Origin of the sequence: Mesorhizobium sp. STM 4661, assembly GCF_000359125.1 — a bacterium.
Taxonomy (GTDB): Bacteria; Pseudomonadota; Alphaproteobacteria; order Rhizobiales; family Rhizobiaceae; genus Mesorhizobium.
This window is the reverse complement of record NZ_CAAF010000051.1, coordinates 1-51,400: the sequence shown is the minus strand read 5'-3', so window position 1 is coordinate 51,400 and position 51,400 is coordinate 1. Positions and strand designations below refer to the sequence as shown.

Here is a 51,400-nt window from a genome sequence, read left to right as displayed (position 1 = left end):
CCCACAGGGGGAGAAGGCAAGACCGCGCTACCGCCAAGGCTGCAAGCTCCCATCTCGTACATAAGCGATGATCGTATCGCAGACGGCGTTCAAATCCCGAAGCACGTCGTCATTCCAGAAGCGCAGTACGCGAAAGCCCCTCGCCTTCAATTCGGCGTCTCGCTCTCGGTCATAGTCAGAATCCGCATGCTGGCTGCCGTCAATCTCGACGATCAGCCTGGCCTCGGCACAAATGAAATCGGCGATGAATTTACCGACCGGAACCTGACGCCGGAACTTGATGCGATCGAGCCGGCGTCCGCGTAGTTCATGCCATAAGCGATCTTCCGCTTCCGTTGGTTCACGCCGAAGCGATCGGGCAAAACGACGTTTGGCGGGAGCGACGGGCTGATGCGGCATGGGGCGAGATTAACCAAACCAAGCCCTCCGTCCAGCACACCTCATCCGTCTCGGCGCTGCGCGCCGATCCACCTTCTCCCACAGGGGGAGAAGGGGAAATCGCGTCGGCCTTGCTGCTAATCGCCAACATTGCAGATTGGCAGAGGCGCAGGTGCCAAGCTCTCCCTTCTCCCCTTGTGGGAGAAGGTGGCCGAGCAAAGCTCGGTCGGATGAGGGGTGCTCCAGCTTGGCACCAGCCGAGCTCCGCCCAGCACCCCTCAACCGTCTCCGCGCTGCCGACGCACCAATCCGCTTCCGACGCACCAATCCGCTTCGCAGATCGACCTTCCCTCAAGGGAAACAGCCTCAGTTCACGGCGCTGATGTTGCCCAAGCGGAGAAACAGCGTTTCGCCTGAGGAATCGTCGACGCCGTCATTGTCGGTGGCGACGAAGATGTCGCCGTTCTTGTCGAGGGTGAAACCTTCGACCTTGTCGACGACATAGCCGTTGGTGGCTGATTTCAGGTCGCCGATGATGTCGCGCACCAGCGTCTTTTCGACAACCGGCAGGTCGCTACCGAGCTTGGCCGGCTTGAAGGCGTCGAGCGGCACCGAATAGATGCGCTTCACCTTGGCCTGGTCGCCGATCAGATTGTCGCGTTCGAGGATGTAGAGCTTGCCGTCATGCGCGGTGATCTCCGACAGGCCGACCCAGCCAGATTCGGTCGCTTCGAGCGGATAGCGCGCCGCCGACCATTCCTTGGCCTTGGGCTTGTAGGCCAAGAGCTTGACCTGACCCTTCGGATCGTCGGCCCATTCGCGCTGCACGGCCATCACCAGCGTCAGGTCGTCGCCCTCGCCGATGGTGGTGATGCCTTCGAGACCGAAGCGGGTCTGATGCGCGAGCAGTTCCATCGGGAAGCCGATTTCCTGCTTGATCTCGCCCTTGTCGTTGACGCGCAGGATGGCTTGCGGGACGAGCTTTGCCGGATCGCCTTCATTGGCCAGCCAGAAGCCGCCTTCACCGTCGGCGACAATACCTTCGATGTCGAGCTTCTGCGCGGGCTGGCCGTCACGCTTGACGATGGTCTTGCCGGTGATCAGCGCCGGGGTCTGCGTGGCATCGATCTCGAAGATCGAGGGCGCGTTGGCGTAGAATGAGTCCGAAGCCGCGAAGAGCTTGCCGGCTGTGTCGCCGGCCGTGAGCGCCGAAAGCGCACCCCAGCCGAGCGGCGTGCCTTCCGCCGTGAGCTTTGCCGTGATCATCGGGTATGTGGCGGGACCCTCGGAACGCTCGTAGACCATGACGTGCGAGCGGGCGAGCCCGTCCTCGACCAGATCGGTCTCGTTGGCGGTGATCAGGAGATTGCGCGACGGGATCGCGACCAGGCCTTCCGGGCCGATGCCGGATGGCAGGATCTGGACAAACTGAGGCTCCGCGCCCGTGTCCTTGTAGACGCCGACGGCGGAGCCACGCTCCGAAGCGACGAAAATCAGCTTGTCTTGCCCGAAGATGCCGGTCTCGATACCTTCAGCCTCGATGCCCTTCTTGTTGCGGGCTTCGGGATAGTGGCCGGCATTGGCGACCTGATACTCGAAGGACGGGCCGGATTCGTAGAGAACCTCGCCTTTCTTGCTGAAGATCGTGAAGCCGCGCGAGCCGCCCTTGTAGTCGCCTTCGTTGGCGACGACGAGACGGTCATTGTCGAGCCATTTCACGGAATCAGGTTCGCGCGCGACGTTTTCCATTTTGCCATCGAAGGAGAAGGCGCCGTTCTTCTTGGTGTCGATCTTGTCCAGCGTGACGGAGCCGGCGGAGAAGTGCGTGACGATCGCGCCGGTTTCGGCGTTGACGATGGCGATGTGATTGTTTTCCTGCAGCGTGACCGCGATCTCGCCGGCCTCGTTGAAGGCGACGAATTCCGGCTCCGGATCTTCCGCCGCGACTTCGGCGATGCCCGCCAGGTTCACGGTCTTCATCGTCGCGCAATCGGGCTGGCCTTTTGCAAGCGTGAAAATCTTGAGATCGCCCGCCGGCATCTGCGGCATTTCTCCGTCGTTCACCTCCTCGTCGCGCTCGTTCTCTATGGCGATGGCCAGGAACTTGCCGTCCTTGCTCAGCGCCAGCGAGTCCGGCTGGCCGCCGAGGTCGCAGGTGCTTTCGATCGCCTTGGAGGCGAGGTCGATGACGGTGAGCTTGCCCGAAGGCTTGGCCTTGCTCTCCGACGTGTTGACACCGGCCAGCACCTTGCCGCCGATGACCACGACCGAGGTCGGCTCGCCGTCGATCTTGACGATGCCGCCGGCCTTGGGCGCCTTGGGATCGGCGATGTCGATGAAGCCGATCGCACCGAGCGGGCTGTCGGAATAGACCAGCGTCATGCCGTCTTCGCTGGCCGCGATGATCTCGGACGAAGTCGGCGTGGTCTTCTCGATGTCCGCCGGCAGGTTTCCGGCGACCGCGAAGCTCGCGACCCGGTTGAACATCATGTCGGCATGGGCCGGCAGCGAAACGGAGGCAGCAAGCGCTGCCGTCAGGGCGAAAAGCGCGGAATGGCGGGGCACGGGTGGCGTCTCCTGTTCGAGTGGAAGCCACCTGCTTTGGAGGAACGACATTTCAGAGCGATGACAGATCCATGACAATCCCGCGACAGGGGGGGCGGGTCCGTCGATGTTCACGTCATGCCGGCCTGCAAATGGCGGCTTTTGCAGCCGCGACCAGCGCCGCCGCGAGCGCTCACTCCGCGTCGGCCACCATCTGCCGTCCGCCAACCCAGTTGCGCCAGGCGCGCTCGTCACCGCGGAACACGTTGAGGTCGATGCGCCCTCTCACACCCTGCGACAGGCCGGAGCCGGAATATTGCCAGAACAGCCATTTGCGGCCGGGATAGACTTTTGACGGGTGCTGCGCCACGGCGCGCAGCCAGAACGGGTAGTCCAGAAAGGCGCCGCGCAGATTGTCGCGGTAGAAGTCGGGACTGGTGTAGATGATGGGGCGCTGGCCGTAATGGCGCTCGAGCTTGTCCATGAAGACCTGCATCTTTTCCAGCACCGTTGCGCGCGACGGCCGCCGCTTGCAGGAGGAGTCGCCGTTCCACTCGACGTCGATCACCGGCGGCAAGGCACCCTCGACCCTCGGGACGTTGCGGATGAACCAGTCGGCCTGCTCGCCGGCGGTGCGGCACCAATAGAAGAAATGATAGGCGCCGCGCTTCAGGCCGGCGGCGTCGGCGTTGCGCCAGTTGGTCCTGAACATCGGATCGAGATGGTCGCCGCCATCGGTCGCCTTGATGTAGGCGAAGTTCGCGCCCTGGGCGCGGAGCTTGTCCCAGTTCACATTGCCCTGCCAGCGCGAAACGTCGACGCCGTGCACGGCAAGGCGCCTGGGCGATACCTTGCCGAAATTGATCGGCTTGGCATCGCGAAAGCCGTAGCGCGTGACCGGCTCGGCAAGCATCGCCGGCGCCGCGCGCGAAAGCCGCTTCGGCGGCGACATCAGGGCAGCCGGCTCTACCGGAGGTTCGGCACTGTCGGGCAATTCAGGCGTCGCAAACGCCACGGTTTCCTCCTCCGCCAGGCCAAAGGGCCGATCGCTCTCGGCAAGGGCTTCGGATTTCATGGGGGCTTCGGATTTCATGGGCGCGAGGCCGGCGGTCGGCGCCACAGCAGCCGGCACGGAGGCGACCGGCGCGCTCGGCCGCACCACTGAGCTCGTCGTCTCGTTCGACGGCATTTGCAGGGCATCGACGCCCGCCGTCGACGAACAGCCGGCGAGCCAAAGCGATGCGAGCGAGAAAATGACGACGCCTGGTAACCGCATCTGGACCTGTACGCAAAACACAACAGACCGAAGGCAAGCACACGCCGCCGGACAAACCAGTCCAGAGTACTAACGAGAAATTACCAACAAAGATTGAATCAAATTGTTAGGTCTCTTTATTGAAACGCCGGAGGGACAGCGCCCCCCTCTGTCCTGCCGGACAGCCCTGCCACTTGGGGAGATCGGCAGCTTCGCGCACGGCGCCCACGCAGCAACCTTGGAGATTGGCGAAAGCCGAGGTGACGGCCAATCTCCCTCCTTGTGGGGGAGATGTCCGGCAGGACAGAGGGGGGCGCGAAGGATCGCCGGCGCTCGGTCTGCTTCGCCGCGTTCTTCCTCCCTATCAATTTACGAAATTGCTGTCTCGGTGACGGCGCCGTGCGTCGCCGATATCGAGTCGCCGTGCCCGAATGCGATGGCTTGGCCTATCGCAACTATGCGCGCCTCGGCTTCAAACTTGCCTATCTCCGCAACCACGGCGAATTCCGGCTGACCGGCGCCCGCTCTACCGGCACAGCCAGAGCTTCTGGCAGGTCTTGGCCACCACATGCGCCGGCGGCACAAGCGGTTCCTCGGCGGCAGGACGACGAGCCCGTTCGAGCAGCGTGCGCACCTGTTCGGGTCGCACGCGGTCACGCTGCATCACGAGTTGGACCATCGGATCGCTCAAGAGCTCGTCCAGCGTGTTGATTCTGTCTTCCATCGATCGCCTCCTCGACTGCCGGCCCGCAAGCGATAGATAGGCAGGCAATGATGGCCCGCCAATGACGCTTTGCCGGCTATCTCGTGGCTCTGGATTAAATTTTTGTGCAGTGAAGGGAGAAGATCAAGCGGGTGGCGGCGCGCCTTCATATTGCGGCAGGCCGTCATCGAGCCGCACCGAGGGCTGGAAGCGGTCCACATATGCATCTCAGGCCTGAACAGGGAAGGGTCATCGAGCGAGCCTGTCGTGATGCCGATGATGCCGGCGGAATCGCGCCGGGAAAACATCGTCGTGCCGCAGGTCGCGCAGAAGCCGCGCTTGAGATCGGGCGAGGAATTCACCGTCGCCACCGGCCCGTCGACCGTCACGTCGACGATGCGGAACAGCACGCGTGCGTTGAACGCCGCGCCGATCGCCTTCTGGCAGAGCCCGCAGTGGCAGACGCGCTCGTTGATCGGCACGACTTCTGCGCGGTAGCGCACCGCGCCGCACAGGCACCCACCCTGATATCTTGCCATCGCCCTGATCCATTGCCTGGAAACTGGCGGCAAGGTAGCGGCGGGAATGGCCCGGTCAATTGAAAAGCCCTGATGGCTCCATCGATCGCGGTGATGCGACCGCGTTCCGCTTGGCCCAACAACACGGGATTGACAGGACGCCGGCCATTGCGCCTGCTCACATCGGCAGATTGGGAGAGAGGCCATGGACATCGAAACCATCGGGATTGCGGATCTGTTCGGACCGCCCTCGCCCGCCCGCGACCGCACCGACGCCAATATTCTGGCCGCCGCTTCGGGCATCGGCTTCATGGCGATCAAGGATTTTCCCGGCGATGCATGGCTGACGCCCGAAAGGCGGGCGGAGCTGCTGCGCATCTTCAGCCTGCCCGATGCCGAGAAGCAGAAATTGCTGCGCTGGAATTTCGACTGCACGAAAAAGAATGTCTATCGCGGCTGGTTCCCCCTGCAGCCCATCGCCGTGTCCTACAAGGAAGGCATCGACATGGGGCCGGACCTTGCGCATGGGCAGGCTGCCGGCGATTCTCAATCGGACGATCCCTTGCGCGAGCCTACGCCACTGCCCGCCGAGGAAACATTGCCCGGCTGGCGCGAGGCCGCCGCGAGCTATTACCGGGCGATGGAGGCGGTTGGCAATGCGCTGATGCGCTCGATCGCGCGCGGGCTCGGCCTGCCGGAAACGATCTTCGACGCGGATTTCCAAGGCGGCATCTCGACGTTGCGCCTGATCCGCTATCCCTTGCGCGACGCCAGTGCCGGCATCGATATCAGCGGGCCGGAGTTTTCGGTGATCCACAAGGGCGAGACGCGCAGCATCATCGGGCGCGAGCATGCCGATTCCGGTTTCGTCACGCTGCTGGCGCAGGACGGCGTCGAGGGACTGCAGGCGAAAAACCTGTCGGGCGAATGGATCGACGTTCCGCCGGCCAACGGCACTCTGGCGGTCAATTTCGGGCAGTTGCTGGAGCGCTGGACGGGCGACCGCGTCAGGGCGACACGGCACCGAGTGATTGCCCCGAAAACGGCGCGCTTCTCGATCCCGTTCTTCTATGAGCCGCGCGTCGACGCCGAGATCGCGCCGCTGCCGCTCGCAGGCGCACAACCCTTCGAACCGTTCCTCTACGGCGACTATCTCTGGGACTCGGCGACGAATTTCGTCGAGATGAGCGGCATCAAGCATCTCAGGCAGCCGCGCCGCGCCAAGGCGTCATAGGCTGCCGGCCGCCCCATCTGGAGACGGCCGGCGGGCAGTTTCAGACGAGGCGATTGCGGCGGCCGAGGGATCGCCTTAGTGGCGCTTGGCTTGGACGAGATACGCGTCGATCTCGGTCTCGCCGAGCCACTTGGCCGCTTCCAGCCGATGCAAGCCTTCGACCAGGATATGGCGCTTGCCGTCATGGCGGACCTGGATCGGCGTCTTCATGCCGTTTTCCAGAATGTCCTCGGCCAGATGCCGAACGGTCTCGGGATGCAGCGTCTTCTTGCGCGCGGTCGGCACATAGATGTCGTCCACCCTAACCTTCTGCACTCTCAGCATGTCAGCTCCCGTGGCGGAAAACACCGCCCATTGTGGAGATAGTCTGTTTGGCCAAGGGGGCCAAGGGCGCTGCGGTCGAATGCTGGGCGGACGAATGCTGGCCCGACCGTTTCCGATTGACGCCTGGCCGGCAGATGGCCGAAATGGCGGCCTTCGACGTTTTCCGGTGTTCATGACCCATCCGCCGACCGAATTTCCCGATTTCGGACTGACGCCCGACCAGCGCCGGCAAGCGGTGCGCAGCCACTATTACGAAAGGCCCGGGATGGATGGCGAGCGCGGCGAGATCTGGTGCTACAGCGACCGCTTTTCGTACCGCCCGGGCGAGACGGTGACGCTGCATGTCAGCTCGACCGCCTCACGCTTCAACATGGCGATCGTGCGGGATGGCGGCGCAGGGACGAAAATGTTCGAGAAGGAAGGCATCGCGGCCCGCTGGCAGGACACGCCGGACCAGTGCTCGGTCGAAGGGTGCGGCTGGGAAGCATCATTCGAATTCCGCATCGGCGACGGCTGGCCGTCCGGCGCCTATCGCGTCACGCTTGAAGCGGACGGCCGCGACGGCCAGCCGATCCGCTGCCATCACCTTTTCATCGTCGCTCCGCAGCCCGGCCAGAAATCCGGCCGCGTGCTGCAGGTCGCGGCGACAGGCACATGGCTTGCCTACAACACCTGGGGCGGCTCCAACCATTATGAAGGCATCACCGGCCCGAACCGCGACCAGTATGCGCGCATGGTATCGACGCAGCGGCCATGGTGCCGCGGCTTCGTCGTGCTGCCCAAGGGCGCGCCGCGTGTGCCGCTCGAAGTCGCGGTGCCGCCAAAGACCGTGCCACGTTATCCCCACATGGAGTGGGCTTTCGCCACCGGCCATTCGAAGAAATATGCCTCCTCCGGCTGGGCGAGCTATGACAGCCATTTCTTCCGCTTCGCCGAGCGCTCGGGCTATGCCGTCGATCTCGCCAGCCAGCACGAATTGCATTTCACTCCCGAAATCCTCGAGGGCTATGACTGCGTCGTCTTCGTCGGTCATGACGAATATTGGACCTGGGAAATGCGCGACGCGGTCGACACCTATGTCGAGCGCGGCGGCCATGCGGCGCGCTTCGCCGGCAATTTCATGTGGCAGACCAGGCTGGAGGACGAGGGCCGCCGGCAGGTCTGCTACAAATATCGCGCCCGCGCCGAAGACCCGGCCTATCGCGGCGGCGACGTCACCCGCGCTACCAATTCCTGGGAAGCGCCAGAGATCGGCCGGCCGGGCTCAGCCACCTTCGGGCTCAATGCGACCAGGGGCGTCTATGCCGGCTGGGGCGGCTGCGCGCCGCGCGGCGTGCGCGGCTTCCCGGTCTACCGGCCGGAGCACTGGGCCTTCGCCGGAACCGGCATCTATTATGGTGACCTGCTCGGCGCCGACAGCCATGTCTATGGCTACGAGGTCGACGGGCTCGATTTCGAAATCCGCGGCGGCCTGCCCTATCCGACAGCCACAAGCGGCGCGCCTGACGGGCTGCAAGTGCTTGCCGTCGGCATGGCGAGCCAGGTCGAGGAAAGCGCCGATATCCCGCTCAAGGACCAGTTCCTCGGCGACGAGGACGGCCACTTCACGGCAGAGACGCTGTTCGGTGAAGCGAGCGACGCCAATCTCGACAAGGTCAAGCGCGGTAATGGCATGATCGTCAATTTCCCGCGCGGCAAGGGCGAGGTTTTCCACGCCGGAAGCTGCGAATGGGTCGCCGGCCTGCTAAGGCAGGATGCGATGGTCGAACGCGTGACGAAAAATGTTCTCGACCGCTATCTCGGAAAGACCTGACATGCCGAAATCCCAGACCTCAGCTCCAGATATCGCGGCCCGGTCGCCATCGCACCTGTTCTATTTGTCCAGCCTGCGCCGGCCGCTGATCGACCGCGCCGAGGGCATCTACATCTGGACGCAGGATGGCCGCCGCTTCATCGACGGGTCGAGCGGACCGATGGTCGCCAATATCGGTCATTCCAACCGCAATGTGCTCGACGCCATGAAGCGGCAGATGGACCGCGCCACCTTTGCCTACCGCCTGCATTTCGAGAACGAGCCGGCCGAGGAGTTGGCGCGGCAATTGGCGGCCAAACTCCCGGAAGGCATGGACCGGATCTTCTTCGTCTCGGGCGGCTCGGAAGCGACGGAATCCTGCATCAAGCTGGCGCGTCAATGGGCTGTTACCACCGGCCAACCTAAGCGCTGGAAAGTGATCACGCGCTTTCCGTCCTATCATGGCGGAACGCTCGGTTCGCTCGCCATCACCGGCGACGATGCCTTGGCCGAAACTTTCACGCCGATGATGCGGGTGATGCCGACCGTGCCTGCGCCCACCGCGTGGCGCGACCGCGACAATCTTTCGATGGAACAGCGCGGCATCCGTTATGCCGAGATGCTGGAGGAAAAGATCCTCGCCGAGGGGCCGGAAAGCGTGCTCGCTTTCATCATGGAACCGGTCGGCGGTGCCGCGACCGCCGCCCTGGTGGCGCCCGACAGCTACTATCCGCGAATCCGCGAGATCTGCGACCGCCATGGCATCCTGCTCATCCACGACGAAGTGATGAGCGGCGCCGGCCGCACCGGCAAATTCCTCGGCGGCGACCACTGGAACTGCAAGCCCGATATCGTCGCGTTGTCGAAGGGGCTAGGTTCGGGCTATGCGCCGCTCGGCGCGCTGGCCGCGCCCATGCGGCTGGTCGAGCCGCTGCTTGCCTCTGGCGGCTTCCAGCACGGCCATACCTATGCCGGCAATCCGCTGGCCTGTGCCGCCGGCCTTGCCGTGCTCGGCGAGATGGACCGGCTCGACCTGATTGCCAATGCGGCCGACATGGGCGACCTGCTGATGGGCGAACTGAAAGCGCTGGCCAAGCGCTTCCCCTTCATCGCCGACGTGCGCGGCAAGGGTCTGCTTTTGGGCGCCGAGATGGTCGCCGATCCCGATACGCTGCGGCCGATCGCACCGGCGAAGAAGGCCACCCAGCGGCTGCTCGACCTCGCCTATGAGCGAGGGCTGATCATCTATGGCAGGCGGGTCAAGGGCGGCGTCGACGGCGACAATTTCATAGTCGCCCCGCCGATGATCGTCACCGCCGAGCAGATCGGCGAGATCGTCGCCATCCTCGGCGACTCGCTGCAGGCGCTGGCCGCCGAACTCGATCTGCCGGTCGAGGGTTGAGGCTGACAAGGTGATCGGGTGGCGTTCTGAGATGCCTGAGATGTTTGCGATCCTTCCCACCCCCCTCTGTCCTGCCGGACATCTCCCCCGCAAGGGGGGAGATCGGATGTCGCGCCGGCTTTCGCCAATCGTCTGCGTTGCAGAATGGGCGGTGAAATTGAAGCTGCCGATCTCCCCCCTTGCGGGGGAGATGTCCGGCAGGACAGAGGGGGGTGCCTTGGCGCTGCGCTTCCAGTGACGGCTCCCTCGCCCAAGGTTCTCATCCGCCCCGGCACCGTCGAGGACGTCGAGACGATCCATGCCGCCATCCTGCGGCTCGGCGCCCATATCGGCGCGCCCGAGGAAATCACTTCGACAGCCGAGGATTTGCGCATCTACGGCTTTGGCGAAAAGCCCGCCTTCTCCACGCTGATCGCGGAAGTCGGCGGCGAATTCGCCGGCCTCTGCCTGCATTTCCCGATCTTCTCGACCTGGATGGGGCGGCCCGGCGTCTATGTGCAGGACCTCTATGTCGAGGACCGGTTCCGCGGCCGCAGGATCGGCGAACGCCTGTTGCGCCAGGTCGCGCGAGAATGCCGGAAAGACGGCGGCGTCTATCTCAGGCTGTCCGTCGACACCGACAATGAAACCGCCAAGGCTTTTTATGAACGGCTTGGCATCGCCTGCTCGAGCTACGAGCAGGTGCAGAAGATCGTCGGAGACGCCTTCGTCGCCTTCGCCAATGCATCGGACGATGGAGAGCGAGAATGAAAACCTTCTATGCCGCGGAACAAAAACGCCATGATCCGAAGGCCTTTCTCTCCAGCGGCGCGAAGCAGCCCAATCCGGAAAAACCGGAACGTGTCGAGCGATTGTTGGCTGGAGCCAAGGCCGCCGGCTGCACGATCGAGCGACCAAGAGATCATGGGCTGGGCCCGGTTGCTGCGGTGCCTACGCCCGAGTATCTGTTTTTCCTCGAGCATATCTTCGCGCGCTGGCAGCGCATCGAGGGCGCCTCGGCCGAAGTCATCCCTAACATCCATCCGATTGCGCGCGGCGGTTCCTCAACCTACCGTTGGTGCGCAAATCCGGCGAAGCGGCGTTTCTCGAAGCGCTTGATATGGCGTTCCCGCGCTTTTGCGCCGGAAGCGCTGGTCGTGGCGCTCGGGCTCGGCGCCTTCGAAGGCGATCCGTTCGGCGGGCTGTCGGTGACGACGCCAGGCTTTTCGCGGATCGGCGAGGCCATTGCTCGGCTCGGCCTGCCAACTGTCATCGTCCAGGAGCGCGACTATCTCTGCGAGGAACTTGGCGACAATCTCACCGCGTTCCTGACCGGGTTCGGCGGCAAGAAGCGGTAGTTTTCATATCGCACAGGCTCGCTGTTGCCTGAGCATGGCGATAACCCGGTACACACTCTCCAGCGTCTCGTCGATCTCGGCTGGCGTGTTGTAGTGAGCGATGCCGATGCGCACGACACCCTGTTCGGCGGGAATGCCGAGCTGGTGGACGATCTCCCAGGCATAGTTGTGGCCGGACCACAGAAAGATGTTTTCGGCGTTCATCTGCCGCGCGATCGTCTCCGGGTCCATGCCGTCGACAGTGAAGGAAACCGTCGGCACGCGTTCGCTGAGGCGCGCCGGATCGGTGATGCCGTGGATGGTCAGGCCTGAAATGTCGGACAGACCGTCGATCAGCCTTTGCGCCAGCGGATTCTCGTAGGCAATGGCCAGTTCGAATGCCTTCGCAATCTTTTGCCGTCGCGACCCGCCCTCACCCGCAGCCGCGCCCAGTTCCGCAAAATAGTCGACTGCGGCCGTGAGACCAGTCATCAGTTCGACCTGCGGCGTGCCGAGTTCGAACCGTTCCGGCAGGCCGTTGGACGAGCAACGGCATTTGTACGGCTGCAGCGCATCGATGACCGCGCGGCGCCCCCATAGAATGCCCATATGCGGGCCGAAGAATTTGTAGGCCGAACAGATCAGGAAATCGCAGCCGAGATCCTGCACGTCGATCAGCCCATGCGGCGCGAACTGCACGGCATCGACATAGACCAGGGCGCCGGCTTGCTTTGCGATGCGCGTCAAAGCCTTCACGCGATTGACCGAACCGGTGAGGTTGCTGGCGTAGTTAAGCGCGACCAGCCGCGTCTTCTCGGAAATCAGGCCAGCCAGCGTAACTTCCTCGACCTGCCAGCTCTGCTCGTCGAATGGCAGCCAGCGCACGACGAGGCCGAGGTCTTCCGCCAGTTGCAGCCAGGGCGAGACATTGCCCTCATGGTCCATGCGGGTGAGGATGATCTCGTCACCCGGTTTCATCGTGCGGCCGAGCGTGCGCGACATGTGGTAGGTCAGCGTCGTCATGTTGGCGCCGATGATGATTTCCTCAGGGCTCGCGGCTCCGAGGAAATCGGCCATTGCCCGATGCGCCTCGTCCACGACAGCCTGCGCCGCCACAGTGGTCTCGAAGAAACCGCCGAGATTGGCGTTGGTGGTCAACAGGCAGCGCGCAACCGCATCGGCGACCGCTTGCGGCACCTGCGTGCCGGCGGGATTGTCGAGATAGATGCGACGGCGACCCTTGTCGGTCAGGGACAGAGCTGGAAATCTTTCCCGCACGGCCTCGATCGGGAAATTCATCACTGCCCCTTTCCCTTTGTTATTGTTTGACAATTCCACCTCAAAGCGCCTCATCTACGGGCACGGGTTGCCGACGCGCTGGTGGATGGCGTCGACCGCCTTCTGCATCTCCTCGGTCCAGGTCACGTCGACCGAAGACAACGCCATTTCGAGCTGCCAGATGGTCGTTGCGCCAACGATGCTCGAGGTGACGAACGGACGGCTGGCGACATAGGCATTGGCGAACAGTGCCGGCTCCATGCCGAAGGAGCGCGCCAACTCGTTGTATTCGAGCAGCACGGCCGCGGCATTCGGCGTCTCGTAGCGCTGGCCGCGGTTGAAGAGCTGCGAGCGCGAGCCCTGCGGCCGCGCCCCATGATCGTATTTGCCGGTCAAATAGCCTTGCGCCAGCGGCGAATACGGAAGCAGCGAGATCTGTTCGCGCTCGCAGACTTCGGCGAGGTTCACCTCGAAGCCGCGGTTGACGAGATTGTAGGCGTTTTGCAGCGAGACGACGCGCGGACCAACGCCTTTGTCAGCCTCGGCGACGAAGCGCATGACGCCCCAGGAACTCTCGTTCGACAGGCCGAAATGGCGGATTTTTCCCACCTTCACCAGCTCGTCGAAGACGGCCAACGTCTCGGCGATCGGCGTCTCGCCGGCCGGCGCGCCAACAGCGTCGGCCCGCCGCGGCACGGCGCCGATACGGTTCGGATTGGCGCCCCAAGGGACATCGCGTTCCGGCCAATGGATCTGGTAAAGGTCGATATAGTCGGTACCGAGCTTGGCCAGCGACTTTTCGACCGCGTCGAGGATATCGGCGCGCACCAGCTTCGACGGGCGGTCGCCGCGAAACCATGAGTTGGCGGTGCGGCCGACCACCTTCGAGGCCAGGATCACTTGATCGCGGTTACCCCTGGCCTTCATCCAGCCCCCGATGATCTTTTCGGTCCGGCCTTGCGTCTCGGCCTTGGGTGGGATCGGATAGAGTTCTGCCGTGTCGATGAAATTGACGCCACGCGAAAAAGCCAGGTCCATCTGGGCGTGGCCGTCAGCCTCGGTGTTCTGCTGGCCCCAGGTCATCGAACCCAGGCAGATCCGGGAAACAAGAAGATCGGTCCGACCGAGGCGGCGTTTGTGCATGGAATTTTTCTCCGGCGGGAAAGCGTTGCGCGGCTGCGCGGGGAGGAACTCGCAGCATACAGGAAGGCACCGCTTGTCTCCAAGCCCGCCTGCCGTTTGGTCTCGTTGTGTTGATACAAAAAGCCGGACTGCATTTCCATGCAGTCCGGAAGTCCGCCAGGAATGGCGAGGAAAAACCGGCCTAAGCCGGCATTAGTCCTACGGCCCGACCGCCCCAGAAGTTTCAGCGGACACGTCGATTGTGGTCAAAAAAATCGATGCGGCATGGCTGCCATGCAAATGCTGCACTGCACAATTGTCATGATTTGCCTATATTAGCGGCCGTGGAGGATCAACAAGGGGCCTGATTCATGGGGTTCTTCACTGAAATGTTCGCCCGTCCGCGTCCGCAGGAGCATCTGCGCTATCGCGCGGCACTTGCCCTGCTTCACTCGATGAGCAATGCCGACCGCGCCGACATCGGCGTCAAGCCGGCTGATTTCCCGCGCATTGCCCGCGAGATGTCCCTGCGCTGAATATGTCTTGGCGCGAGGTTTCCCGGTGATACCGGGAAACCTCAAAGTCTCAGCGTGATCCCAGGAAGATCGCCTTGCTCAGCGGCACGCCATTGTGGCGCAGAATGTCGTAGGCGGTGGTCACGTGGAAGTAGAAGTTGGGCATGGCCAGATGCAGCAGATATTGCATGCCGGCCATCGAGATTTCGCGCTGGCCAAGCTTCAGCTCGATCAACTTGTCGTCAGAGCCATCGAAATCGGCAGCCGAGAAGGTCGCCAAAAGGTCCAGGGTCTTGGCGATGCGTGCCTGGAGATCGGCAAAGCTCGCATCATTGTCCTCGTATTTCGGCACTTCACGGCCGGCAAGCCGTGACGGCGCACCCTTGGCGTGGTCGGTGGCAATCTGCACCTGCCTGGTCAATGCGAACATGTCGGGCGCAAGCCTCGAGGTCAAAAACACCTGCGGATCGATCTTGCGGCCAAGCGCATTCTGTTCGGCCGCCGACAGCACGTCGGACAATGCTTTCAACCTGGCCGTAAACACCGGCACGGATGCCTCGTACATCGATATGGTCACGTGAGTTTCTCCTGTCCGGCCGGAACGCCGGCGGCGGGACGTAGCGCCTTCCCCGGCGATTCTTCAAGCGTCACCTCGCCGCCGCATTCGGTATGATAGAATTTCCCCGTCAGGTGGAGATTCCCGATGAGACGCGCCTTCTTTGCAGCGACCGTTTTTTTCTCCCTTGCCCTAACGGGCCAGACACTGCTCGCCGCCGACGCGCCCTATGTCGATGACCGGTCCACCGCCGAAGCGGTCGTCCGCTCGCTCTACAGCGCCATCAGCCGGCACGAATTCGCACGCGCCTGGGGCTATTTCGGCGACACCAAGCCGGCCAAGGATTTCGACACATTCGTCAAGGGCTATGACGGCACCGACAAGGTCGAGGTCCAGACCGGCGCCGTGTCCGACGAAGGGGCGGCCGGCAGCATATTTTACAATGTTCCCGTCGCCATCCGCGCGACCGACAAGACCGGCAAGGGGACGGTCTTCGCCGGCTGCTACACGCTGCGCCAGGTCAATGCCTCGATCCAGGAACCGCCGTTCACCCCGATCTTCATCGACAAGGGTGCGCTGAAGCCGGCGACGGCCGATTTCGAGGATGCCGTGCCGGAAAGCTGTGGCGACGGCCCGCCGCCGCCAAAGAAGGACGCGGCGCTGGAGGAGGCCAAGAAGGCCTTCGCCGCCACCTATGGCGAGCAGTGCGACAAGGAAACGCCTGATAGCAAGCCAGTGGGCGAGCCGGCGACCCATACTCTCCGTTATAAGGATGCGAATGCTGCCGCCGACGAACCCGAACGCGAGATGCGGCTGTTCCGCTTCTTCTGCTCGATGGCGGCTTACAATGAGAGTGCCGTCTACTACATCTCTGACGACGTGTCGGGCGTGCGGCAGCTACAGTTTGCTTCGCCGGAACTCGATATCCGCTACGAGAACAACAACAGCGAAGGCAAGGTCGAGGCGATCAACATCATCGGCTTCCAGACCGACGACCAGTTGGTCAATTCCGACTATGACGACGCCACCAAGACGATTTCGTCCATGAACAAATGGCGCGGCGTCGGCGACGCCTCATCGGCGGGCACCTATCTGTTTCGCAACGGCAATTTCTCGCTGGTGCAATACGATGTCGACGCGTCCTATGACGGCGAGATCAACCCGCAGACTGTGCTCGACTACAACACCCCGCCTTGAGGCACGTCAATCCTAGGGGTTAGGGCGCTTTGGACAGCATCCAGTTGAGCGTGCCGCGCCAGTCGGCCATGCGGATCGGCGTGCCATGGGTGCCGGTCTCGAAGCGGACGAAGCGGGTCGGGTAGGTCTTCGATTTGGTCAGGATCGAACGGAAGAAGGCTTCCTGGTTGGCAATGGGAAAGACCGGATCCTTGCTGCCCTGGCCGAAGAAGACCGGCACGCGGCGCTTGTAGGCAGGGCTTGCGAAAAAGCTCTCGTCCCACAACGAGCCGAGCAGCAGCAGCCCGTCGATGCGACCGCCAGTGTCCTTGCGGGCAGCCAGCTTCCAGCACAGCTCACCGCCCATCGAACCGCAGGCGACGAAGATCTTCGCGCCTGGCGACTGTTCGGCATAGTGATCGATCAGCGCCGCGACCTGCGCCGCGCCGGTGTCGCCGAAATTGGAAAAATCCGGGCTGAGATAGAGGCCGCCATTGCCGGCCATCAGGTTCTTGATGCGGTTGAAATTGCCACCGAAGGTGAAGTCGTCGACGCCTTGCTTGCGGCTGCCGCCCTGCCCGTGCAAGTAGAGAACGATTATCGCAGCGCCTTCAGTCTTGCCGACGGCGACATGGCGGAGATTGCCGGCGTCGGTCTTCAGCAACAGATCCTGCTGCACCTTGCGCACGCCGGTATCGACATACTGCGCATGCACCCGACGCTCCGGCACTTCGTCGCGGGCGTTGATATCGCGCAGCTCACGATAGTCGATGACCGTGTAGGCGCCATTGTTCCCGGACGAGAGGGCGGCCGGATAGGCGAAGAGATCGTCCTTGAAGGGTTTTAGGGACAACGTGTCGGCGTTGGCGGCCGAAGAAAACAAGAACAGCATTGCGGTGAGGAAAGCGCGGCACGCCCCCCTCTGGCCTGCCGGCCATCTCCCCCTCAAGGGGGGAGATTGGATGACACTTCGGCTTTCGCCAATCTCCAAAACCGCAGGATGAATGCGGCCGTCGAAGCTGCCAATCTCCCCCCTTGAGGGGGAGATGGCCGGCAGGCCAGAGGGGGGTGCAACGGTACGATTAGCCATGCCCAACGCATGCGTTTTTCGGCTTTGGTTTGTCAATCCTGCAGCACGCCGCCGGCGCTCTCCAGCGCCTCGCGGGTGTCGACATCGACTGCCGCGCCCTCGCCGATCTCGATATCGACGACATCGAGCCCCTCGGCCTCGACCAGATGGCGCGCGCCGGTATCGCCTTCCAGGTGCGCGATCGCTGGAAACAGTGAGCGCGGCAGCAAAACGGGGTTGCCACGCCTTCCCTTGTGCGAGGCGCGCACCACCGCCCTGCTCCCGGATTTGCGGAACGCCTCGATTAGCCTGTCGAGGTCGGCCGACGAGATGCCCGGCATGTCGCCGAGGACGATCATGGCGCCTGCGGCATCGCTGGCAACCCGGGCGATGCCGGCCTTCAGCGACGAAGACAGGCCCTCGGCGAAATCCGGGTTGTCGGCGAAGGTCAAATCAAGCCCCGACAGTGCCGTCCGCACCCGCTCGCGCTGATGTCCGGTGACGACAATGGTGCGCGACGCTTTCGACGCCAGCGCGCGCTCGGCTGTGCGGCGCACCAGCGGCTCACCGTCGAACAGCGCCAGCAGCTTGTTCGGGCCGTCCATGCGACTGGAGCGACCGGCCGCCAGGAGCACGACATCGACCACCAGTTCCGCCTTGGCCGGCAGCGGTTCGCGCGGCTGCGGCCGTGTCGGGATTTCCATCAACAGCCCGCCGACGCCCATCCCGGCAATGTCGCTCGCCGTCACGTCGAGCCCAGCAATCAGCCTGTCGAGCACCCAGTCGAAGCCGTTCTCCTTGGGACTGCGGGCGCAGCCGGGCGCGCCGATGACGCGCTTGCCGGCAAGCGTGCCGAGCAAAAGCAGATTGCCGGGATCGACCGGCATGCCGGCACGGATGACGATGCCGCCGGCTTTCTCGATCGCGGCTGGAATAACGTCGCCGAAATCGCTCATCGCCGAAGCGCCGAAGATCACCACCATGTCGTTGTCGCGCGCCAACGAGATCGCGGCCTCCGCCACCGGGGCGACTTCGTGCGGCGTGCGCCGCTCCGCCGTCAGTCGCCCACCCGAGCGCGCCAGCCGCGCTTCGGTGACACGCAGCGTCTTGTCGAGCACGCTCGGCTTGATGCCGGGCAAGACCGTCTGGATGACGCCGACGCGCACCGGCTGGTAGGCGTTGACGGCAAAGAGCTCGCCGCCGGCGCAGATTTTTGTCACGGCATCGACCAAGACTGAGGCAACGGCAAAGGGAATGATCTTCACCGTCACGACCATCTGTCCCTTCTCGACCGGCGCGTGCTGCGCCAGCGTGGCGATGGTGATCGCCGGATCGACGGCGTTGATGGCGTCGATCACCGCCGCATCGACGGTGAAGATGCCGGCAGCCTCCGCATGAAGGTTGACCCGGCCGGTCGCGGCGGACTTCGCCTCGATATTGCGATGGATCATGCTTTGCGTGATTTTCTCGGCCGCCGCATCCTCGCCGAGATCATCGGGCGCAAGGACAGCGGCGACTATTTGGGTTATCCCAGCCGCCTTCAGCACCGACAGGTCATCGGCGCTCAGCCTGTGCGCCTTGCGGAAGCGCCGCTCGCCGGCTGTGGTGGCGTGTGCCAGCACCGCACCTTCGGCCTGATCGATCGGAACCTGGCCAAATTTCACGCCACCGCGCCTTTGCTTTCCAGGCCGCGCGAGCGGAAGGCGTGAACCGTCTGCGCGAGGATGGCGACGGCGATCTCAGCCGGGCTTGCGGCACCAATATCGAGGCCGATCGGCGCGTGGATGCAGGCGATCTGATCGGCGGTGGCGCCCAAGGCCAGCAAGCGCTCGACGCGCTTGGCGTGTGTCTTGCGGCTGCCGAGCGCACCGACATAGAAACAGTTGGCGTCGAGCGCCGCCTTCAGCGCGAAATCGTCGATCTTCGGATCATGGGTGACAGCGGCAAGCGCCGTGTAGCCATCCAGCGGCTGGCGCGAAAGCACATCCTCCGGCCATTCTGCATGCAACGCGACATCGGGAAAACGGTCCGGCGTGGCGAAGGCCGTGCGCGGATCGATGATCTCGACGGGGTAGCCGGCGATTTTCGCCATCGGCGCCAGTGCCTGACTGATGTGGACAGCGCCGATCACCACCAGGCGCGGCTGCGGCAGATGGGCGTTGAGGAAGAATGTTCGCCCTTCGGCTTCGACCGAGCCGGAATTGCCCGTGCGAAACGCCTTGGCGATCGCGGTTCCGAGATCGCCGGCGACCTGATCGCCCTCGCGCACGATACGGTCGCGGCCGTCGCCAAGATCGGTGACCAGGATCGCCGCGCGGCGGGCTCGGCGTTCGGCATTCAACGTTTTCAGGGCGTACGGATCCATCAAAAGATCTTTCGTTTGAGCATGATCTTGTCCGAAAACCGGTTCCCACTTTTCGGGATCATGCCTCTAGCCAAGCCGCTCGACATAGACCTTTATTCGGCCACCGCAGGACAGGCCGACCTGCCAGGCGGTTTCGTCGGCAACGCCGAATTCCAGCATCTTCGCCTTGCCTGAGTCGATCACGTCGACCGCCTCGGTGACCACCGCGCCCTCGACACAGCCGCCCGAGACGGAGCCGTGGAAATTGCCGTCCGCGTCGATGACCAGGTGGCTGCCGACCGGACGCGGCGCCGAACCCCAGGTATCGACCACGGTTGCGATGGCGACATCCTTGCCGTCCTTCATCCAGCCTTCCGCGATGATCAGCGGGTCGCGGGCCTCATCGAGATAGATGCTGTTGTCCATGATCGCTTCCCTTGCAGTCTGTTCTTCCAAGGGAAAACCATGTTTTCCCGAGGCAACATATGGCTATGCGGCGCGCCTGGTGCCAGCGTCCAGCCAGCGGCGCGGATCGACCGACCTGGCCGACTTCTTGTCCAGCGAGGCGCAGAGATCGGCGAGCGCATCGAGATTGTGCACCGAACGGAATTCGTCGACATGCGGCAGCATCGCCTTGACGCCGCGAGCGCGGGGCTCGAAACCGTCAAAGCGCAACAGCGGGTTCAGCCAGATCAGCCGCCGGCAGGATTTGTGCAGGCGCTCCATCTCCTCCGACAGGCCGGCGACATCGTCGCGCTCGAGCCCATCGGTGATCAGCAGCACCACCGCGCCCTGCCCCAGCACGCGTCGCGACCACAGGCGGTTGAATTCGGAGAGCGTGTCGCCGATGCGGGTGCCGCCCGACCAGTCCTTCACCGCCGCCGAGCAGTCGGCAAGTGCGGCGTCGGGGTCGCGATGGCGCATCTGGCGCGTCAAATTGGTGAGTCTGGTTCCAAAGACGAAGGCATGCACCCGCCGACGCTTTTCCGTCAGCGCATGCAGGAAATGCAGGAAGATGCGCGTATACTGGCTCATCGAGCCCGAAATGTCGGCAAGCACCACCAGCGGCGGGTGAACCTCGCGGGCCGAGCGGAATTTCGGCAGGATCAATTCGCCGCCGGTGCGCGCGGCCGACCGCATCATGGCGCGCGGATCGATGCGGCGGCCATGCGCATCGGCTTTGAAGCGCCGTGTCCTGACCATATCGAAGGGCAGCCGCAACTGGGCAATCGCCTTCTTGGCCTCGGCTATTTCGGCGGCGTTCATCTGGGCGAAGTCCTTGCCCCTCAGCACTTCGTTGCCGGAGAAGGTGAAGCGCGCATCGACCTCGATCTCGGGGATTTCCTGTTGCGGCTGGTTCTTGCCGTGGCCCTCGAACATCGCTTGGCTGACGCGGTTCTCGGCTGCGCGGGGTTTTTGCTTCTCTTTGTTGTAGGGCGCCACCGGCGAAAACATCGCCAGCATCTTTTCGATCAGCTCGTGCGACTTCCAGAACAGCCGGAAAGCCTCGTCGAAGGTGGGATGGTCCTCGTGTCGCGACACCAGCACGGCGTGCAGCGTCCAATAGAAATCGTCTCGGGAGCCGATGCCTGCGGCCAGCACCGCCTCGATCGCATCCTTCACCGAGGCCGGCCCGACCCGCATGCCCGCCTTGCGCAAGGTGCGGGCGAAATAGACGATGTTGTCGGCGATGCGGCCGGCCGCTGTCGCCTCTTTCGGTTCGGGACGCGGCGCCATGCCCTTACTCCGCCGCCGACAGCTCGGCTTTCACCTCGTTGAGGATGCGCCGGCTTTCGCCTTGTTCGATGCGGGCAATGTCGTCCTGGTATTTCAAGAGCACGCCGATCGTGTCGGAAACGGTTTCCGGATCGAGCGCCACCTTGTCGAGTTCGGTCAGCGCGCCGGCCCAGTCGATGGTCTCGGCGACGCCAGGCACCTTGAACAGCTCGATCTGGCGCAGCTTCTGGATGAACGAAACCACCTCCGCCGAGAGCCGGCGGTTGGCCTGCGGCACTTTCCTGCGCACGATCTCCAGTTCGCGCTCGGCATTGGGATAGTCGACCCAGTGATAGAGGCAGCGCCGCTTCAGCGCGTCGTGGATCTCGCGGGTGCGGTTGGTGGTGATGATGACGATCGGCGGTTCTTCCGCCCTGATCGTGCCGAGCTCGGGCACCGTCACCTGGAAGTCGGAAAGGATCTCGAGCAGGAACGCCTCGAAGGCCTCGTCGGTGCGGTCGAGCTCATCGATCAGGAACACCGGGGCGGCGCCCGCCTTGCCGGTCAGCGCATCAAGCACCGGGCGGCGGATCAGGTATTTTTCGGAGAAGACATTGCGCTCCATATCGGAGCGATCGACCTTGCCAGCCGCCTCCTCCATGCGGATTTCGATCATCTGGGCGGCGTAGTTCCACTCGTAGACGGCGGAAGAGACATCGAGGCCTTCATAGCATTGCAGGCGGATCAGCCGGCGGCCGAGCGCCTGCGCCAGCACCTTGGCGATCTCGGTCTTGCCGACGCCGGCCTCGCCTTCGAGGAAGAGCGGCCGCTGCATGCGCAGCGAGAGAAACAGCACGGTCGCCAGCGACCGGTCCGCCACATAGTCCGCACCGGTCAGCAGAGCGAGCGTCTCGTCGATCGTCCGCGGCGCCGGGCGCGGTTTCAACTCGGTCATTCTCTCTCCGTGGGTGCAACCATCGCGCTACAGGGCGTGGTAACCGCGGTCGTGATAGATCAGCGGCCGCAAATTATCGCCGATGCGCAGGCCTGTCACCTTGCCAAAAAGCACACGATGGGTGGCCAGATCCTTGGTGTCGATCAGCTCGCAGTCGAACACGGCGAGCGCACCCTTCAGCGTCGGCGCGCCGGTCGAGATGACGTCCCATTCGCCGAGCGCGAAACGCTCCGCAGCCGGCAGGCCGGTGAGACCGGAAAAGCCGACCGACAGCGCCTCCTGATGCGAAGCCAGCGTGTTCAAGGCGAATTTGCCGTTTTTCACGAACGGCTCGTTCTTGGGATTTTCGCGGTCGAGGCAGACCAGAATGGTCGGCGGCGTGTCCGACACCGAACAGGCCGCTATGACGGTCGCACCACGCTTGCCACCAGGGCCGTCGGTGGTGACCACATGGACGTGGCCGGCAAAATGGCTCATCGCGTCGCGATAGGCCTGCGGCCCGATGTCGTTCTTCTTCAGCACCGATGATTTTTCCTTAGAACCCAACCGTTATATATGGCCACATAGTGCCTGCCACAAGCGAAGTGCTTGACTCGCATCCTGAAATTCGCGTGTTGCGCCAGGGTTAGGCAGCCTTTAGGTCTTTGTGGGCATAGTGCCGGGAAACGCTTGGCCGGCACGGAGGAATTCTTCGCACGCATGCGATTCGGGACAACGACAATAGCGCTGCTGGCCTGGCTGTCGCTCTCCGCCAATGCAAGCGCCGAGACGCTGCTCGTCGGCGTCGCGGCACCACTGTCCGGACCGTCGGCGATCCTTGGCAAGCAGATCGAGGCGGGTGCCGGCCTGGCGGCAGAGGCGAACGGGGCCGAGATCAAGACGGTCGATGACGCCTGTACGGCCGATGGCGGCGCCGCCGCAGCCAGGGAATTCGCGGCGGCGAAGGTCAGCGTGGTTGTCGGCTTTCTCTGCACCGACGCGATCGAAGCGGCGCTGCCCATCCTGAAGGACGCCAACATACCGGTCATCACCGTCGGCGTGCGCACCGAAAGCCTGACCGACCGGCGCGCCAAGACCGGCTGGCCGGTCTTTCGTCTCGGGCCGCGCGGCGACGACGAACGCAACGCCGCCGCCACCATCCTCACCCGGCTCTGGCAGAACGAGCTGTTCGCCATCGTCGACGACGGCACGATCTACGGCCGCGAAATCGCCGAGACGTTTCGCGCTGCCGCCGAACAGGCGGCGCTGAAACCGGTGTTCGTGGACACCTTCCGGCCGCAGCTCGACAACCAGATCGGCTTGATCGGACGGCTGAAGAAAGCCGGCGCGACGCATATCTTTGCCGGCGGCGACGGCGGCGACATCGCCATTATGGGCCGCGACGCCGGCCAACTTGATGCCGGCATGACTTTTGCTGGCGGCGAAACGCTGCGCACGCCGCCCGGCGACGTGCCCTATGCCACCGGCACGCTGATGATCGCGGCGCCCGAATGGTTCGATGTCGCCGACCCCAGGGTGCTGGAGGCTTTTGCCGCACGAGAGATCGTGCCGGAAGGCTACGCGCTGCCGGCCTATGCGACGGTCGAGATTGCCAAGGCGGCCGTGGCTCTGGCGGCAGCCTCCGGCAAGCCGCTTGCCGAAGCGCTCACCGCGCATGATTTCACGACCGTGATCGGGCCGATCCGTTTCGACGAAAAGGGCGATCTCAGCCAGAACCCCTACCGCGCCTTCCGTTTCGACGGTGCGCGTTTCGTGCCTTTCGAGGTGAAGTGATGTTTCGCACCGGGCCGCGCAACCTGATCACCGATGTCGCCGGCCTGCGCGTCGGCAACGCCGCGGACGCCCGGCTGAAGTCAGGCGTGACTGCCCTGCTTTGCGATGAACCGGCTGTGGCTGGAGTCCAGGTGCTGGGCGGCGCGCCCGGTACGCGCGAAACGGACCTGCTGGAACCGCAGAATTCCATCGAGGCGATCCATGCCGTTGTGCTTTCTGGTGGTTCCGCCTTCGGCCTCGACGCCGCCTCCGGCGTGCAGGCGGCCTTGCGCGAGAGGAACATCGGCGTCGAGGTCGGCGGCTTTCGCGTGCCGATCGTGCCGGCAGCGATCCTGTTCGACCTGCGCAACGGCGGCGACAAGGATTGGGGCCGCTATCCGCCTTACCGCGATCTCGGCTATGAGGCCGCGCAGGCAGCCGGCATCGACTTTCCACTCGGCACGATCGGCGCGGGCGCCGGCGCGCTGAGTGCAGGCCTGAAGGGCGGCCTCGGCTCGGCCTCGACGGTGCTCGACAACGGCGTCACCATAGGCGCTCTGGCCGCCGTCAATCCAACCGGCTCGGTGACGATCGCCCGAAGCCGCTACTTCTGGGCGGCACCGTTCGAGATTGGCGACGAGTTTGGCGGGCACGGCTATCCCTCGCCGATGCCTGCCGACGCGAGAAGGATCCTGCTGAAATTCCGCGACAAGAAGATAGAGCCCGGCGGCAATACCACCATCGCCGTCATCGCCACCGATGCCGTTCTCACCAAGGCCGCCGCAAAACGCCTGGCCATATCGGCGCATGACGGATTCGTGCGCGCCATTTGGCCGACGCATACGCCGGCCGACGGCGATCTGGTCTTCGCGCTGGCGACGGGCAAGAGCGGCATCGAGCTCGCGCCCAATGATGCGATCGACCTCTATGCCGCGGCCGGCGCCACCATGGCGCGCGCCATCAGCCGCGGCGTCTTTGCCGCGACGCCGGCGGAAGGCGATCTCTTCCCGGTCTGGTCGTCGCGCTGAGTGCGCAGCCGTGCGATCGCTGAAAGCGACACTGGGATCGCTGAATGCGCGACACTGGGATCGCGGAACGCGCGACCCTGGGATCGCTGAATGCGCGACACTGGGATCGCTAAATGTGCGACTCCGGGATCAAGTGGGATCGGATTTTTCTTCCTCGAAGGTGACCGCAACATCCGAATTTGCCGACAGCCAGACTTTCTTGCCGTCGACTTCGGCAACGAGGCTGAGCGGGATATAGTGGTGATGGCCCTTGTGCGTGCCCATGCCACTGTCGGCCTTGGTCAGCTTGATCCGCTGCCCCTCGACTTTGTCGACGGTGCCGACATGAACGCCATCGGCGCCGATCACTTCCATATGCTCGCGAATTTTGCTGGCGTCGGTCATGGTGGTCCTCCAGTTAAAATCAACACATCGTGCAGTCCGAAATCGATTCCGATTTTCGGGCCGACGTGGTGAGACTGCGGACAATAATAATCGACGGCCGAATTGGATGCATCTGATAGCACGATGTTTTGACCATCTCGTGATACGGGGACCATTGAACCCGGCAGCCGGAGGAAACCGATGCGAAATCCTATGCTGATTGCAGTTTGCCTGCTCGCCCCACTCGCGGCAGTCATGCCCGCCCATGCCGGCGATGTCGCCGAGCTTGAAATACTCGGCTTCAGCCAGGACGGAGGCGTGTTCGCGTTCGAGGAATATGGCGTCCAGGACGGATCGGGGTTCCCCTATGCCAACCGCTATTACATCAACACCGGCGACGACAGCTTTCTCCAGGGCACGCCGATCAAGGTCCGGCTTGACGATGAGAACGCCACGCTCGAAGCGGCGCGCCTTCAGGCCCGGCAGAAAGGCGAAGCCGTTATCAAGCAGAACGAATTGACCACCAATCGCGGCATCACCGCCGGTTTCAACCCGGTGACCGAGCTTTCGGCCGATCCGTTCCGCATGGTGGTGAATCCGCGCCCGATCTTTTTTCCGGTCGACGATCCGCTCGAGTTCCGGCTCGACGAGATCGGCTTGAACAACACCGGAGGCTGCGAGAGCCAGGGCGAGATCAACGGCTTTCGCCTGCTGCGCATCGAAGCGAAAGCCGGCGGCAAGACCGAGCTTCTGCATGAAGACAAGGCGATCCCCAAAAGCCGGGGCTGTCCGAATGGCTACCGGATCGGTGCGGTGCAGACATTTTCGCTGCAGGGCCTCAGCGCCTATGCCGTGCTGATCGCTGTACGCCAATATGGCTTTGAAGGTCCGGACTTTCGCTGGATCGCGGTAACCGGCCGCCTGTGACGCCGCTCCCTATCATCCGCAACCGCGCCCTGGGTTTTGTCCGGCGTGCCTTGCCGTCGCCAGGCACCGCTGTCTGCGGCGCGCTGCTGTGGGCCCTGGCGATGGGCGCCAGCGCACTCGTCACTCTGTTGCTGTATGACTGGGAAACCCCGGGCAAGATCCGCTTTGTCTCGCTGCTCTATGCTGCCGGCGGAGCGCTCGCCTTTCCGGTTGGCCTGTTACTGGCGCGGTTGGTTTCACATGGCCGGCACTGGGAAGTTGCCTTTGCCGCCGCCTTTATCTGCCTTCTTACCGCGACGATCGCCTTCACCGGCGGCTTGTTTGGGCTGCAATACCGCTCCTACTATGTCCAATGGCATGCACCGGCAATGACCATCACGTGGGCTTTCCAGTTCGTGTTCACGATGGCGACGGCGCTCTACCAGTTCATTGTTCTGGGCATCCGGCTTTATTTTCCGCTCGGTTTCATCGCGCTGTTTGCCGCCAGCATCTGGTTTGCGCGGACGCAGCGTTGAGCATTTAGTCGGCCTCTGTTAGGACGCGGGCGAACGCTCTCGCACGTCAGGACTGACCGATGATCCCTCGCTACTCCCGGCCGGAAATGGTGGCCATCTGGTCGCCCGAGACCCGGTTCCGCATCTGGTTCGAGATCGAGGCCTATGCTTGCGACGCACTGGCCGAACTTGGCGTGATCCCGAAAGAGGCCGCCAAAACCATCTGGGAAAAGGGCGGGGCCGCGAAATTCGACGTCGACGCCATCGACGAGATCGAGCGCGTCACCAAGCATGACGTCATCGCCTTCCTCACCCATCTTGGCGAATTCGTCGGGCCCAATGCCCGCTTCATCCACCAGGGCATGACCTCCTCGGACGTTCTCGACACCTGCTTTGCCGTGCAGTTGACCCGCGCCAGCGACATTCTTCTCGCCGACATCGACGGCCTGCTTGCGGCGCTCAGGCGTCGTGCCTTCGAGCACAAGGACACCGTCACCATCGGCCGCAGCCACGGCATCCATGCCGAGCCGACCACTTTCGGCGTCAAGCTGGCGCAGGCCTATGCCGAATTCTCGCGCTGCCGCGAGCGGCTGGTGCATGCGCGTGAGGACATCGCCACATGCGCCATCTCAGGTGCGGTCGGCACTTTCGCCAATATCGACCCCTATGTCGAAGAGCATGTGGCGAAGAAACTCGGGCTGAAGCCGGAACCGGTGTCGACGCAGGTGATCCCGCGCGACCGCCATGCGATGTTCTTTGCCACGCTCGGCGTCATCGCCTCGTCGATCGAACGGCTGGCGACCGAGATCCGCCATCTGCAGCGCACCGAAGTGCTGGAAGCGGAAGAGTATTTTTCGCCCGGACAAAAAGGCTCGTCGGCAATGCCGCACAAGCGCAACCCGGTGCTGACCGAAAACCTCACCGGCCTTGCCCGCATGGTGCGTTCCTTCGCGCTGCCGGCGATGGAGAACGTGGCGCTCTGGCACGAGCGCGACATTTCGCATTCGTCGGTCGAGCGCATGATCGGACCGGACGCGACGGTGACGCTCGATTTCGCGCTGTCGCGGCTGACCAGCGTCGTCGACAAATTGCTCATCTATCCCGACAACATGCTGAAGAACATGAACAAGTTCCGCGGCCTCGTGCATTCGCAGCGCGTGCTGCTGGCGCTGACCCAGGCCGGCGTCAGCCGTGAAGACGCTTACCGGCTGGTGCAGCGCAACGCCATGAAGGTGTGGGAGCAAGGGGCTGATTTCCTTGAGGAACTTCTCGCCGACAAGGAGGTGACCGCCGCCTTGCCCGAGGCCGAGATCCGCGAGAAATTCGACCTTGGTTATCACACCAAGCATGTCGACACGATCTTCAAGCGGGTATTCGGAGAAGCGTGATGATTTCCGCGGCTGGAGACTTCGATTTTCTCGCCCTGCCAGGGCGCGGCAACTCCGGACCGGATCACTGGATGTCGCACTGGTGCCAGGCCTTTCCCAATTCGAGCCGTGTGCTGCAGGCCGAATGGGACAGGCCCAGCCCTGAGGACTGGATCGGCCGGGTGGACGCTGCGGTTGCCGCGGCACCTCGGCGTGTCGTGCTCTTGGCGCACTCGCTGGCGGTGGCAACGGCGGTCAAATGGGCGGCCGGCGCCAGCGAAAGCCAACTGCGCAAAGTTGCAGGCGCACTGCTGGTTGCTCCGACCAATGTCGAGGATCCCGATCCGTCCTTCGATCTGGTTCGTCCCTTCGCGCCGATGCCGCTGAAGCTCCTGCCGTTTCCGACGCTGGTGGTGGCCAGCCGCACCGATCCGCGCGTGACCTTCGACAAGGCGACGGCCTTTGCTGCCGCCTGGGGCGCGGAACTCGCCGATGCCGGCGAGCTCGGCCATATGGGAAACGAGGTCCGCCTCGGCCTGTGGCCGGCGGGCCTGCTCATGCTTGGCCGTTTACTGGGAAAAGCCAGCCTCTAAAGCCTGCCGAAAGTGATCAGGCCTTGCCGGGCACAGTGCGAATGACCGTTCCCCAAGGGTCCTCGCGGGCCGTCTCATCGGTCACATTGTCCGAACGCATCTCGACCCAGGCCAGGCCGGATCGGGCAGGATCGCGGCGACCGGCGCTGGAACTCTGCCAGGCATTGGCGCCGATATGGTGGTGATAGCCGCCGGACGACAGAAATACCGCCGCGCCGCCATATTTCGCCACAGTATCGAAGCTGAATTCCTGGTGCCACCAGGCTTCGGCCTCTTCCGGCCTGCCCACGCGCAGATGGACGTGGCCGATGATGCTGTTGTCCGGCGCGCCCTGCCAGCCGGCGTCGCCAGCCGGAACTTCGGCGACGACCGAGGGAATGTTCAGCCGCTCGGTCGCCATCGCGATCTTGTCGCCGTTCCACTTCCAATCCCGCGGCAGGCGATCGGCATAGATCTCGATGCCGTTGCCCTCGGGATCGGTCAGGTAGAGCGCCTCGCTGACCAGATGGTCGGATGCGCCTTCAATTGCGATCTTGCTGGCGATGGCGTGGTTGATCCAGCGGCCGAGATCGGCCCTGCTCGGCAGCAGGAAAGCGGTGTGGAACAAGCCGGCGCTGCGCGGATCGTCGAGCTTCGCCGCCGGATCCGCCTCGATGACGAGCAGCGGACGATTGGCGGCGCCTAACGTGATCGCGCCGTCGGCGCGGCTCAATTCCTGCAGCCCGACAACCCTGCGATAATAGGCAGCCAGGCTTTCGGCGTCGCGCGCCTTCAACCCGACGCGGGACACGCTCACCGGTGTCGTGGCGGCAAAAGGCAATTCGCTCATCGAACTCTCCGTTTGGGCGGCGCTTGAAGAAACTCCCAGGGCCAGGAGCCCGGCACCGCCGATCATTGTACGTCGTGTCAGCGCCAAAATCCCGGTCCTTCACGGCCGTTTCATTTCCCGACGACAGATCGTCGATCACGATCGTTCACACAAGACGGCAGGAAGCGAACAAGGTGTTCACTATTGTGATCAGTCGCGCCGAACAGCTTTGGCTTGGCGCATGATCTTACCCAAAAACCGGTTCCCACTTTTTGGGATCATGCGCGGTTGCATGCCGCGTTGCCGCTCGCTACATGCGCGCCATGAAAGTCAGGGATGCAGATATTCTCATCGTGCCGGGCTACACCAATTCCGGCCCGGACCATTGGCAAAGCCGCTGGCAAGCGAAATTGTCGACCGCACGCCGCGTCGAGCAGGCGGAATGGTCGAAGCCGGTGCGCGACGACTGGACGGCGAGCGTGGCGAAGGCGGTCAACGAGGCCGAGCGGCCGGTCGTCATCGTGGCGCATTCGCTCGGCGTCGCGACGGCTGTCCAGGCCATGCCGCGGTTCCAGCGTCCGGTGGCCGGGGCCTTCTTCGTGGCGCCGCCCGACGTCGCCAACCCCAGGATAAAGCCGAAGCACCTGATGACCTTCGGCCCCTACCCGCGTGAGCCGCTGGCCTTCCCTTCGGTGGTGATCGCCAGCCGCAACGACCCGTTCTGCGCCTTCGGCGTTGCCGAAGACATTGCCGGCGCCTGGGGCTCGCTGTTCATCGACGCCGGCGATGCCGGCCATCTCAACGCGGATTCCGGATTTGGCCCGTGGCCTGAAGGCTCGATGACATTCGCCAAGTTCCTGACGGACCTTTAGGACCCGATCGAATCCCTGACATTCTTCAGCAGGGTTTTTGCCCCGAGCGAAATGAGCGAATGCTCGGAGCCCATGGCCAGCAGCCGGTAGCCCATGGCCACCACACGGCCGGCAATGGCCGGTTCCATGACGTAGATGGCCGCATGCTTGCCGGCCTTGCGAGTGCGTTCGGCGATCGAGGCGACGGTTTCCATCATGCTTTCCAGCGTCGAATTGACGGTGGTGCCTTTCGACCAGGCAATCGAGAAATCCGACGGGCCGAGGAAGATGCCGTCGATGCCCGGCGTGTCGAGGATGCCGTCGAGCGCGTCGAGCGCGGCGCGTGTCTCGACCATGGCGAAGGCCATGGTGCGCTGGTTGCTGTCGCGCAGCCAGTCGGCATGATCGCCCTTGCCGTGGCGCGGAAAGGCGTAGGTCGGCCCCCAGGAGCGCTCGCCGAGCGGCGGGTATTTCATGGCGGCCGCGAACAGTCTGGCGTCCGCAACCGAATTCACCATCGGCGCAATCACCGCCTCGGCGCCGAAATCGAGCGCGCGGCTGGCCATGTCGAAACGGCCGACGGGAATGCGCACCAGCGCCGGCTTGCCGGCGGCCTGGACCGGCGCGATGCCGCGCAGCACGCTATCCTCATTATGCCCGCCATGCTGCATGTCGAGCGTGACGGCATCGAAGCCCTGTTTGGCCAGGATTTCGACCGTGAGGGCATCCGGCACGCCGGACCACGCGGTGCACAGCGTTTCATCCGCCGCCAGGCGTGACTTCAGGGACATTGGCGCTTTCCTTGTTGGATAAAGGCCTCCTTTGGATAAGGCCCCGGAACAGGCTCTGGCGCAGTTTCAGCCGGAAACGACGGCAAAGGCAAAGAAAAACCGCCCGGATGGGCCGGGCGGTCGATTGGTCCAGAAGACGCTGTTTTCTTTGAGCATGATCTTCTCCGAAAACCGGTCTCCACTTTTCGCTACGCGGTCCTTCGGTTCGGGATCATGCTCTAGGTGTTCTTGATCTGCTCGATGGCCTGCGCCATCAGTTCGTCCATGGTGCGGCGGATCTGATGGTCCGACTGCTCGACGCCCGCCTCATCGAAATCCTTGCGGATCTTGCGGAAAACGTCGTGATCGCCGGCTTCCTCGATGTCGGCGACGACCACCTGCTTGGCGTAGGCCTCGGCATCGGCGCCAGATTTGCCCAGTTTTTCCGCGGCCCACATGCCGAGCGCCCTGTTGCGGCGAGCCGAGGCCTTGAACCGAAGCTCCTCGTCGAATGCGAATTTGCGCTCGAAGCCCTCTTCGCGGTCTTTCATGCTGCTCATGGCATCCCTCCGATGAAATCCGATTCGTTGACGGTGAATATGTGTGCTGGGCGAGCACAAATCAAAAGGCCGCGGGTCGGTCAATATGCTAGATCGCTTGCTGCACTGCGGCATTTCAGTCCCGAAAGCGGTGATTGAAAGGATTTGCCGATTGAGCAAACACCGTGATTGAGATAGACACCGGCATTGAACCCTGCCCGTCGCCTCACTAATTTAGGTTGACGGACAGGAACTGGTCGCTTGCCGCCTGCCCGGAAATCCAGAGAAAAAATCAGATGAAAAATCGCCGCCGCATTTATGAAGGCAAGGCCAAGATCCTCTATGAAGGACCTGAGCCGGGTACACTGATCCAGTTCTTCAAGGACGACGCCACCGCCTTCAACAAGAAGAAACACGAAGTCGTCGATGGCAAGGGCGTGCTCAACAACCGCATTTCCGAGCATATCTTCAACCATCTCAACCGGATGGGCATTCCGACCCACTTCATCCGCCGGCTCAACATGCGCGAGCAGTTGATCAAGGAAGTCGAGATCATCCCGCTCGAAGTGGTCGTGCGCAATGTCGCCGCCGGCTCGCTGGCCAAGCGCCTCGGCATCGAGGAAGGCACGGTGCTGCCTCGTTCGATCATCGAATTCTATTACAAGGCCGACGCGCTCGACGATCCGATGGTGTCGGAAGAGCACATCACCGCTTTCGGCTGGGCAAGCCCGCAGGAGATCGACGACGTCATGGCGCTGGCCATCCGCGTCAACGATTTTCTGTCCGGCCTGTTCATGGGCGTCGGCATCCAGCTCGTCGACTTCAAGATCGAGTGCGGCCGCCTGTTCGAGGGCGACATGATGCGCATCGTCGTCGCCGACGAGATTTCGCCCGATTCCTGCCGGCTGTGGGATGTCGCGACGCAGGACAAGCTCGACAAGGACCGCTTCCGCCGCGACATGGGCGGGTTGGTCGAAGCTTATCAGGAAGTCGCCCGCCGGCTTGGCATCATGAACGAGAACGAGCCACCGCGCCCGGCCGGGCCGGTACTCGTCGCGTCCAGCGAGCCGCCGAAGGGCATGAAGCACTGATATTTCTTGCCGCTTATTTTAGAACAGGAGCATGTCCAGCGTGATCAAGGCCCGCGTTACCGTAACCCTCAAGAACGGCGTGCTCGACCCGCAAGGCAAGGCGATCGAACACGCGCTGTCCGGATTGGGTTTTGGCGGCGTCGGCCAGGTGCGCCAGGGCAAGGTCTTCGACGTCGAACTCGCCGAGACCGACAAGGCCAAGGCCGAGGCAGACTTGAAGGCGATGTGCGACAAGCTTCTGGCGAATACGGTGATTGAGAACTATAGTGTAGCCATAACCTGAGGTTGTACCGGAGGGGCAGATGGCGGAAGTCACGAATGAGCTGATGTTCGAGCTGTTGAAGCGCGTGCATCACGAAATCGGTGAACTTCGTCAGGATGTTTCCGAGACGAAACGGGAATTGAATGTGATGCGGGGTCACATGGTGGCAACGCAAAGCGATATTCATAACATCTATGGCATTCTTGCTCGGCAGGACGATCGCCTGGAGCGTATCGATCGCCGTTTAGACCTGCGCGAACTCGCCGAAGCCCAGAGGCCTTACGAACCGAAATGAAATCAGCAGTCGTCCTTCTCCCCGGCCTCAATCGCGACCGCGACATGATCGCGGCGCTGACCAAGATTTCCGGCAAGGCGCCGGCCACCGTCTGGCAGACCGATACCGAAATCCCCGATGTCGACCTGATCGCCATTCCGGGCGGCTTTTCCTTTGGCGACTATCTGCGCTGCGGGGCGATTGCCGCGCGCATGCCTGTCATGCGGGCGGTCGCCGAAAAGGCGGCCAAGGGCGTCATGGTGATCGGCGTCTGCAACGGGTTCCAGATCCTGGTCGAGGCCGGAATGCTGCCGGGGGCATTGATGCGCAACAGCTCGCTCAAATTCGTCTGCCGGGAAGTGAAACTGCAAATCGCCAACGCCAACACGATGTTCACCCGTCGTTACCAGCCCGGCCAGATCATCCGTTCGCCGGTGGCCCATCACGACGGCAATTATTTCGCCGACGCCGAGACGCTTGCCCGCCTCGAAGGTGAAGGCCAGGTGGTGTTCCGCTATGCCGAAGGCACCAACCCCAACGGCTCGATCAACGACATTGCCGGCATCATCAACAGCCAGGGCAACGTGCTGGGCCTGATGCCGCATCCCGAGAACCTGATCGAAGCGGCCCATGGCGGCAATGACGGCCGGGCCTTGTTCGAAGGCGCCCTCGGCATCGCCGCCTGATATCTTCCTTTCCAACCTGAGACGGAAGCCGCTTGACCATGAGACAGACGATCGCCTGCCTCGCTCTCATCGCAACCGGTTTTGTGCTTGCGTCCTGCCAGTCGAGCCCGGAGAGCGCACCGGTCCCCTCGGGCAAGAGCGCCTCGTTGCTGGCCATGGAGCAAGTCGCTATCGCCGCTCATAAATGCTGGATCGCCAGCAAGGATCCGGCCTTCAAGTCCTACCAGATGGCCAACGAACTGAATTCCTTCAGCGGCACGCCGCGCTTCCTGCTGGTGCCGGCCAAGCATTATGGCGGCAAGCCGCTGCTGGTGGTGCAGGCGCAAGGCAATTCCAGCCGCGTCGATGTATTCGGTCCGCTGATGGCCGAGCCGCTTGGCGCGCGCATCGGCTCGGACATTGCCCGCTGGCGGGCGGGCAACCCGTCCTGCGCCGCGGCCGTATAGGGCTATGGGCCGGTTCCTGCAGATATCAGGTCTGGTCATTGGCCTTGCCGGGCTTGTCCTGCAAATCTGCATCACCGTGCCGACCTCGATGGAGGCGGGCCGCAGTTTCCTCGGCTCGCTCATCTTCTATTTCAGCTTCTTCACCATCCTGACCAATATCGGCGCGGTGCTCGTCCACACCGCCCTGCTGTCATCCACTGGCTATGCCTGGTTCCCGGCTTTTGCCGGGCCACGGGTGCGGGCAGGCGTGGCGGTGGCGATCACGCTGGTCTTCATCATCTATGCAACTGTTCTGGCGCAGCTTTGGCAGCCGCAAGGGCTGTTTTTGGTCTGCGATGTGCTGCTGCATTATGTGACGCCGGTGCTGTTCGTGCTGTGGTGGCTTGTCGCCGGCGCCGACGGCACCACAAGGTGGCGCGACATCTCCTGGTGGATGGTCTATCCCATCGCCTATCTGATCTATGTACTCGCGCGGGCACCGGTCGCCGGCGAGGTGCCCTACCCTTTCCTCGATGTCGCCAAGAACGGCGCGGCCAGCGTCGCCATTTCGGCGCTGGCCGTAACCGGGCTTTTTCTCGTGCTGTGCGTCATCGCCGTGCTTGCGGATCGCGGGATTTCACGGATCAGGGGTTCGGGCGCTCGTCCGCAGTGATCCAAACCGTTCGCGAGGATTGCTCGAACAGATCGCAGCACGGCAATCTTTTCAGTCTACCTTTTCAGTCTACGTGTTCGCTATAAGCTAATTAACTTGCAAAAAAGTTCGCAATTTGCTATTGGCTGCACATGAGGCAGATCGCCTACAGAAAATCGGCCTTGAAGACTCTGCGCCGGATGCCTTCGAACGAAGCCACCCGGATCATCTCGAAGGTCGAGCAATATGCGAATGACCCAAACAGCCTCGCCAACAATGTCAAAGCGCTGGCTGGCTCGCCCTATATCCGCCTTCGGGTAGCCGATTGGCGCGTCATCATGGACGATCTCGGCAATGTCCTTGAAGTCCTCAAAATCGACCCACGCGGTGGCATCTACGATTAGGAGAACATCATGCAGAAGATCACTACTCCCAAGGGCGAGACCCTCGTTATCCTTCCTCTCGATGACTATGAGCGCCTTGTTGACGGCAATGATATCGCCGGAGCGCAGAGGGTGAAGAGCGACATAGCCGCCGGACGTGATGAACTGGTTCCCGCCAGCATCGTCAATCGCATCATCTCGGGCGAGAACGCAGTGAAGGTTTGGCGAATGCATCGGGGTCTGTCCGCGCGCGATCTCGCTGCAGCAACCGAACTAAGCGCGCCATATATTTCCGAGATCGAAAGCGGCAAGAAGGAGGGTAGCATTTCGGCGATGAAGAAAATCGCGACAGCTCTCAATGTCGATCTCGACGATCTCGTTTAGCCCGCCGCCGCCCCAATACACAGTCTCATAGCGTCCGTACCCAGAATATCAAAAGACACCCTGACGTCAGAGTGCCTTTTCGAGCGAGAGAGCGTGACCCATGAGTGCGCTTTCAATCCCAGAAGGGCCTGAGACCTTCGCGATGGGCGTCGCAACGGGAAATGCCGATATCCTTGAGCTGATCGTCGGTCATCTCCAGCAGGACCAGCCGGCTGCGCCGGCGCTCCAGCAGGCTACCGATCCAGATCGCGAGCGACCTGACCACGCGCACAAGGCGACCGACATAGGTTCGCTGGCTTGATGGAAGTGCCCGGAGCGATTCAGTCCTCGCGTAACGGATTGTCTCAATTGTACTCATTTTATTTCTGCCAATATTTGCAATTGCAGCCTTTTTGCCGCGCAATTCATATGTATTGACTCCTAATTCGGTGCAATATAGAAAATTGTCACCATGACAAATTGGCTCCCAGATTTGAATGCCGGTTCCGGCCCTCTCTATCAGCGTCTTGCTGACAGCATTGAGTCAGATATCGACAAGGGCGTCATCGGGGCCGGCGCGAAGCTGCCACCGCAGCGGGATCTGGCCTATGATATCGGCGCGACCGTCGGCACGGTCGGCCGGGCCTATCAATTGCTGCGCGAGCGCGGCCTGGTGAGCGGCGAGGTCGGGCGCGGCACCTATGTGCTCGGCCAGCGCGCCGATGGCGAAAACCCGGACTTCCTGGCTCCGGACGTCGGTGGCGAAGGCACACGCACTATCGATGCGCCGCGCGGCGAGCTGCGTTTCGATAGCATGGCGGCGCCCGACATCGGCCAGGGCGCTGATGTAGCCGATGTCCTGTCGCGCGTGGCGCAGGACCATCCACATGAGATTTCAAGCTACACGCGGGATTTTCCCGACCGCTGGTACGCGGCCGGCGCCCGCTGGCTGTCACGCAATTCCTTCCACCCAAATGCCGACGCCGTTGTCCCGACGCTCGGCACCCATGCCGCGGTGATGGCAGCGATCGCCGCCCTGACCACCCCTGGCGACTATGTCGCGTTCGAGCACCTCACCTATTCACAGATTTCGCGCAGCGCCGGCCTGATCGGCCGGCGGACGGCCTTGGTGGCATCGGACGATGAAGGCATCGATCCCCAGGATTTCGAGCGCGTCTGCGCGCAAAAGCATCCCAGGATGATCTTCCTGATGCCGACGGCGCAGAATCCGACGCTGGTAACCTTGTCGGCGGCGCGCCGCGAAGCGATCGCGCGCGTCGCACGCGAATACAATGTCGTTCTCATCGAGGACGATCTCTATGGCCACCTCACCGATGATCCGACGCAATTGCTGGCCGAGTATGCCCCTGAACGCACCATTGTCGCCGGCGGCCTGTCGAAGTCGGTCGCGGCTGGTGTGCGCGGCGGCTGGCTCTCCTGCCCGCCTGCCTATCGCCACCGCATCCGTGTCGCCCACAAGATGATGACCGGCGGCATGCCCTTCCTGCTGGCGGAGGTGAATGCCCGGCTGGTGCTTTCCGGTCAGGCCGGCGATATCCGCAAGCGCAGCATCGCCGAAATCAGCGCCCGCATCGCGATCGTGCGCGAGACTTTGGCCGGCTTCGCGTTCAAGTCGCACGACAAGGTGCCCTTTGTCTGGCTGACTTTGCCCGACCCGTGGCTTTCCGGCACCTTCAAGAATGCTTGCCTCGAGCACGGCGTGCTGATCAATGACGAGGACCAGTTCAAGGCCGGTCGCTCCGAGCAGGTGTTCCACGGGATCCGCTTCGGCGTTTCGCAGCCTGGGCAGCGCAGGAATATCGCGGATGGCGTCGAGGTGATCCGACGGCTTCTCGACGAAGGCCGCGCCGGCTACGACAGTTTTTCCTGAGTTCGACCCTGCGGTTCGGCAAGTCAGGCAAGCATAGGCGGCGCCCTGTGGTTTTCCGGCGTTTTTCGCCAATCGATGGGGTGTAACAGCGCCAAGCTTGCGATAAGAGGGGACTCAAAATCCCCGCTCCCACGGATACAAATCGCCGCCCATGACCATTTCCAATTCCGTGCCGATCACTCCAGAACTCATTGCCGCGCACGGGCTGAAGCCCGATGAATACCAGCGCATCCTCGACCTGGTCGGGCGCGAGCCAAGCTTCACCGAACTCGGCATCTTCTCGGCGATGTGGAATGAGCACTGCTCTTACAAATCCTCGAAAAAGTGGTTGCGCACGCTGCCCACCACCGGACCGCATGTCATCCAGGGGCCGGGCGAGAATGCCGGCGTGGTCGACATCGGCGACGGCGACTGCGTCGTCTTCAAGATGGAGAGCCACAACCACCCCTCCTTCATCGAACCCTATCAAGGAGCTGCGACCGGCGTCGGCGGCATATTGCGCGATGTCTTCACCATGGGCGCGCGGCCGATCGCGGCGATGAACGCGCTGCGCTTCGGCGCGCCCGACCATCCGAAGACCAGGCATCTCGTTGCCGGCGTCGTTTCCGGTGTTGGCGGCTACGGCAACTCGTTCGGCGTGCCGACGGTCGGCGGCGAGGTCAATTTCGATGCCCGCTACAATGGCAACATCCTGGTCAACGCCTTTGCGGCGGGTCTTGCCAAGACCGACGCGATCTTCCTGTCGGAGGCCAAGGGAGTCGGCCTGCCGGTCGTCTATCTCGGCGCCAAGACCGGCCGCGATGGTGTCGGCGGCGCCACCATGGCCTCGGCCGAATTCGACGACAAGATCGACGAGAAGCGCCCGACCGTGCAGGTCGGCGACCCCTTCACCGAGAAATGCCTGCTGGAAGCCTGCCTCGAACTGATGGCCTCCGGCGCCGTCATCGCCATCCAGGACATGGGTGCGGCCGGCCTCACCTGCTCGGCGGTCGAAATGGGCGCCAAGGGCGACCTCGGCATCGAGCTCGACCTCGACAAGGTGCCGGTGCGCGAGGAGCGCATGAGCGCCTATGAGATGATGCTGTCGGAGAGCCAGGAGCGCATGCTGATGGTGCTGCGCCCCGAAAAGGAAAAGGAAGCCGAGGCGATCTTCCACAAATGGGGCCTCGACTTCGCCATCGTCGGCAAGACCACCGACGATCTGCGCTTTCGCGTGCTGCACCAGGGCGACGAAGTCGCCGATCTGCCGATCAAGGATCTTGGCGACAAGGCGCCGGAATATGACCGCCCGTGGGTCGAGCCGAAGAAGCCGGCGCCGCTGGCTGCCAACGATGCGCCCCAGGCCGACGTTGCGGACGCCCTGCTGAAATTGCTTGGCGGGCCGGACCTGTCCTCGCGCCGCTGGGTGTGGGAGCAGTATGACACGCTGATCCAGGGTAATTCGCTGCAGCTTCCGGGCGGCGACGCCGGCGTTGTGCGCGTCGAGGGCCATCCGACCAAGGCGCTCGCCTTCTCCTCCGACGTGACGCCGCGCTATTGCGAGGCCGACCCTTATGAAGGTGGCAAGCAGGCGGTGGCCGAATGCTGGCGCAATCTTACCGCCACCGGCGCCTTGCCGCTGGCGGCCACCGACAACCTCAATTTCGGCAACCCCGAACGGCCGGAGATCATGGGCCAATTGGTCGGGGCCGTAAAAGGCATCGGCGACGCCTGCCGCGCGCTCGGCTTTCCGATCGTTTCGGGCAACGTCTCGCTCTACAACGAGACCAACGGGCGCGGCATCCTGCCGACGCCGACCATTGGCGGCGTCGGGCTGATCGCCGACTGGTCGAAGATGGTGCGGATCGGCTTTGCCGCCGAAGGCCAGATGATCCTGCTGGTCGGCGCGCCGCCGATGTGGGGAACGCATCTTGGCCAGTCCGTCTATTTCAGAGACATCCACAGCCGCAGCGACGGCCCGCCGCCGCCGGTCGACCTCGACCATGAAAAGCGCGTCGGCGACCATGTGCGCGCGCTGATCGACTCCGGCGTGGTGACCGCGGCGCACGACGTTTCCGATGGCGGCATCGCGGTGGCGCTGGCCGAGATGGCGATGGCATCCGGCATCGGCGCAACCATTCCCGGCCTGGTCGGAACCGATCCGATCCCGGTCTGGTTCGGCGAAGACCAGGGCCGCTATCTCCTGACGCTGTCGATCGATCCGCAGAGCGAGCAATGGGACGCCATTCGCGAACAGCAAGGCAAGCTCGGCATCTTTGCGCCGTGGATCGGCTCGACGGGAGGGAGCGAATTGAAACTTGGCGAGGCGCGTGCGATCCCGGTCAGCGAATTGACCGCCGCCCATGAATCCTGGTTTCCCCGCTTCATGGATCAAGCCATTTGACGAGGCTGGCCGCCAGGGCATTGCTTGCAGTCGTTTTCTGGCCGGCGCTGTTCTTCTTCTGGTTCCTCGGACCGTTCGTCTTTTTCCTGCTGTCGACGACCTCAAGCGAGGTTTGTCCCCGGCTTGAAACCCGTGCGGAGTTCCTGGCCGCAGCCAACGGCACGATCCCTATGTTGGCCCTCCAGAGCCTTATCTATGCGATTCCCATCCTGTGCCTGCTCCTCTGGGGCCGGCTTTCGCCGGAACCGGCGCGGGCACGCCAAATCGTCACCTGCGTCAAGCTGTTTGGCGCGGCCATCGTTACGGGAGCGTTGTGGGAATATGGCTCTTCGCTGGTCTGCGACGGCTACGGCCAGCCGTTCTTCTCGCCGCTCTGGCAGATGACGAACTACCTCCCGATCGTCAGCCTGGTGATCAACGTTCCGCTTTATGTGCTGGCTTTCAGCCTTGGCCGTGCCTTCTCGACACGCGAGGATGATCCCGCGGATGATGCGGCCCATCCGGACCAGGATGTCGTGTGAGCCGCCAATCGCCCTGGCACTACAGCGCCGCGCGTCCGTTTGGACGCGCAAAGGACGCTGTAGCATTTTGATTTGCGCATGATCCTTTCCGGAAATCGATTCCGATTTTCGGGGTCATGCGCTAGACGGAACCGCTTCAATACCGACCGGAAAGGCTTTAGGCTCATCCGAGTCACATCGCAGGGGGCGGCACCGCTGCCCCGCCCGAAACAGGAATTTGCCATGGCAATGGACGCTCACGATATCGAGAAACTCATCAGGGAAGGCATTCCGGACGCCAAGGTGACGATTCGCGACCTGGCCGGCGACGGCGACCACTATGCGGCCGAAGTGGTGGCTGAAAGCTTTCGCGGCAAGAGCCGCGTCCAGCAGCACCAGATGGTCTATGACGCGCTGAAGGGTAATATGGGCGGCGTGCTGCATGCGCTCGCCTTGCAGACCAGTGTGCCGGAATAGACCCTCGCAGCACCGGCAAGTGGGCGAAGGCCCCCCAAAAATTATCCACAGTTACTGAGTTGTAGGCTTCTTCGCCGACACGGCGATGATCGGCCCGGCGGGGTATTTGCCGCCGACGATCATCCTGTCGCCATTCGACAGCGCCGAGACCACACCGTCGAAGAAGAGCGCGTTGGGACAGTGCAACGCGTCGCGAAACAGCCGGGCGAAGCTGCCGAGGCTGACCTCGGAGCGTGAGATCGCCAGCACGACCGTGTCGCCATCGCGGACGCCGACGCCGTTGCGGATGTAGCGTGAGACGCCGTTCTCCTTGAAGCGGGGATGAAACCGGCCGTCGATCACCAACATCGGGCCCGACTGCGTGGCGAATGCCACCTCCGGCCTTGCGGCGATATAGGCGTTGGTCTCCACGACCGCCGCCTTGCCATCCTTGCGGACCAGGAACACGCCGTTCGGTTTCAGGAAGAAATTGCCTTCGCCGTCGGCAAGGTTGAGCGGCGCCTCTACATGCCCGTTTTCGACGAGAAGCCCGACCGGCGCCAAGTCCTCGTGATACATGCCGGCGTTCATGGCAAGCATGACCGGCCTGCCCTCGCCCGCCATCGCCTTGTCGAATTTTTCCAGCGAACCGAAGGCCTTGCCGTCCGCGCCGGCGTGGAAGACGCCGATGTCATAGCTGCGAAGATCGATCTCGCAGACGACATAGGGAACCGCCTCGAAGTTGAGGTCCCTGCATGGCGCGGGCAGTTCGCCGCCAGCGACGACCGGCGGAGGCGCCGACGGCCTGAACCACCAGATCAGGGCCAGCGCGAGCGCGAGAGCGCCAATCAGGATTGCCGCGATATGCCGCCTTTTCATCATTTCCCGGGAAAGCAGTGACTGCTTACTCTTGGCCCAACATCAGGTTTTGGCCCAACATCAGGCCATCCTTTGCGCCATTTGCAAGGCGATGCGGCAAACGTCTTGTTTCGAGCAACCTATGGGTTTATTTGAAGAGTATGCTTCGAGCCTGCCTCCCACAGGCGTGAAAGGATTCTCCATGAGCGGTATCAACGACTATATCGACAACGAAGTTAAGGGCAACGACGTCGTTCTCTTCATGAAGGGTACGCCCGGTTTCCCGCAATGCGGATTTTCCGGCCAGGTCGTCCAGATCCTCGACTATATCGGCGCCGACTACAAAGGCGTGAACGTGCTGGACTCGGCGGAACTGCGCCAAGGCATCAAGGAATATTCCAACTGGCCGACGATCCCCCAGCTCTATGTCAAGGGCGAGTTCGTCGGCGGCTGCGACATCATCCGAGAGATGTTCCAGGCGGGCGAGTTGCAGACGTTCCTCGTCGAAAAGGGTGTGAGCGTCAAAGGCGCCGCCTGATTCCGGTTTTGTGCATGGCGGAGTCATGCGTCAAGGCACCGGGGCAGCCCCCGCCTCGGAAATTTTAGGTCCCGGACATCGGGAACAGATGAGCCTGTGCGCCGGCCCCGCCGGCGCATTTTGCTTTGAAAGATCGGACTTGCCGTGGATCAGCATGCACAAGCGCCGCAACAGGCAAGCACCTTGCCTATTCCGCGCTGGGAATTCATCGCGCTGTGCGCAGCGCTGATGGCGTTGAACTCGCTGGCCATCGACATCATGCTGCCGGCGCTGCAGCAGATCGGCGCATCTCTCGGCGTGACCAATGAGAACCATCGCCAATATGTGATCGCCGCCTATATTCTCGGCTTCGGCGGCGGACAGCTTTTCTTCGGGCCGATCTCGGATCGGTTTGGGCGCCGCGCGCCGCTGGTCGTCGGGCTGGTGATCTATGTCGCGGCGGCGGCGGCGGCGGCCATCGCCCCGTCATTCGCTATTCTTCTTCTGTGCAGGCTGGTGCAAGGCATTGGCGCGGCCGCCACGCGCGTCATTGCCGTCTCGATCGTGCGCGACACGTTCGACGGCCGGCGCATGGCCGAGGTGATGTCGCTGATCTTCATGGTGTTCATGGCCATTCCAGTGGTGGCGCCGGGCATCGGCCAGTTCATCATGCTGTTTGCCTCCTGGCACTGGATCTTCATCACCATGGCGGCAGGGGCGCTGATCGTCTCGGCCTGGTCGCTGCTGCGGCTGCCGGAAACGCTGCGTCCCGAATATCGCCGGCCGCTGACGGTGTCATCCGTCCTGGGCGGTTTCCGCATCGTGCTGACCAATCGCATCGCGCTCTGCTACGCCTTTGCCAGCACCTTCATCTTCGCGGCCATGTTCGGCTTCATCGCCTCGGCACAGCAGATCTATGTCGACGTGTTCAAAGTCGGCGAGATGTTTCCCGTCATCTTTGCCGGGGTCGCGGCGGTGCTCGCCTTCTCCAATTATCTGAACTCGCGCCTCGTCGGCCGTATCGGCATGCGCCGCCTGTCGCAGAGCGCGCTGCTGCTGTTCCTGGTGATCAGCCTTGCCTGGCTGGTCGTGTCGCTGGAAATGAAGATGCCGCTCTGGCTCTTCATCACCTTCTTTGCCGGCGCCATGCTCCCTTTCGGCGCGCTGGGCGCCAATTTCAACGCGCTCGCCATGGAGCCGCTCGGGCAATTGGCCGGCACGGCGTCGTCCATCCTCGGCTTCATGCAGACGTTTCTCGGCGGCATTCTCGGTACGCTGATCGGCCAGGCCTTCAACGGCACGGTGACGCCGCTGGCCGCCGGTTTCTGCAGCGTCTCGGTCGCGGCGCTGCTGATGATCCTGATCGCCGAGCGCGGCAAGATGTTCCAGCCGCACAATCCGCCGGTTTGATGCATATGCCTGACGCGCTTTAGGATGCATCCCCACTCGCTGCTGTGAAGCGAGGGAACAGCGTACGCCCTGCGATTGCTCCACCCATGCTGTCCGAAACGGGCAGTGGCAGAGCCTTGTCGAGAGCGTCGAGGATGGAAGCCACGAAGGCCCGGTTGAGCGTGCCATCGTTCCCTAGATGGGAATAAGTGGCGCGAGGCTTGCCAATAAGTGTGCCGTTTCGGCGAATTGAGAACTGCAGCGTCAGGGTCATGCCCGCGCTTCCCCGCGGCGGCTCCCAACAGGCGAAGATCGCGGAGAACATCTCGTCTATGGTGTCGATGGGATCGGGACTGCGACATGCGCGTTCCTGCGATCTTGCCTCGCTGGGGCCGGCAACCAAGGCAAGGGCAAGGATCGTTGCAACAATTGTGGACCGAGGTTTCATTTCGGGATCTCCGGCCTTGAGCCTATTCCGCCCAGAGCTCGCGGCGCAGTTCGTGCCAGCTTTCCCTGTCAGGCGCGACAATGATGCCGCCGCCGAGATGTGACGGCAGATAGGCGCTGCCGTCGAAACGCGCCGTGTAGCCGCCAGCCTCGGCGTGGATCAGGACGCCAGCCAGATGGTCCCACGGCATCAGCTTGTTGTAGACGACGAAATGGCCGTGGCCGCTCGCGAGCAGACGGTATTCGTGGGCGGCGCAGCGGTAGTTGAACTGCGACAGGGTCTTGGTCTGGTTGCGCGCCAGCCGCGACCGTTCCGGTTCCGGCAGATATTGCCAGGACACTGCGCCGGTCATCTGCGACATCGCCACAGGCTCGGCGACCTGCACCTTCTCGATACTGCCATGCGCGTGACGGATATGGCTGCCAGCGCCTTTGGCGCCGATCAGCCAGTCCTGGCCGACGGGATCGTGGATGATGCCGGCGACGGTCTCGCCCTTGACCACGACGCCGAGCATGACGCCGAACAGCGGCACGCCCGAGGCGAAGTTGAAGGTGCCGTCGACCGGATCGATGACGAAGGCGAGATCGGCATCGCCCAAGCCCTCAAGCAGCTCCGGATTGTCGGAACACGCCTCCTCGCCGACGATCATCGCCTGGGGGTAACGCTCGCGTAGCCTGGCGGTGATAAGCCGCTCGGCGTTGACGTCGGCCTCCGTCACCAAATCGGCGGCCGAGGTCTTCTGGCGAATGTCGCCCTCGTTCAGCCGGCGAAAGCGCGGCATGATCTCGGCCTTGGCGGTGTCGGACAGAAGCTCGGCGAGCCAGTCGATCGCGGTATCGTCAAATGTCATCGGCTTGCCTTGTGGCGAGGGTGTCGTTGAGGGCGGTAAAATCAAAGAGTTTGCGGTCGAGCAGATGCGAGGGCCGCACATTGCTCATGGCGCGGATCATGATGTCCTTGCGGCCGGGCATGCGCTTTTCCAGATCGTCGAGCATCGCCTTCATGGCGTTGCGCTGCAGGCCTTCCTGGCTGCCGCAGAGATCGCAAGGGATGATCGGGAACTGCATGGCGCCGGCGAATTTCTCGAGGTCGGCCTCGGCGCAATAGGCGAGCGGCCTGAGCACCATGACGTCGCCCTCATCGTTGAGCAGCTTTGGCGGCATGGCGGCGAGCCGTCCGCCGTGGAACAGGTTCATGAAGAAGGTTTCGAGGATATCCTCGCGGTGGTGGCCGAGCACCAGGGCCGAACAGTCCTCCTCCCGCGCGATGCGGTAGAGATGGCCACGCCTCAGCCGCGAGCAGAGCGAACAATAGGTGCTGCCCTCGGGGAGCTTGTCGGTGACCACCGAATAGGTGTCCTGATATTCGATGCGGTGCGGGATGCCGTTTCTGTCGAGATAGTCGGGCAGGATGTGTTTGGGGAAATTCGGCTGGCCCTGGTCGAGATTGCAGGCCAGCAGTTCGACCGGCAGCAGGCCGCGCCATTTGAGATCGAGCAGCAAAGCAAGCAAGCCGTAGGAATCCTTGCCGCCGGACAGCGCCACCAGCCAGCGAGCGCCAGGTCTCGCCATCGCGAAATCGTCGATCGCCTGACGGGCGAGCCGCAGCAGCCGCTTGCGCAGCTTGTTGAATTCGACGGAAGACGGCACATCGGCGAACAGAGGATGAAAGCCGCCTTCGGCATCGGCAACCGGTTCAAGTGTTTCGGCGTCTGGCAGCATGTTCATGGCGCGGCGGCCTCTTTGTTGCCGCACGGATTAGCGGACGTGGCAGACAAAGAAAAGGCCGCCTCGATGGGCGGCCTTCGATGGTGTCGTAAAATGTGGTCGATCAGCGCGAATAGAATTCGACGACCAGGTTCGGTTCCATCTGCACTGCGAAGGGAACGTCCGCCAGGCCGGGGATGCGCGCGAAGGTGGCAACCATCTTGTTGTGATCGGCATCGATGTAATCAGGCACATCGCGTTCGGCAAGGCCCACCGATTCCAGAACGATGACCAGCTGCTTCGACTTCTCGCGCACTTCGACGACATCGCCCGGCTTGCAGCGGTACGAGCCGATGTTGACGCGCTTGCCGTTGACGTTGACGTGGCCGTGGTTGACGAACTGACGGGCGGCAAAGATGGTCGGCACGAACTTGGCGCGGTAGACGACCGCGTCGAGACGCGATTCGAGCAGGCCGATCAGGTTCTCCGAGGTGTCGCCCTTGCGGCGATCGGCCTCTTCATAGACCTTGCGGAACTGCTTTTCCGAAACGTCGCCATAGTGGCCCTTCAGCTTCTGCTTGGCGCGCAGCTGCAGGCCGAAATCGGAAAGCTTGCCCTTGCGGCGCTGGCCATGCTGGCCGGGGCCGTATTCACGCTTGTTGACCGGGGACTTCGGGCGGCCCCAGATGTTTTCGCCGAGACGGCGGTCGATCTTGTATTTCGCGGATTCGCGCTTGCTCATCGCATTCCCTTTCAAAACAACACACCCGGAACCTCATGGCCCGGGTGAAGGAAACGCGCCCTCCTCTGGCCTCCGTTTTCGAGACCTGACAGGGTTTTCCCACGCAACGCGGCGGAAAACCCACGGGACACGTCATTTCAACAAGATTTCGGGAAAGTATAGATCGGCTTCCCGAGAGTCTTGCGCATATAAAGAAACCACCGGGCATTGCGGCCCGGTGTTGGCGCGCTGATTAAACGGAGATTTAACCGGTGTCAAGCTTGTGACTGGCACTGCCAGGGCCAACCCGATAACGCTTTCGATGTTAGATGCGGTGCTGGTGGAGGTTATGCCAACGGCATCGCCGCATCGGCCCGAAAATTGGAATCGATTTTCGGAAAGCACGATGCGCAGATTCAAGGTGCTAGAGCGTACTTTGTGGTCCTGTGGCGCTGAGATCAACCTTTTTTCTTTTCCGGCAGCCCCTTGCGCTTGGTCTCGGCGAATTCCTCGAGCTGCTTTTCGCTCATGGATTCGTACATTCCCTTCGAGGCGCCCTTGAGTTCACTCTTCTTCGTCTCGCCACGCTTGGCGGACAGGGCCGCGCCGGCGGCCTTTTGCTGGGCTTTTGAGGTGGCTGGCATGATCGTTTCTCCCGTTTGCGATTGAGGGAAAACGCAACCGTCCGGGTGATGTTCCCAATGCATGTCGCCCAAAAGCATGCCCTCGGGCTAGACCCAGGGCTTGACCCGAGGGTGCGCAGCGGTTTTGGGACAACGACATGCATAAGAAAGGACTCAGGAAATCGCCAGCCCAAACCCCTGCATCAGGCGGCGCGTTGGGAAATCGGCCCGTTTCGAGGTGAAGACGGCTAGGTCGGCGCCTTCCGGCAGCATCTCGGCGCGACTGCTGGCTTCGGTACCGTCGAGAAGCGAGAGCGCGCGGCGCGCGATCGCCTCGGCGGGGTCGAGCCAGTCGACCGGCCAAGGTGCTGTCTTGCGCATGCGGTTGGCCAGGAAAGGATAATGGGTGCAGGCCAGCACGACGATGTCGGTCCTGAGCCCGTCACGTTCGACGAAGCACGGGGCGATCTCGGCGCGCACGGCCTCCTCGTCGACAAAGCCGTCGCGCATATAGATTTCGGCCAGCCCGGCCAGATTGTCGCTGCCGACCAGGCGGACATGACATTTCTGCGCCCATTTGCTGATCAGGTCGCGCGTGTACTGGCGCTTGACCGTGCCGGGCGTCGCCAACACCGAAACCAGTCTGGAGCGCGTGCGCTCGGCCGCCGGCTTGATCGCCGGCACCGTGCCGACAAAAGGATGGTCGGGAAATCTCTCGCGCAACGCATCGATGACCAGCGTCGAGGCGGTGTTGCAGGCGATGACCGAAATGGCCGGTGAAAACCGGTCGAGCAGTTTGGCGAACAGCTCCAATATATGCACCCTCAGCGCCGGTTCTTCCCATGCGCCGAAGGGGAAAGCCGCGTCGTCGGCGACATAGACGAAACGGCGATCGGGCATCAGCACGCGCGCCTCGCGCAGCACCGTCAGGCCGCCGATACCGGAATCGAACATCAGGATCGGGCGATCAGTCATTGTCGGTTCCCTTGCCACCTTGCGGTGGTATGTCGTCGTCCTTGCCGGCGGCCTTGTCGGCCGGACCGTCGATCCCGGCCTTACGAGCGCGCGCGGCCGCGGCCGGAATCCGCCTTGGGTCATCGCCCGGCGAGCCGTCGCCGCGCGGCATCGCCGGCGAGAACCTGTCGAGCGACGAGATGATGCCGCGCAGCACCTTGAGCTCCGGCTCGGCGAAGCCGGCGCGCGTCAGCGCCGCGCGCAGGTTGTCGACCATCTTCGGCTTCTTCGGCGCCGGACGGAAATAGCCGCGCGCCTCGAGCGCGCCCTCCAGATAGGCGAACAGGCCGTGCAACTGCTCCTTCGTCGCCGGCAGGATTTCGGGGCTGGAGAAATTGGTCTTGGTTTCGTCTTCCAGGCCGGACTTCATCCATTCATAAGACATCAGCAGGGCCGCCTGCGCGATGTTGAGCGAGGAGAAGGCCGGATCGACCGGAAAGGTGACGATCTCGTCGGCGAGACCGACCTCGTCATTATAGAGACCGAAGCGCTCGCGGCCGAACAGGATGCCGGTGAGCTGGCCGGCCATGTGACGTGCCCGCAGCGCCCTGCCCGCTTCGACCGGACCGCGCACCGGCTTGAAGCCGTCGCGCTCGCGCGCCGTGGTGGCGAAGACGAAGTTCAGATCGGCGACCGCCGAGGCCAGATCGTCGAAGACGGTGACGGCGTCGATGACATGGTCGGCGCGGCTTGCGGCAGCGCGCGCCTTTTCGCTCGGCCAGCCGTCGCGCGGATTGACGAGGCGCAGCTCGGCAAGGCCGAAATTCGCCATGGCGCGCGCGACCATGCCGATATTCTCGCCGAGCTGCGGCTCGACCAGGATGATCGCCGGGCCCTTGGCAAGAGGAATGTCGGGATCCTTGGTGGTGGGCATGGCTGTCAATGAACTGCTGTTTGCGGCATTTCAGCGTTCCCTGCCATATCCGGCCGCGAAAATGAAGCTTTCGCAAGGAGCGCCCAATGCCCGCTGGCGCGGATCGCCGTTTGCGCGGCCAAAAATGCTTTGATATACGGGCCGCATCCCCGGCCGAAAGCCATGCGGGCAAGGCCGTTCCGATCCCCAACAACGAGGCATTCTTTCCATGGCGAAGATCAAGGTGGCGAACCCGGTCGTCGAACTCGACGGCGACGAGATGACCCGCATCATCTGGCAGTTCATCAAGGACAAGCTGATCCACCCTTATCTCGACCTGAAGCTCGAATATTACGACCTCGGCGTCGAGCACCGCGACGCCACCGGCGACCAGGTGACCATCGATGCGGCCAACGCCATCAAGAAACACGGCGTCGGCGTGAAATGCGCGACGATAACGCCCGACGAACAGCGCGTCGAGGAATTCAAGCTGAAGAAGATGTGGAAGTCGCCGAACGGCACGATCCGCAACATCCTCGGCGGCACCATCTTCCGCGAACCGATCATCATGAAGAACGTGCCGCGGTTGGTGCCTGGCTGGACCAAGCCGATCATCGTCGGCCGCCACGCCTTCGGCGACCAGTATCGCGCCACCGATTTCCGCTTCCCCGGCAAGGGTAAGCTGACGATCAAGTTCGTCGGCGAGGACGGCAAGGTGATCGAGCATGACGTGTTCGACGCGCCGGCCGCCGGCGTTGCCATGGCCATGTACAATCTCGACGAGTCGATCCGCGAATTCGCCCGCGCCTCGCTGAACTATGGCCTGCTGCGCAACTATCCGGTCTATCTCTCGACCAAGAACACCATCCTCAAGGCCTATGACGGCCGCTTCAAGGACATCTTCCAGGAGGTCTACGAGCAAGAGTTCGAAGCCGAGTTCAAGGCGAAGAAAATCTGGTACGAGCACCGGCTGATCGACGACATGGTCGCCTCCAGCCTGAAATGGTCGGGCGGCTATGTCTGGGCCTGCAAGAACTATGACGGCGACGTGCAGTCCGACACGGTGGCGCAAGGCTTCGGCTCGCTCGGCCTGATGACGTCGGTGCTGATGACGCCGGACGGCAAGACGGTGGAGGCCGAGGCCGCGCACGGCACCGTCACCCGCCACTATCGCCAGCATCAGAAGGGCGAGGAAACCTCGACCAATTCGATTGCCTCGATCTTCGCCTGGACGCGCGGCCTCGCCCATCGCGCCAAGCTCGACGACAATGCCGAGCTGAAGCGCTTTGCCGAGACGCTGGAAAGGGTCTGCATCCAGACCGTCGAATCCGGCTTCATGACCAAGGATCTGTCGCTGCTGATCGGTCCCGACCAGCCATGGCTTTCGACCACCGGCTTCCTCGACAAGATCGACGAGAATCTGCAGAAGGCGATGGCCTGACGGCCAAACGAGATGAGCAAACCCGTCGTCTACGGGGCGGATTACAGCGTCTACGTGCGCATCGTCCGCCTCGTGCTCGAGGAAAAGGGCATCGACTATGAGCTTGTGCCGGTCGATGTTTTCGCGGCGGACGGCATTCCCGGCTGGTATTTCGACCATCACCCGTTCGGCCGCATCCCGGCCTTCGAGCATGACGGGTTTCGCCTTTTTGAGAGCAGCGCGATCGCGCGCTATGTCGACGAGGCGTTCGACGGACCGGCGCTGCTGCCGGCGGACGCTCGACCCCGCGCAACCATGAACCAGATCATCGGCATGCTCGACGCTTATGCGTATCGGGCGATGGTCTGGGACGTCGCCGTCGAGCGGCTGGAGAAAGAGCCGCCCGACGAGTCACTGATCGCTGGCGGCCTTGGCCAGGCGGCCACGGTGCTTCGCGTGCTCACCTCACTGAAAGCCGCCGGGCCGTGGCTGCTGGGCGATCAGCTGATGCTGGCCGACCTGCATGCCGCGCCGATCATCGGCTATTTCCTCAAGGTTGCCGAAGGGCGAAAGCTGCTGGCCGAATTTCCAGATATCCGGGATTGGTGGGACCGCATTGTCCAACGCCCGAGCTTTGCCCGTACCGAAAAGGCTGGTTGACAAATGTACGAAAGGCCGAGGGACAGCACCCCCCTCTGTCCTGCCGGACATCTCCCCCGCAAGGGGGGAGATCGGGTGTCACGATTGCTTTCGCCAATTTTCAACGTTGGAGGAAAGGCAGAGCAATGAAGCTGCC

57 protein-coding genes and 2 pseudogenes are annotated in these 51,400 nt (G+C 63.0%); 30 read left to right on the top strand and 29 right to left on the bottom strand.

What is annotated here, in order from left to right; all coding sequences use genetic code 11:
* Positions 1 to 27 precede the first annotated feature (27 nt).
* From MESS4_RS32330 to MESS4_RS32325, 5 genes and pseudogenes are all read right to left on the bottom strand, one after another.
* Positions 28 to 399, bottom strand: a complete 372-nt coding sequence (locus MESS4_RS32330) for an endonuclease domain-containing protein (RefSeq protein ID WP_006332976.1) — start codon at positions 397 to 399, stop codon at positions 28 to 30.
* A 345-nt stretch (positions 400 to 744) separates the two neighbouring features.
* The gene (locus MESS4_RS16605) at positions 745 to 2,943 is read right to left on the bottom strand and encodes an esterase-like activity of phytase family protein (RefSeq protein ID WP_006332974.1); all 2,199 of its coding nucleotides are present in this window, start codon (positions 2,941 to 2,943) and stop codon (positions 745 to 747) included.
* A 172-nt stretch (positions 2,944 to 3,115) separates the two neighbouring features.
* A complete protein-coding gene (locus tag MESS4_RS16600; RefSeq protein WP_006332973.1) occupies positions 3,116 to 4,198 on the bottom strand; it encodes a GH25 family lysozyme in 1,083 nt (360 codons plus the stop codon).
* Between the two features lie 505 nt (positions 4,199 to 4,703).
* Entirely contained in the window at positions 4,704 to 4,901 is a 198-nt protein-coding gene (locus MESS4_RS16595) for a hypothetical protein (RefSeq protein ID WP_006332971.1), read from the bottom strand.
* A 123-nt stretch (positions 4,902 to 5,024) separates the two neighbouring features.
* Positions 5,025 to 5,419 (bottom strand): annotated as a pseudogene (locus MESS4_RS32325) (GFA family protein).
* A 184-nt stretch (positions 5,420 to 5,603) separates the two neighbouring features.
* Here MESS4_RS32325 and MESS4_RS16585 point away from each other — a divergent pair.
* Positions 5,604 to 6,632: a 2OG-Fe(II) oxygenase family protein gene (locus MESS4_RS16585; protein WP_006332969.1), complete on the top strand. Its 1,029-nt coding sequence runs from the start codon at positions 5,604 to 5,606 to the stop codon at positions 6,630 to 6,632.
* Positions 6,633 to 6,707: 75 nt separating this feature from the next.
* On the opposite strand, the gene MESS4_RS16580 is transcribed toward MESS4_RS16585, so the two are convergent.
* On the bottom strand, positions 6,708 to 6,956 hold the full coding sequence (locus MESS4_RS16580; RefSeq protein ID WP_006332962.1) for a ParB N-terminal domain-containing protein: 249 nt from the start codon (positions 6,954 to 6,956) through the stop codon (positions 6,708 to 6,710).
* Positions 6,957 to 7,128: 172 nt separating this feature from the next.
* Here MESS4_RS16580 and MESS4_RS16575 point away from each other — a divergent pair, with 172 nt between their 5' ends.
* The 4 genes and pseudogenes from MESS4_RS16575 (at position 7,129) to MESS4_RS16560 (ending at position 11,487) form a co-directional block, all read left to right on the top strand.
* Complete coding sequence (locus tag MESS4_RS16575; protein WP_006332955.1) at positions 7,129 to 8,769, top strand: N,N-dimethylformamidase beta subunit family domain-containing protein; 1,641 nt, start codon at positions 7,129 to 7,131, stop codon at positions 8,767 to 8,769.
* Between the two features lies 1 nt (position 8,770).
* A complete protein-coding gene (locus MESS4_RS16570; RefSeq protein ID WP_006332953.1) occupies positions 8,771 to 10,150 on the top strand; it encodes an aspartate aminotransferase family protein in 1,380 nt (459 codons plus the stop codon).
* Between the two features lie 234 nt (positions 10,151 to 10,384).
* The gene (locus MESS4_RS16565; RefSeq protein WP_006332951.1) at positions 10,385 to 10,900 is read left to right on the top strand and encodes a GNAT family N-acetyltransferase; all 516 of its coding nucleotides are present in this window, start codon (positions 10,385 to 10,387) and stop codon (positions 10,898 to 10,900) included.
* A pseudogene (locus MESS4_RS16560) lies at positions 10,897 to 11,487 on the top strand (hypothetical protein). The gene MESS4_RS16565 and the pseudogene MESS4_RS16560 overlap by 4 nt, the downstream one beginning before the upstream one ends.
* 3 nt (positions 11,488 to 11,490) lie before the next feature.
* Here MESS4_RS16560 and MESS4_RS16555 read toward each other — a convergent pair.
* Together MESS4_RS16555 and MESS4_RS16550 are read right to left on the bottom strand one after the other, a co-directional pair.
* On the bottom strand, positions 11,491 to 12,765 hold the full coding sequence (locus MESS4_RS16555; protein WP_036241466.1) for a cysteine desulfurase-like protein: 1,275 nt from the start codon (positions 12,763 to 12,765) through the stop codon (positions 11,491 to 11,493).
* A 54-nt stretch (positions 12,766 to 12,819) separates the two neighbouring features.
* On the bottom strand, positions 12,820 to 13,887 hold the full coding sequence (locus MESS4_RS16550; protein ID WP_006332945.1) for an aldo/keto reductase: 1,068 nt from the start codon (positions 13,885 to 13,887) through the stop codon (positions 12,820 to 12,822).
* A 350-nt stretch (positions 13,888 to 14,237) separates the two neighbouring features.
* On the opposite strand from MESS4_RS16550, the gene MESS4_RS32320 reads away from it, so the two are divergent.
* Positions 14,238 to 14,402 carry a hypothetical protein gene (locus MESS4_RS32320; protein WP_006332943.1) on the top strand — a complete coding sequence of 55 codons (165 nt, stop codon included), beginning with the start codon at positions 14,238 to 14,240 and terminating at the stop codon, positions 14,400 to 14,402.
* Positions 14,403 to 14,451: 49 nt separating this feature from the next.
* On the opposite strand, the gene MESS4_RS16545 is transcribed toward MESS4_RS32320, so the two are convergent.
* Complete coding sequence (locus MESS4_RS16545; RefSeq protein WP_006332941.1) at positions 14,452 to 14,958, bottom strand: DUF1993 family protein; 507 nt, start codon at positions 14,956 to 14,958, stop codon at positions 14,452 to 14,454.
* Between the two features lie 126 nt (positions 14,959 to 15,084).
* Between MESS4_RS16545 and MESS4_RS16540 the strand changes: the two genes are divergently transcribed.
* Positions 15,085 to 16,134, top strand: a complete 1,050-nt coding sequence (locus MESS4_RS16540) for a DUF1176 domain-containing protein (RefSeq protein WP_006332939.1) — start codon at positions 15,085 to 15,087, stop codon at positions 16,132 to 16,134.
* A 19-nt stretch (positions 16,135 to 16,153) separates the two neighbouring features.
* Here MESS4_RS16540 and MESS4_RS16535 read toward each other — a convergent pair whose 3' ends face one another.
* From MESS4_RS16535 to MESS4_RS16505, 7 genes are all read right to left on the bottom strand, one after another.
* Positions 16,154 to 17,005 (bottom strand): alpha/beta hydrolase, encoded by an 852-nt coding sequence (locus MESS4_RS16535; RefSeq protein ID WP_006332937.1) that lies wholly within the window; start codon positions 17,003 to 17,005, stop codon positions 16,154 to 16,156.
* Between the two features lie 230 nt (positions 17,006 to 17,235).
* Complete coding sequence (locus MESS4_RS16530) at positions 17,236 to 18,846, bottom strand: molybdopterin-binding/glycosyltransferase family 2 protein (protein WP_006332936.1); 1,611 nt, start codon at positions 18,844 to 18,846, stop codon at positions 17,236 to 17,238.
* Entirely contained in the window at positions 18,843 to 19,547 is a 705-nt protein-coding gene (locus MESS4_RS16525; protein WP_006332935.1) for an XdhC family protein, read from the bottom strand. The genes MESS4_RS16530 and MESS4_RS16525 overlap by 4 nt, the downstream gene beginning before the upstream one ends.
* A 66-nt stretch (positions 19,548 to 19,613) precedes the next feature.
* Positions 19,614 to 19,952, bottom strand: a complete 339-nt coding sequence (locus tag MESS4_RS16520; protein ID WP_006332931.1) for an XdhC family protein — start codon at positions 19,950 to 19,952, stop codon at positions 19,614 to 19,616.
* Between the two features lie 63 nt (positions 19,953 to 20,015).
* Positions 20,016 to 21,263: a VWA domain-containing protein gene (locus MESS4_RS16515; RefSeq protein ID WP_006332924.1), complete on the bottom strand. Its 1,248-nt coding sequence runs from the start codon at positions 21,261 to 21,263 to the stop codon at positions 20,016 to 20,018.
* 4 nt (positions 21,264 to 21,267) lie between these two features.
* Positions 21,268 to 22,197: a MoxR family ATPase gene (locus tag MESS4_RS16510; RefSeq protein ID WP_006332921.1), complete on the bottom strand. Its 930-nt coding sequence runs from the start codon at positions 22,195 to 22,197 to the stop codon at positions 21,268 to 21,270.
* Between the two features lie 27 nt (positions 22,198 to 22,224).
* Entirely contained in the window at positions 22,225 to 22,719 is a 495-nt protein-coding gene (locus tag MESS4_RS16505; protein ID WP_006332920.1) for a flavin reductase, read from the bottom strand.
* Between the two features lie 177 nt (positions 22,720 to 22,896).
* On the opposite strand from MESS4_RS16505, the gene MESS4_RS16500 reads away from it, so the two are divergent.
* Entirely contained in the window at positions 22,897 to 23,970 is a 1,074-nt protein-coding gene (locus MESS4_RS16500) for a branched-chain amino acid ABC transporter substrate-binding protein (protein WP_081609763.1), read from the top strand.
* Positions 23,970 to 24,977: a P1 family peptidase gene (locus MESS4_RS16495; protein WP_006332918.1), complete on the top strand. Its 1,008-nt coding sequence runs from the start codon at positions 23,970 to 23,972 to the stop codon at positions 24,975 to 24,977. Before MESS4_RS16500 ends, MESS4_RS16495 begins: the two co-directional genes overlap by 1 nt.
* A 129-nt stretch (positions 24,978 to 25,106) precedes the next feature.
* On the opposite strand, the gene MESS4_RS16490 is transcribed toward MESS4_RS16495, so the two are convergent.
* On the bottom strand, positions 25,107 to 25,361 hold the full coding sequence (locus tag MESS4_RS16490; RefSeq protein WP_006332917.1) for a DUF2171 domain-containing protein: 255 nt from the start codon (positions 25,359 to 25,361) through the stop codon (positions 25,107 to 25,109).
* A gap of 180 nt (positions 25,362 to 25,541) precedes the next feature.
* On the opposite strand from MESS4_RS16490, the gene MESS4_RS16485 reads away from it, so the two are divergent.
* From MESS4_RS16485 to MESS4_RS16470, 4 genes are read left to right on the top strand one after another with little or no spacing between them, the layout of a single operon-like run.
* Positions 25,542 to 26,267 (top strand): DUF2259 domain-containing protein, encoded by a 726-nt coding sequence (locus MESS4_RS16485; RefSeq protein WP_006332916.1) that lies wholly within the window; start codon positions 25,542 to 25,544, stop codon positions 26,265 to 26,267.
* Positions 26,264 to 26,782, top strand: coding sequence for a hypothetical protein (locus MESS4_RS16480; RefSeq protein WP_006332915.1), 519 nt, complete (start codon positions 26,264 to 26,266; stop codon positions 26,780 to 26,782). Before MESS4_RS16485 ends, MESS4_RS16480 begins: the two co-directional genes overlap by 4 nt.
* 59 nt (positions 26,783 to 26,841) lie before the next feature.
* Positions 26,842 to 28,149 (top strand): adenylosuccinate lyase, encoded by a 1,308-nt coding sequence (purB, locus tag MESS4_RS16475; RefSeq protein WP_006332914.1) that lies wholly within the window; start codon positions 26,842 to 26,844, stop codon positions 28,147 to 28,149.
* Positions 28,149 to 28,721: an alpha/beta hydrolase gene (locus MESS4_RS16470; RefSeq protein WP_006332913.1), complete on the top strand. Its 573-nt coding sequence runs from the start codon at positions 28,149 to 28,151 to the stop codon at positions 28,719 to 28,721. Before purB ends, MESS4_RS16470 begins: the two co-directional genes overlap by 1 nt.
* 16 nt (positions 28,722 to 28,737) lie before the next feature.
* On the opposite strand, the gene MESS4_RS16465 is transcribed toward MESS4_RS16470, so the two are convergent.
* Positions 28,738 to 29,550: a VOC family protein gene (locus MESS4_RS16465; RefSeq protein ID WP_006332912.1), complete on the bottom strand. Its 813-nt coding sequence runs from the start codon at positions 29,548 to 29,550 to the stop codon at positions 28,738 to 28,740.
* Positions 29,551 to 29,852: 302 nt separating this feature from the next.
* Here MESS4_RS16465 and MESS4_RS16460 point away from each other — a divergent pair, with 302 nt between their 5' ends.
* Entirely contained in the window at positions 29,853 to 30,401 is a 549-nt protein-coding gene (locus MESS4_RS16460) for an alpha/beta hydrolase (RefSeq protein ID WP_081609761.1), read from the top strand.
* On the opposite strand, the gene MESS4_RS16455 is transcribed toward MESS4_RS16460, so the two are convergent.
* Positions 30,398 to 31,171 (bottom strand): HpcH/HpaI aldolase/citrate lyase family protein, encoded by a 774-nt coding sequence (locus MESS4_RS16455; RefSeq protein WP_006332909.1) that lies wholly within the window; start codon positions 31,169 to 31,171, stop codon positions 30,398 to 30,400. The two genes, MESS4_RS16460 and MESS4_RS16455, sit on opposite strands and share 4 nt — an antisense overlap.
* A 218-nt stretch (positions 31,172 to 31,389) precedes the next feature.
* On the bottom strand, positions 31,390 to 31,710 hold the full coding sequence (locus MESS4_RS16450) for a DUF1476 domain-containing protein (RefSeq protein WP_006332907.1): 321 nt from the start codon (positions 31,708 to 31,710) through the stop codon (positions 31,390 to 31,392).
* 275 nt (positions 31,711 to 31,985) lie between these two features.
* Here MESS4_RS16450 and purC point away from each other — a divergent pair, with 275 nt between their 5' ends.
* The 8 genes from purC (at position 31,986) to MESS4_RS16410 (ending at position 35,846) form a co-directional block, all read left to right on the top strand.
* A complete protein-coding gene (gene purC, locus MESS4_RS16445) occupies positions 31,986 to 32,780 on the top strand; it encodes a phosphoribosylaminoimidazolesuccinocarboxamide synthase (protein WP_006332905.1) in 795 nt (264 codons plus the stop codon).
* Between the two features lie 40 nt (positions 32,781 to 32,820).
* A complete protein-coding gene (gene purS / locus MESS4_RS16440; RefSeq protein ID WP_006332903.1) occupies positions 32,821 to 33,063 on the top strand; it encodes a phosphoribosylformylglycinamidine synthase subunit PurS in 243 nt (80 codons plus the stop codon).
* Positions 33,064 to 33,082: 19 nt separating this feature from the next.
* On the top strand, positions 33,083 to 33,337 hold the full coding sequence (locus MESS4_RS16435) for a hypothetical protein (RefSeq protein WP_006332901.1): 255 nt from the start codon (positions 33,083 to 33,085) through the stop codon (positions 33,335 to 33,337).
* Complete coding sequence (gene purQ / locus MESS4_RS16430) at positions 33,334 to 34,002, top strand: phosphoribosylformylglycinamidine synthase subunit PurQ (protein ID WP_006332899.1); 669 nt, start codon at positions 33,334 to 33,336, stop codon at positions 34,000 to 34,002. Before MESS4_RS16435 ends, purQ begins: the two co-directional genes overlap by 4 nt.
* Positions 34,003 to 34,040: 38 nt before the next feature.
* A complete protein-coding gene (locus MESS4_RS16425) occupies positions 34,041 to 34,448 on the top strand; it encodes a hypothetical protein (protein ID WP_006332897.1) in 408 nt (135 codons plus the stop codon).
* Between the two features lie 4 nt (positions 34,449 to 34,452).
* The gene (locus tag MESS4_RS16420; protein ID WP_006332896.1) at positions 34,453 to 35,100 is read left to right on the top strand and encodes a Pr6Pr family membrane protein; all 648 of its coding nucleotides are present in this window, start codon (positions 34,453 to 34,455) and stop codon (positions 35,098 to 35,100) included.
* Between the two features lie 161 nt (positions 35,101 to 35,261).
* On the top strand, positions 35,262 to 35,483 hold the full coding sequence (locus tag MESS4_RS16415) for a type II toxin-antitoxin system RelE/ParE family toxin (RefSeq protein WP_348259952.1): 222 nt from the start codon (positions 35,262 to 35,264) through the stop codon (positions 35,481 to 35,483).
* 9 nt (positions 35,484 to 35,492) lie between these two features.
* Positions 35,493 to 35,846 (top strand): helix-turn-helix transcriptional regulator, encoded by a 354-nt coding sequence (locus tag MESS4_RS16410; protein WP_006332894.1) that lies wholly within the window; start codon positions 35,493 to 35,495, stop codon positions 35,844 to 35,846.
* A 112-nt stretch (positions 35,847 to 35,958) separates the two neighbouring features.
* Here MESS4_RS16410 and MESS4_RS16405 read toward each other — a convergent pair whose 3' ends face one another.
* Positions 35,959 to 36,204 (bottom strand): DUF1127 domain-containing protein, encoded by a 246-nt coding sequence (locus MESS4_RS16405; protein ID WP_036241464.1) that lies wholly within the window; start codon positions 36,202 to 36,204, stop codon positions 35,959 to 35,961.
* A 93-nt stretch (positions 36,205 to 36,297) separates the two neighbouring features.
* Between MESS4_RS16405 and MESS4_RS16400 the strand changes: the two genes are divergently transcribed.
* The 4 genes from MESS4_RS16400 to MESS4_RS16385 all read left to right on the top strand — a co-directional run bounded on the left by MESS4_RS16400 (position 36,298) and on the right by MESS4_RS16385 (position 41,076).
* Positions 36,298 to 37,716: a PLP-dependent aminotransferase family protein gene (locus MESS4_RS16400; protein WP_006332888.1), complete on the top strand. Its 1,419-nt coding sequence runs from the start codon at positions 36,298 to 36,300 to the stop codon at positions 37,714 to 37,716.
* Between the two features lie 151 nt (positions 37,717 to 37,867).
* Positions 37,868 to 40,099 (top strand): phosphoribosylformylglycinamidine synthase subunit PurL, encoded by a 2,232-nt coding sequence (purL, locus tag MESS4_RS16395; protein ID WP_006332887.1) that lies wholly within the window; start codon positions 37,868 to 37,870, stop codon positions 40,097 to 40,099.
* Complete coding sequence (locus tag MESS4_RS16390; RefSeq protein ID WP_006332886.1) at positions 40,096 to 40,620, top strand: hypothetical protein; 525 nt, start codon at positions 40,096 to 40,098, stop codon at positions 40,618 to 40,620. The genes purL and MESS4_RS16390 overlap by 4 nt, the downstream gene beginning before the upstream one ends.
* 222 nt (positions 40,621 to 40,842) lie before the next feature.
* Positions 40,843 to 41,076, top strand: a complete 234-nt coding sequence (locus tag MESS4_RS16385) for a BolA family transcriptional regulator (protein WP_006332885.1) — start codon at positions 40,843 to 40,845, stop codon at positions 41,074 to 41,076.
* A gap of 51 nt (positions 41,077 to 41,127) precedes the next feature.
* Here the strand turns inward: MESS4_RS16385 and MESS4_RS16380 are convergent, their stop codons facing one another.
* Complete coding sequence (locus tag MESS4_RS16380; protein ID WP_244441147.1) at positions 41,128 to 41,934, bottom strand: phosphodiester glycosidase family protein; 807 nt, start codon at positions 41,932 to 41,934, stop codon at positions 41,128 to 41,130.
* A 181-nt stretch (positions 41,935 to 42,115) separates the two neighbouring features.
* Here MESS4_RS16380 and grxD point away from each other — a divergent pair, with 181 nt between their 5' ends.
* Both grxD and MESS4_RS16370 read left to right on the top strand, forming a co-directional pair.
* A complete protein-coding gene (grxD, locus tag MESS4_RS16375) occupies positions 42,116 to 42,451 on the top strand; it encodes a Grx4 family monothiol glutaredoxin (protein ID WP_006332883.1) in 336 nt (111 codons plus the stop codon).
* Positions 42,452 to 42,640: 189 nt separating this feature from the next.
* On the top strand, positions 42,641 to 43,840 hold the full coding sequence (locus MESS4_RS16370) for a multidrug effflux MFS transporter (RefSeq protein WP_036241471.1): 1,200 nt from the start codon (positions 42,641 to 42,643) through the stop codon (positions 43,838 to 43,840).
* A gap of 19 nt (positions 43,841 to 43,859) precedes the next feature.
* On the opposite strand, the gene MESS4_RS34565 is transcribed toward MESS4_RS16370, so the two are convergent.
* The 7 genes from MESS4_RS34565 to MESS4_RS16335 all read right to left on the bottom strand — a co-directional run bounded on the left by MESS4_RS34565 (position 43,860) and on the right by MESS4_RS16335 (position 49,205).
* Positions 43,860 to 44,093, bottom strand: coding sequence for a hypothetical protein (locus tag MESS4_RS34565; RefSeq protein ID WP_244441146.1), 234 nt, complete (start codon positions 44,091 to 44,093; stop codon positions 43,860 to 43,862).
* Between the two features lie 196 nt (positions 44,094 to 44,289).
* On the bottom strand, positions 44,290 to 45,117 hold the full coding sequence (locus MESS4_RS16360) for an inositol monophosphatase family protein (protein ID WP_006332869.1): 828 nt from the start codon (positions 45,115 to 45,117) through the stop codon (positions 44,290 to 44,292).
* Positions 45,107 to 45,994, bottom strand: coding sequence for a tRNA 2-thiocytidine(32) synthetase TtcA (ttcA, locus tag MESS4_RS16355; RefSeq protein ID WP_006332868.1), 888 nt, complete (start codon positions 45,992 to 45,994; stop codon positions 45,107 to 45,109). Before ttcA ends, MESS4_RS16360 begins: the two co-directional genes overlap by 11 nt.
* Positions 45,995 to 46,097: 103 nt before the next feature.
* On the bottom strand, positions 46,098 to 46,715 hold the full coding sequence (gene rpsD / locus MESS4_RS16350) for a 30S ribosomal protein S4 (protein WP_006332867.1): 618 nt from the start codon (positions 46,713 to 46,715) through the stop codon (positions 46,098 to 46,100).
* Positions 46,716 to 47,152: 437 nt separating this feature from the next.
* Positions 47,153 to 47,338, bottom strand: coding sequence for a DUF3008 family protein (locus MESS4_RS16345; protein ID WP_006332865.1), 186 nt, complete (start codon positions 47,336 to 47,338; stop codon positions 47,153 to 47,155).
* Between the two features lie 153 nt (positions 47,339 to 47,491).
* Positions 47,492 to 48,292, bottom strand: a complete 801-nt coding sequence (gene murI / locus MESS4_RS16340; RefSeq protein ID WP_006332864.1) for a glutamate racemase — start codon at positions 48,290 to 48,292, stop codon at positions 47,492 to 47,494.
* Complete coding sequence (locus MESS4_RS16335) at positions 48,285 to 49,205, bottom strand: RNA methyltransferase (RefSeq protein WP_006332863.1); 921 nt, start codon at positions 49,203 to 49,205, stop codon at positions 48,285 to 48,287. The genes murI and MESS4_RS16335 overlap by 8 nt, the downstream gene beginning before the upstream one ends.
* Positions 49,206 to 49,413: 208 nt before the next feature.
* Between MESS4_RS16335 and MESS4_RS16330 the strand changes: the two genes are divergently transcribed.
* Both MESS4_RS16330 and MESS4_RS16325 read left to right on the top strand, forming a co-directional pair.
* Entirely contained in the window at positions 49,414 to 50,625 is a 1,212-nt protein-coding gene (locus tag MESS4_RS16330) for an NADP-dependent isocitrate dehydrogenase (protein WP_006332862.1), read from the top strand.
* Between the two features lie 12 nt (positions 50,626 to 50,637).
* Positions 50,638 to 51,264, top strand: coding sequence for a glutathione S-transferase family protein (locus MESS4_RS16325; protein WP_006332860.1), 627 nt, complete (start codon positions 50,638 to 50,640; stop codon positions 51,262 to 51,264).
* The last annotated feature ends 136 nt before the right edge of the window (positions 51,265 to 51,400 follow it).

Coding starts and splice junctions, on each gene's coding strand:
- MESS4_RS16515 (WP_006332924.1), bottom strand. CDS start 21,263: ATGGCGCCGCGTCCCGAACCGAAAGAGGCGACAGCGGCCGGCCGCATC.
- MESS4_RS16405 (WP_036241464.1), bottom strand. CDS start 36,204: ATGAGTACAATTGAGACAATCCGTTACGCGAGGACTGAATCGCTCCGG.
- MESS4_RS16345 (WP_006332865.1), bottom strand. CDS start 47,338: ATGCCAGCCACCTCAAAAGCCCAGCAAAAGGCCGCCGGCGCGGCCCTG.
- MESS4_RS16570 (WP_006332953.1), top strand. CDS start 8,771: ATGCCGAAATCCCAGACCTCAGCTCCAGATATCGCGGCCCGGTCGCCA.
- MESS4_RS16325 (WP_006332860.1), top strand. CDS start 50,638: ATGAGCAAACCCGTCGTCTACGGGGCGGATTACAGCGTCTACGTGCGC.
- MESS4_RS16360 (WP_006332869.1), bottom strand. CDS start 45,117: ATGACATTTGACGATACCGCGATCGACTGGCTCGCCGAGCTTCTGTCC.
- purL (WP_006332887.1), top strand. CDS start 37,868: ATGACCATTTCCAATTCCGTGCCGATCACTCCAGAACTCATTGCCGCG.
- MESS4_RS16535 (WP_006332937.1), bottom strand. CDS start 17,005: ATGCTGTTCTTGTTTTCTTCGGCCGCCAACGCCGACACGTTGTCCCTA.
- MESS4_RS32320 (WP_006332943.1), top strand. CDS start 14,238: ATGGGGTTCTTCACTGAAATGTTCGCCCGTCCGCGTCCGCAGGAGCAT.
- purQ (WP_006332899.1), top strand. CDS start 33,334: ATGAAATCAGCAGTCGTCCTTCTCCCCGGCCTCAATCGCGACCGCGAC.
- ttcA (WP_006332868.1), bottom strand. CDS start 45,994: ATGAACATGCTGCCAGACGCCGAAACACTTGAACCGGTTGCCGATGCC.
- MESS4_RS16575 (WP_006332955.1), top strand. CDS start 7,129: ATGACCCATCCGCCGACCGAATTTCCCGATTTCGGACTGACGCCCGAC.
- MESS4_RS16460 (WP_081609761.1), top strand. CDS start 29,853: ATGAAAGTCAGGGATGCAGATATTCTCATCGTGCCGGGCTACACCAAT.
- MESS4_RS16470 (WP_006332913.1), top strand. CDS start 28,149: ATGATTTCCGCGGCTGGAGACTTCGATTTTCTCGCCCTGCCAGGGCGC.
- MESS4_RS16540 (WP_006332939.1), top strand. CDS start 15,085: ATGAGACGCGCCTTCTTTGCAGCGACCGTTTTTTTCTCCCTTGCCCTA.
- MESS4_RS16500 (WP_081609763.1), top strand. CDS start 22,897: ATGCGATTCGGGACAACGACAATAGCGCTGCTGGCCTGGCTGTCGCTC.
- MESS4_RS16490 (WP_006332917.1), bottom strand. CDS start 25,361: ATGACCGACGCCAGCAAAATTCGCGAGCATATGGAAGTGATCGGCGCC.
- MESS4_RS16525 (WP_006332935.1), bottom strand. CDS start 19,547: ATGGATCCGTACGCCCTGAAAACGTTGAATGCCGAACGCCGAGCCCGC.
- MESS4_RS16555 (WP_036241466.1), bottom strand. CDS start 12,765: ATGAATTTCCCGATCGAGGCCGTGCGGGAAAGATTTCCAGCTCTGTCC.
- rpsD (WP_006332867.1), bottom strand. CDS start 46,715: ATGAGCAAGCGCGAATCCGCGAAATACAAGATCGACCGCCGTCTCGGC.
- MESS4_RS16435 (WP_006332901.1), top strand. CDS start 33,083: ATGGCGGAAGTCACGAATGAGCTGATGTTCGAGCTGTTGAAGCGCGTG.
- MESS4_RS16465 (WP_006332912.1), bottom strand. CDS start 29,550: ATGAGCGAATTGCCTTTTGCCGCCACGACACCGGTGAGCGTGTCCCGC.
- grxD (WP_006332883.1), top strand. CDS start 42,116: ATGAGCGGTATCAACGACTATATCGACAACGAAGTTAAGGGCAACGAC.
- MESS4_RS32330 (WP_006332976.1), bottom strand. CDS start 399: ATGCCGCATCAGCCCGTCGCTCCCGCCAAACGTCGTTTTGCCCGATCG.
- MESS4_RS16425 (WP_006332897.1), top strand. CDS start 34,041: ATGAGACAGACGATCGCCTGCCTCGCTCTCATCGCAACCGGTTTTGTG.
- MESS4_RS34565 (WP_244441146.1), bottom strand. CDS start 44,093: ATGACCCTGACGCTGCAGTTCTCAATTCGCCGAAACGGCACACTTATT.
- MESS4_RS16595 (WP_006332971.1), bottom strand. CDS start 4,901: ATGGAAGACAGAATCAACACGCTGGACGAGCTCTTGAGCGATCCGATG.
- MESS4_RS16400 (WP_006332888.1), top strand. CDS start 36,298: ATGACAAATTGGCTCCCAGATTTGAATGCCGGTTCCGGCCCTCTCTAT.
- MESS4_RS16600 (WP_006332973.1), bottom strand. CDS start 4,198: ATGCGGTTACCAGGCGTCGTCATTTTCTCGCTCGCATCGCTTTGGCTC.
- murI (WP_006332864.1), bottom strand. CDS start 48,292: ATGACTGATCGCCCGATCCTGATGTTCGATTCCGGTATCGGCGGCCTG.
- MESS4_RS16335 (WP_006332863.1), bottom strand. CDS start 49,205: ATGCCCACCACCAAGGATCCCGACATTCCTCTTGCCAAGGGCCCGGCG.
- MESS4_RS16580 (WP_006332962.1), bottom strand. CDS start 6,956: ATGCTGAGAGTGCAGAAGGTTAGGGTGGACGACATCTATGTGCCGACC.
- MESS4_RS16495 (WP_006332918.1), top strand. CDS start 23,970: ATGTTTCGCACCGGGCCGCGCAACCTGATCACCGATGTCGCCGGCCTG.
- MESS4_RS16450 (WP_006332907.1), bottom strand. CDS start 31,710: ATGAGCAGCATGAAAGACCGCGAAGAGGGCTTCGAGCGCAAATTCGCA.
- MESS4_RS16485 (WP_006332916.1), top strand. CDS start 25,542: ATGCGAAATCCTATGCTGATTGCAGTTTGCCTGCTCGCCCCACTCGCG.
- MESS4_RS16585 (WP_006332969.1), top strand. CDS start 5,604: ATGGACATCGAAACCATCGGGATTGCGGATCTGTTCGGACCGCCCTCG.
- MESS4_RS16420 (WP_006332896.1), top strand. CDS start 34,453: ATGGGCCGGTTCCTGCAGATATCAGGTCTGGTCATTGGCCTTGCCGGG.
- MESS4_RS16455 (WP_006332909.1), bottom strand. CDS start 31,171: ATGTCCCTGAAGTCACGCCTGGCGGCGGATGAAACGCTGTGCACCGCG.
- MESS4_RS16385 (WP_006332885.1), top strand. CDS start 40,843: ATGGCAATGGACGCTCACGATATCGAGAAACTCATCAGGGAAGGCATT.
- MESS4_RS16330 (WP_006332862.1), top strand. CDS start 49,414: ATGGCGAAGATCAAGGTGGCGAACCCGGTCGTCGAACTCGACGGCGAC.
- MESS4_RS16380 (WP_244441147.1), bottom strand. CDS start 41,934: ATGAAAAGGCGGCATATCGCGGCAATCCTGATTGGCGCTCTCGCGCTC.
- MESS4_RS16550 (WP_006332945.1), bottom strand. CDS start 13,887: ATGCACAAACGCCGCCTCGGTCGGACCGATCTTCTTGTTTCCCGGATC.
- MESS4_RS16520 (WP_006332931.1), bottom strand. CDS start 19,952: ATGGACAACAGCATCTATCTCGATGAGGCCCGCGACCCGCTGATCATC.
- purC (WP_006332905.1), top strand. CDS start 31,986: ATGAAAAATCGCCGCCGCATTTATGAAGGCAAGGCCAAGATCCTCTAT.
- MESS4_RS16510 (WP_006332921.1), bottom strand. CDS start 22,197: ATGACCGAGTTGAAACCGCGCCCGGCGCCGCGGACGATCGACGAGACG.
- MESS4_RS16410 (WP_006332894.1), top strand. CDS start 35,493: ATGCAGAAGATCACTACTCCCAAGGGCGAGACCCTCGTTATCCTTCCT.
- purB (WP_006332914.1), top strand. CDS start 26,842: ATGATCCCTCGCTACTCCCGGCCGGAAATGGTGGCCATCTGGTCGCCC.